Source organism: Serratia ureilytica (assembly GCF_013375155.1).
Lineage (GTDB): Bacteria > Pseudomonadota > Gammaproteobacteria > Enterobacterales > Enterobacteriaceae > Serratia > Serratia ureilytica.
Genome location: NZ_JABXOF010000012.1, coordinates 114,499 through 172,169 on the forward strand (window position 1 = coordinate 114,499; position 57,671 = coordinate 172,169).

Sequence of the window (57,671 nt, forward strand, 5' to 3'; positions counted from 1 at the left end):
CGGGCCGGGCAGCTGTACAAATATGAAATCGTCGATTGCTATGGCAATACCCAACTGAAAGCCGATCCTTACGCCTTTGAGGCGCAGATGCGCCCGGATACCGCCTCGCTGGTGGCGCCGCTGCCGGAGGTGGTGCCGTCGACGCCGGCGCGCCGCCGCGCCAACGATTTTGACCAGCCGATCGCCATTTACGAGGTGCATCTCGGATCATGGCGGCGCCACACCGATAACCACTTTTGGCTCAGCTACGGTGAACTGGCGGTGCAGCTGATCGACTATGTGAAGGACATGGGATTCACCCATATCGAGTTGCTGCCGGTCAACGAGCACCCGTTCGACGGCAGCTGGGGCTACCAGCCGCTGGGGCTGTATGCGCCGACCCGGCGCTTCGGCACGCCGGCCGACTTCAGGGCGTTTGTGGCGGCGGCGCATGAGGCGGGCATCAACGTGATCCTCGACTGGGTGCCGGGGCACTTCCCCAGCGACGCCTACGGCCTGGCGAATTTCGATGGCACTGCGCTGTACGAATACGCCGATCCGCGCGAGGGCTACCATCAGGACTGGAATACGCTGATTTACAACTACGGTCGCCACGAGGTGCGCAACTACCTGGCGGGCAACGCGCTGTATTGGCTGGAGCGCTTCGGCATCGACGCGCTGCGGGTGGATGCGGTGGCGTCGATGATCTATCGCGACTACAGCCGCGCCGACGGCGAGTGGGTGCCGAATTACTACGGCGGCAACGAGAATCTGGAGGCCATCGCCTTCCTGCGTTATACCAACCAGACTATCGGCCAGGCGCAGCCGGGCGCGGTGACGCTGGCGGAGGAATCCACCGACTATCCCGGCGTCACCCTGCCGCCGGACGCCAACGGCCTTGGGTTCCACTACAAATGGAACCTCGGCTGGATGCACGACACGCTCAATTACATGAAGTGCGATCCGGTGCACCGCAAGTATCACCACAACCAGATGACCTTCGGCATGCTGTACGCCTATACCGAGAACTTCGTGTTGCCTATCTCACACGATGAAGTGGTGCACGGCAAAAAATCGGTCCTCGACCGTATGCCGGGCGACGCCTGGCAGAAATTCGCCAACCTGCGCGCCTATTACGGCTTTATGTGGGCGCATCCGGGCAAGAAGCTGCTGTTTATGGGCTGCGAATTCGCACAGGGGCGCGAGTGGAATTTCGATACCAGCCTCGACTGGCATTTATTGGAAGGGTTGGATAACTGGCATAACGGCGTGCAGCGGCTGGTGCGCGATCTGAACCACTGCTACCGGCAGCAGGCGCCGCTGTACGAGCGCGACTACCGGCCGGACGGCTTCGAGTGGCTGGTGGTCGACGATCACGACAACTCGGTGTTCGCCTTCGCGCGCTACGATTCGCAGGGCAATGAGCTGATCGCCATCAGCAACTTTACCCCGGTGCCGCGCTACCGCTACCGCATCGGCCTCTCGCGCGCCGGTGACTACCGCGAGATCCTCAATACCGATTCGCACCACTATCACGGCAGCAACGCCGGCAATCAGGGGCGGGTCTCTTCCGAAGCGGTCGGCAGCCACGGCCGCGACTTCTCCATCTGCGTAACGCTGCCGCCGCTGGCGACCATTTATCTGCTGCGGGAGGCGCCATGACGGAGCTGACGGCCGGCCTCGCCGCGCCGCTGGGCGCGCATTACGACGGCGAAGGCATCAACTTTACCCTGTACTCGGCGCACGCGGAGCGGGTGGAGCTGTGCCTGTTCGACGGCCAGCAGCGCGAAGTGCGCCTGCCGCTGCCGGCGCGCAGCGGCGATATCTGGCATGGCTACTTACCGGGCGGCAGGCCGGGGCAACGTTACGGTTACCGGGTCTACGGCCCGTTTGACCCGGCGAACGGACAGCGTTTCAACCCCAACAAACTGGCGCTCGATCCGGCCGCGCGCGCGGTGGAAGGGCCGGTGGCGGATCACCCGCACCTGCACGGCGGTTACGAGCAGCCGGACCCGCACGACAGCGCGGAGCTGATGCCGAAGTGCGTGGTGGTGGACGAACAGTATGACTGGCAGGACGATCGCCCGCCTGCCACGCCCTGGGGACAGACGGTGATTTACGAAGCGCACGTGCGCGGCCTGACGCTGCTGCACCCGCAGATCCCGCCGGCGCTGCGCGGCAGCTTCGCCGCATTGGGGCACCCGGCGATGATCGCCCACTTCAAACGCCTCGGCATCACCGCGCTGGAACTGCTGCCGGTGCAGCAACATACCTCCGAACCGCGCCTGCAGCGGTTGGGGCTGATCAACTATTGGGGCTATAACGTGCTGGCGCCCTATGCGCCGGACAACCGCTACGCCAGCCTGAGCACCGATGCCACGCCGCTGAACGAATTCCGCGATGCGGTCAAGGCGCTGCACAAAGCCGGCATCGAGGTGATCCTCGACGTGGTGTTCAACCACAGCGCCGAGCTGGATATGGACGGGCCGATGCTGTCGCTGAGCGGCATCGATAACCTGAGCTACTACTGGCTGACGCCCGAAGGGGACTATGTCAACGACACCGGCTGCGGCAACACGCTGCGGTTGGATCAGCCGCAGGGCGTGGCCTGGGTGATGGATTGCCTGCGTTTTTGGGTGCGGGAGTGCCACGTCGACGGCTTCCGTTTCGATCTGGGCAGCGTGCTCGGCCGCACGCCGGGGTTCGATCGCGATGCGCCGCTGTTCCAGGCGATGCTGGCGGACGATGTGCTGTCGCGCTGCAAGCTGATCGCCGAACCCTGGGACATTGGCCCCGGCGGCTATCAGGTGGGGGCGTTTCCCGGCCGCTTTGCCGAATGGAACGATCATTACCGCGATGACATGCGTCGTTTCTGGCTGCAGAGCGGCGTGTCGCTCGGCCAGTTCGCCCGGCGTTTTGCCGCTTCCAGCGATCTGTATAACCAGCGCGGGCGAGCGCCTTACGCCACTGTCAACATGCTGACCGCCCATGACGGTTTTACCCTGCAGGACGTGGTCAGCTTCAATGAGAAACACAATCAGCCCAACGGCGAGGGCAACCGCGACGGCAGCGATCGCAATTTCAGCAACAACCACGGCGTCGAAGGCCTGGTCGCCGACGACGCCATTGTGCAACGCCGCAGGGCCAGCCAGCGGGCGATGCTCGCCACGCTGTTGCTGTCCCAGGGAACGCCGATGCTGCTGGCCGGCGATGAACAGGGACACAGCCAGCAGGGGAACAACAATGCCTATTGTCAGGACAACGCCACCACCTGGCTCGATTGGGCCACGGCGGACGACGCGCTGACCGATTACGTCGCGGCGCTGATCGCGCTGCGCCGCCAGATCCCCGCGCTGCAGCAGGACCGCTGGTGGCAGCAGGACGACGGCAGCGTGCAGTGGCTGAACGCGCAAGGGCAGGCGCTCGACGCGCAGCAGTGGGAGCAGGGCGAGTCGCTCATGCAGATCCTGCTGTCGCAGCGCTGGCTGCTGCTGATCAACGCCACGCCGCAAACGACGGAGATGAGGTTGCCGGAAGGCGATTGGCAGGTTGTCGCCCCGTTCACTCAGGAAGACTCACGGGCGGTATTGCCCGCCTGGCACCAGGCCGCGCGCTCGCTTTGCGTACTGGTACGGAAATAATAAAAGGAGTCCGCTATGGTTAGGTTTGAAAATAAAGACCCCCTGATGTTGGCGCGCCAGCTGCCGATTAAATCCGTAGCGCTGATCCTGGCCGGCGGCCGCGGTTCACGTCTGAAAGATTTGACCTCCACCCGCGCCAAGCCCGCCGTCCACTTTGGCGGCAAATTCCGCATCATCGACTTCGCCTTGTCGAACTGCCTGAACTCCGGCATCCGCCGCATCGGCGTGATCACCCAATACCAGTCGCACACGCTGGTGCAGCACATTCAGCGCGGCTGGTCGTTCCTCAACGAGGAGATGAATGAGTTCGTCGATCTGCTGCCGGCCCAGCAGCGCCTCAGCACCGAGCATTGGTACAAGGGCACCGCCGACGCGGTGTACCAGAACCTGGATATCATCCGTCGCTACGAGGCCGAATACGTGGTGATCCTGGCGGGCGATCACATCTACAAGATGGATTATTCGCGCATGCTGATCGACCACGTCGAGAAGGGCGCTCAGTGCACCGTGGCTTGCCTGCCGGTGCCGCGCAGCGAAGCCGGCGAATTCGGCGTGATGAAGGTGGATGAAAGCGACCGCATCATCGAGTTTCTGGAAAAGCCCGCCGATCCGCCGGCGATGCCGGGCAACCCGGATATGTCGCTGGCCAGCATGGGCATCTATATTTTTAATGCCGCCTACCTGTTCCAACTGCTGGAAGAGGATATGTCGACCCCCGGCTCCAGCCACGATTTCGGCAAGGATCTGATCCCGAAAATCACCGCGCAGCAGGCGGCGTGGGCGCATCCGTTTACCTTGTCCTGCGTGACGTCCAACCCCGACTTGCCGCCTTACTGGCGCGACGTGGGCACGCTGGACGCTTACTGGCGCGCCAATCTCGATCTGGCGTCGGTGACGCCGGAGCTGGACATGTACGACCGCGCCTGGCCGATCCGCACCCACATGGAACCGCTGCCGCCGGCCAAGTTCGTGCAGGATCGCTCCGGTAGCCATGGCATGACCATGAATTCGCTGGTGTCCGGCGGTTGCATCGTCTCGGGCTCGGTGGTGGTGCATTCGGTGCTGTTCCCGCGCGTGCGAGTGAACTCGTTTTGCACCATCGACTCTACCGTATTGTTGCCGGACGTGAACGTCGGCCGTTCCTGCCGCCTGCGGCGCTGCATCATCGACCGCGCCTGCCACATTCCGGAGGGCATGGTGATCGGGGAAAACGCCGATGAGGACAGCAAGCGTTTCTATCGCTCGGAAGGCGGCATCGTGCTGGTGACGCGCGAAATGTTGTCAAAATTGTGAGTTAACGTGGGCGGCAGAACGATAGCCTGCCGCCTGATGAACGGTTCGATGGCTTGCGCAACGCGGCACACATAACAGCGGCAAGCCTGCTTTATTTCTTATCCAGAGGCCTTCGGCCGACTTTCAGGAGTGATAATGCAGGTCTTACACGTATGTTCTGAAATGTTCCCCCTGCTGAAAACGGGCGGACTCGCAGACGTGGTTGGCGCGCTGCCGGCGGCGCAAATCGCCGAAGGCGCCGATGTTCGGGTGCTATTGCCCGCTTTCCCTGACGTACGCAACGGCATACCCGACACCGTGCTGGTGGCGGAGATAGACTCGTTCGCCGGCCGTGTCGGCCTGCGTTACGGCACCTACCATGGCGTGGGCATTTACCTGATCGATGCGCCCTGGCTGTATGACCGGCCGGGCAGCCCGTACCACGATCAGTCCATGTACGCCTACCCCGACAACCACCGGCGCTTTGCGCTGCTGGGCTGGATGGCCTGCGAGCTGGCCAAGGGGCTGGATCGCTACTGGCGTCCGCAGCTGGTGCACGCCCACGACTGGCATGCCGGCCTGAGCTGCGCCTATCTGGCCGCCAACGGCCACCCGGCGCGTTCGGTGTTCACCGTGCACAACCTGGCCTATCAGGGCCTGTTCTCCGCCCATCACGTGACCGAGCTGTGGTTGCCGGCGTCGTTTTACGATGTTTATGGCCTGGAGTTCTACGGCCAGATGTCGTTCCTCAAGGCCGGGCTGTTTTATGCCGACCACGTGACCGCCGTCAGTCCGACCTATGCGCGCGAGATCACCCGGCCGGAGTTTGGCTACGGCATGGAGGGGCTGCTGCAGGAGCGGCAGCGGCAAGGCAGGTTGAGCGGCATCCTCAACGGCGTGGACGACAAGATTTGGGATCCGGCCCACGACCCGCGGCTGAGCGCCCGCTACGACGCCGACGATCTGAAAAGCAAGGTCAAAAACAAGCTGCATCTGCAAAAGGCCATGGGGCTGAAGGTGGACGAATCGCTGCCGGTGTTCGCGGTGGTGAGCCGATTGACCAGCCAGAAAGGCCTCGATCTGGTGCTGCAGGCGTTGCCCGAATTGCTGGCGCAGGGCGGGCAGTTGGCGCTGCTGGGCGCCGGCGACGCGGTGCTGCAGCAGGCGTTTCTGGCCGCCGCCGCCGACTACCCTGAGCAGGTCGGCGTGCAGATTGGTTATCACGAATCCTTCTCCCACCGCATCATCGGCGGCGCCGACGTCATTCTGGTGCCGAGCCGCTTCGAGCCCTGCGGCCTGACGCAGCTCTACGGCCTGAAATACGGCACTCTGCCGCTGGTGCGCCGCACCGGCGGACTGGCGGACACGGTCGTGGACTGCGCGCTGGAGAACCTGGCCGACGGCACCGCCAGCGGATTCGTGTTCGACGATTGCGACGCCGTCGCGCTGGGCAACGCCATCCGCCGCGCCATGGTGCTGTGGAGCCGGCCGAAACACTGGCGCCACGTTCAGCGCCACGCCATGAGCGTGGACTTCGGCTGGCCGGTGGCGGCGAAAGAGTATTTATCGCTTTATCAACGCTTGTAGCCCGCGATTCGCGTCGCGAGTTGACGCGCGGCGGGCAACCGTAAGGGTAGATTGTCGGGGCGCAGCGTACCGCGCCCATGTTCAGCGGGGCCAGCTATTCCGCGGCGGATGGCTGGGCTCCCCATTAGGGATTAAAAGCCATGACTTCACCGTTTAGTTACACCTCACCTACGGTCAGTGTGGAAGCGCTGAAACATTCCATTGCCTATAAGCTGATGTTTATCGTCGGCAAGGATCCGGCGATCGCCAACCGCCACGACTGGCTCAACGCCGTCCTGTTCGCGGTGCGCGATCGCATGGTGGAGCGCTGGCTGCGCTCCAACCGCGCCCAGCTGTCTCAAGACGTGCGGCAGGTGTATTACCTGTCGATGGAGTTTCTGATCGGCCGCACGTTGTCGAACGCGCTGCTGTCGATGGGCATTTATCAGGACATCGACAACGCGTTGAACGAGATGGGGCTGAACCTGGCGGAGCTGCTGGAGGAAGAGAACGACCCCGGGCTCGGCAACGGCGGTCTGGGCCGGCTGGCGGCCTGCTTCCTCGACTCGCTGGCGACGCTGGCGCTGCCGGGGCGCGGCTACGGCATTCGCTATGAGTACGGCATGTTCAAGCAGAACATCGTCAACGGCCAACAGATGGAATCGCCGGACTACTGGCTGGAGTACGGCAATCCGTGGGAGTTTCCGCGCCATAACACCCGCTACAAGGTGCGCTTCGGCGGCCGCGTGCAGCAGGAGGGGGCCAAGGCCCGCTGGCTGGAGACCGAAGAAATCGTGGCCATCGCCTACGATCAGGTGATCCCCGGTTTCGACACCGACGCCACCAACACGCTGCGGTTGTGGGGCGCGCAGGCCAGTAACGAGATCAACCTCGGCAAGTTCAATCAGGGCGATTACTTCGCGGCGGTGGAAGATAAAAACCATTCTGAGAACGTGTCGCGCGTGCTCTATCCGGACGATTCGACCTCCTCCGGGCGTGAATTGCGCTTGCGACAAGAGTATTTCCTGGTGTCGGCCACGGTACAGGATATTCTCAATCGCCATTGGCTGATGCACAAAACCTTCGACAACCTGGCGGACAAGATCGCCATTCACCTCAACGACACTCACCCGGTGTTGTCGATTCCGGAGCTGATGCACCGGCTGATCGACGAGCACAAGTTCAAGTGGCTCGACGCCTGGGAAGTGGTGGAGCAGGTATTCTCCTACACTAACCACACGCTGATGAGCGAGGCGCTGGAGACCTGGCCGGTGGACATGCTCGGCCGCATCCTGCCGCGCCATCTGCAGCTGATTTTCGAGATCAACGATCACTTCCTCAAAATGGTGCAGGAGGTGGCGCCGGGCGACAACGATCTGCTGGCGCGGGTCTCGATCATCGACGAAACCAACGGCCGTCGGGTGCGCATGGCGTGGCTGGCGGTGGTGGCCAGCCACAAGGTCAACGGCGTTTCCGCTCTGCATTCCGAACTGATGGTGCAGTCGCTGTTCGCCGACTTCGCCCGGCTGTTCCCGACTCGTTTCTGCAACAAAACCAACGGGGTGACGCCGCGTCGTTGGCTGGCGCTGGCCAACCCGCCGTTGGCGGCGGTGCTGGACGACTGCATCGGCCAAACCTGGCGCACCGATCTCAGCCAGCTGAGCGAGATCAAGGCCAACATCGATTACCCGAGCTTCCTGCAGGCGGTGCAGCGCGCCAAGCGGCAGAACAAGGAGCGGCTGGCGCTGTACATCGCCAAAACGCTCAACGTGGTGGTTAACCCGGATGCGCTGTTCGACGTGCAGATCAAACGCATCCACGAGTACAAACGGCAGTTGCTCAACGTGTTGCACGTCATCACGCTGTATAACCGTTTGCTGGCCGACCCTGATATCGAGCGCGTGCCGCGGGTGGTGATCTTTGCCGGCAAGGCGGCCTCGGCCTACTATGCCGCCAAGCAGATCATCCGCCTGATCAACGACGTGGCCAAAGTGATCAACAACGATCCGCGCGTGCATACCCAGTTGAAGGTGGTGTTCATTCCGAACTACGGCGTCAGCCTGGCGCAGATCATCATCCCGGCGGCGGATCTGTCGGAACAGATCTCGCTGGCGGGCACCGAAGCCTCGGGCACCAGCAATATGAAGTTCGCGCTGAACGGCGCGCTGACCATCGGCACGTTGGACGGCGCCAACGTCGAGATGCGCGAGCACGTGGGGGAGGAGAACATCTTTATCTTCGGCAATACCGCCGAGCAGGTCGAGGAACTGCGCCGCAACGGTTACAACCCGCGACAGTACTACGAGCAAGACCCAGAGCTGCATCAGGCGCTGACGCAGATCGCCACCGGCATGTTCAGCCCTGAGGAGCCGAAGCGCTATGGCAATTTGTTCGACTCGCTGGTGAACCTCGGCGACCACTATCAGCTGTTGGCGGATTACCGCAGCTATGTGGACACGCAGGACAAGGTGGACGAGGTGTATCTCAATCAGGACGAGTGGACGCGGCGCGCGGTGCTGAATATCGCCAATATGGGTTACTTCTCATCCGATCGCACCATTCAGGAATATGCGGATGAAATTTGGCACATTAAGCCGGTGAAGCTGTAAAGCGGGGCAGGAAAAAAGCAAAGGGCCGGATAACCGGCCCTTTTTCGTTACGCTGCGGCTCAGGAAGCCAGCGACAGCGCTTTCGTTTTCGCGTGTTCCGCCAGCCAGGCTTTCACGCGCGCCTGCTGCGCTTCGTCCAGCCACATGCCCAGCTTGGTGCGGCGCCAGATAGCGTCGTCCAGCTCCACGACCCACTCTTTCTCGGTCAGGTAGCGCAGTTCGGCTTCATACAGACCGTGGCCGAAATCTTCGCCCAGATCGGCGAGGCCGTTGGCGCCGGCCAGGATCAGCTCGCTCTGGCTGCCGTAGGTGCGGGCATAGCGGCGCGCCAGGGCTTCCGGCAACCAGCCGTGCGCACGGCGCAGTTTGGCCGCGTAACCGTCGCGGTCGCCGTCGATGTCACCGCCCGGCAGCGTGGCGTTTTTGGTCCACGCCGGGCCGCAGCCTGGGTAGTAGTGGGCCAGTTTTTCCATCGCATGTTCGGCCAGCTTGCGGTAGGTGGTCAGCTTGCCGCCGAAGACCGACAGCAGCGGCGCCTTGCCTTGCTCGTCGTGCACGTCCAGCGTGTAATCGCGGGTGATCGCCTGCGGTGAATCGGACTCGTCGTCGCACAGCGGACGCACGCCGGAGTAAGTCCAGACGATGTCGTCGCGGCCCAACTGCTTCTTGAAGTGATCGTTGTACACTTTCAGCAGATAAGCGATTTCGTTCTCGTCGATCTTCACGTCTTTCGGATCGCCTTTGTACTCCACGTCGGTGGTGCCGATGATGGAGAACTCGTCATTCCACGGGATCACGAACACGATGCGGTGGTCTTCGTTCTGCAGAATGTAAGACTGCGGCTGATCGTGCACGCGCGGCACCACGATGTGGCTGCCTTTGATCAGACGGATGCCGTAAGGCGATTTCAGCTTCAGGCCGTCGTCGAAGAAGTTTTTCACCCATGGGCCGGTGGCGTTCACCAGGCCTTTGGCGCGCCAGGTGAAGGTTTTGCCGCTGTCGATATCGACCGCTTCCACCATCCACAGGCCGTTTTCGCGCCATGCGCGGGTCACTTTGGTGCGGGTGCGCACTTCGCCGCCGCGTTTTTCCACTTCCTGCGCGTTCAGCACTACCAGGCGAGCATCGTCGACCCAGCAGTCGGAATATTCGAAACCGCGCTTCAGCTCAGGCTTCAGCACCGATTCTGGTCCAAAGCGCAACCCCTTGCTGCCCGGCAGGCTGGTGCGTTTGCCCAGGTGATCGTACAGGAACAGGCCGATACGGATCATCCAGGCCGGACGCAGATGCGGCTGGTGCGGCAGGCGGAAACGCATCGGGAACGCGATGTGCGGCGCCAGTTTCAGCAGCACTTCACGTTCGGCCAGCGCTTCGCTCACCAGACGGAATTCGTAGTGTTCCAGGTAGCGCAGGCCACCGTGGATCAGTTTGGAACTGGCGGAAGACGTAGCACAGGCCAAGTCTTGCGCTTCCAGTAGCAGTACCGACAGCCCGCGCCCGGCAGCATCCGCCGCGATGCCGGCACCGTTGATGCCGCCACCGATAACGATCAAGTCTTTGGTTTCCACGTCATCTTCCTCCAGATGTTCGAAATAGCTCTTTCATGTTCGTTTTCGCTCATGATTGTAATCAAAAACCAACAAGCAAGCCAAGACTTAACCAAACAAAAACATTTAGGCGTGATAGAGGTAACAGTTTGGTGATGATAGTCACACAAGTAGCATGGATATGGCGCGGGCGCGCAAACGGCTGTCGGTGAGGGGGTTAAAGGGATGAAACGGGGCGGCGGCGCGCCCCGCAGGTTAAGGCCGAATCAGCACAGCTCCAGCTGCACGTCGTACTGTTCGATGATTTTCATCACGCTCGGCGGCGGCAGCTGGTCGGTAAACAGGTAGTCGATCAGGTTCATGTTGCCCAGGTTGACCATGGCGTTGCGGCCGAATTTGGAGTGGTCGGTCACCAGCATCACGCAGCGGGAATTTTCGATAATCGCGCGTTTGGTGCGCACTTCGTGATAGTCGAATTCGAGCAGTGAGCCGTCCATATCGATGCCGCTGATGCCGAGAATGCCGTAATCGAGACGGAATTGGGAGATGAAGTCCAGGGTGGCTTCGCCCATGATGCCGCCGTCGCGGGTGCGCACTTCGCCGCCGGCCAGGATCAGGCGGAAGTCTTCCTTGGCGGTCAGCAGGGTGGCGACGTTAAGGTTGTTGGTGACCACGCGCAGGTTCTTGTGGTTCATCAGCGCATGGGCCACCGCCTCCGGCGTGGTGCCGATATCGATGAACAGCGTGGCACCGTCCGGGATCTGGCTGGCGACGCGCTGCGCGATGCGGGCTTTCTCTTCCGACCACATCACCTTGCGATCGTTATAGGCAGCGTTGACCGAGCTGGAAGGCAGCGCCGCGCCGCCGTGGTGACGCTGGATCTTGTTCTGGTCGGCCAGGTCATTCAAATCGCGGCGAATCGTTTGCGGGCTGACGTCAAAATGCTCGACCAGCTCTTCCGTGCTGACGTAACCCTGCAGGCGCACCAGCTCGATAATTGCGTCATGACGCTGTGTTTGCTTCACGATAATCCCCTAAAACGCCCGCTATGCCCGCTGGGCATAGCTCCCGGCTGTTATTGTTCGTTGTGTGCGCGATGACGCGTATCCCAAAATGCCATCAATAACCCTAACACTAAACCGGCTACGTGTGCCGCGTTGGCGATCGACATTCCTAAAATATCGAAATATCCGGCCACCAGCCACAGCACCGAGAACACCATCAGGCCGCGCGGCAGCATCAGGCCGCGCTCCGGCGCCCGTTCGCCCGACAGCCAGACATAGCCCATCAGCGCATAGACCACGCCTGACAGCCCGCCGAACAGCGCGCCGCTGAACAGCGATTGCGCCCAGCCGCTGAAGAACGCCGACACCACCGCCAGCACGAACAGCTTGCCGGCGCCGAGGCGTTTTTCCATCTGGCCGCCGAGATACCACCACCACATCAGGTTAAACAGGATATGCAGCAGGGAGAAATGCAGGAACGCATGGCTGATCCAGCGCCACAGCTGGGTGTATTGGCTGCTGTCCTGCGGCCAGGAGAGCCAGTACATCACGGTATCGTCGCCGAGCGCCTGCATCAGAATATAGACTGCGATGCACAGCACCATCACGCCGAGCGTCAGCGGCCCGGCTTTGCTGCGCAGGGTGTGCAGGTAGGATTCGCTCTGATAGTGCAGGCCGGCGTCGGTATGGCCGGTCTGCCAGCTGGCGGCCTGATAACGGCGGTTGAGCGGATCGACCAGAAACTGCTGCAGCTCGTGTTGCACCTGCTCGAGGTGGCCGTCGTCGGCCAGCCAGATTTCCGCCGCTTCGCCGCTGTTGCGCAGCTCAAGCCGGATGCCCTGGGTCGCCATATAGTCGACAAAGGCCAGCGCCAGGCGCGGGTTGGATACGGCGATTACTCTAACCATTGCTCTTCCGTCGTAAGTGAATGATTTTGGCCGCGGCTTGCTCGCCGGCGACCCTGACGGCCGATTATAACGTCGAAATCCTGAGCGCTGGCAAACGGATCTGCGAAAAACCCGCGAAAACGCGCATAAAATCGAAGGGAAAGCCCGCCGATGCGCGACGGGCGGCGGGGATCAGGCTGAGGTTTCCACGTCTTGCGGATACTGACGGGCCCAGGCCTCGAAACCGCCGTCGATGCTGTAGACCGCGTCGAACCCCTGGTGCAGCAGGTATTGCGCCGCGCTGCGGCTGCTGTTGCCGTGGTAGCACATCACCATCACCGGCCGCTCGAAGTCGTTTTGTTGCATAAAGGCCGACAGGGTGGCGTTGGTGAGGTGAAAGGCGCCCGGCGTATGCCCGGCTTCAAAACTTTGCGGATCGCGGATGTCGACCAGGGCGGCGCTGCCCTCTTTCCAGAGGCTGTAAGCCTGTTCAACGTTGATCGCTTCGAACTGTTCCATACTGCTGACTGCCTCATTATTGGGGGACGCCGCTATTGTAACCAACTCTGCGGCGTTTAAGACCAGAGCAAGCTTGTGGTTTTCTCACACCAGCAGCACTTCTACCCCTTGTTGACGCAGTTGCTCAACGATCGCCGAATCGGCGGCGCGGCCGGTGATCACCATGGCGATTTGCTCGGTACGGCTGAACAGCATGCCGGCGCGTTGGCCGACTTTGCTGCTGTCAACCAGCACCACCAGTTTACCGACGTAGTTGAGCATCTTCTGTTCCGCCATCGCGGTCAGCATATCGGTTTTATACAGGCCGTCAGCGGTGAGGCCGATACCGCTGGTGAACATCCAGTGCCCGGCGTACAGGGTGGCGTCGCCGTCCTGGGGCGCCAGAGTAATCGACTGGGTTTTGTTGTACTGGCCTCCCATGATCACCACGCTGTCATGTTCCTGCTCAATCAGGTAATTGGCCAGCGGCAGATAATTGGTGATTACCTGAACCGGCTTGCCGCAAATTTCACGGCCCAACAGAAATGCGGTGGAGCCGCAATTGATCACCACGCTTTCACCCGGCTGACAGAGCTGTGCCGCGGCCGCCGCAATACGCATTTTTTCGTCCAGGTGCTGGGTTTGGTGGATATTGAGTGGCGTCCAGGCCGGGCGCGGAGTTTGTGTGGCTTCGGCGCCGTTGCGCACTTTGCGCAATTTGCCGATTTCATTCAGTTTGTTGATGTCCCGGCGCGCGGTGGCCGGAGAGATGTCAAACGCCGCGATGACGTCCGCCACGGAGATTTGCCCCTTGCGCTGCAAGAGATCGAGAATGGCGTTGTGGCGTTGGGACTCTGTCATGCGGGCTCCGTCGGAGAGAGAAAACGTCGTTGCCTATGATTATATGCGCGCCGTTTGACGATTTGAATCATTCCCGTTCAAAAGCGCGCATCCGTATGCAACACCGGTTGATTACAAGAAAGACTTGAAGGGCAGATCGGGTTCGAGGGTGAAGCAATCATCGAAACCGCGCGGGTAGTGGTACTCCAGATTGTCTTTATCCTGCGGCCAGATGAACTTGCCGCCAACCTGCCAGATAAACGGTTTAAAACCGTATTTGAGCCGGTCTTTCTTCATTTCCCACAGCACGCGAATTTCCTGCGGATCCGCCTGGAAATTCGACCATATGTCATGGTGGAAGGGGATAACGACCTTGGCGTTCAGCGATTCCGCCATGCGCAAGATATCGGCGCTGGTCATCTTGTCGGTAATGCCGCGCGGGTTCTCGCCGTAGGAACCGAGGGCGACATCGATCTGATGATCGTTGCCGTGCTTGGCGTAATAGTTGGAGTAGTGGGAATCGCCGCTGTGATAAAGGTTGCCGCCCGGCGTTTTGAACAGGTAGTTGACCGCCCGCAGGTCCATGCCGTCCGGCAGAACGCCCGCCGCTTTTTGTTCCACCGGCAGTGTGATGAGCGCCGTGCGATCGAAGGCGTCCAGCGCATGAATTTCAATGTCTTTGATTTTTATCACGTCGCCAGGTTTGACGGTGGTGCAGCGCTCAGGCGGCACACCCCAACCAATCCAGATATCCACGCAGCTTTGCGGCCCGATAAACGGAACGGTGGCGGCGCAATTTTGCAACACCGCCGCGGCGACGTTCACATCGATGTGATCGTTGTGGTCGTGCGTGGCCAAGACGGCGTCGAGCTGGGTAATCGCGAAGGGATCCAGTACGAATGGGGTCGTGCGCAGGTTAGGCTGCAGCTTGCGCACTCCCGCCATTCGCTGCATTTGGTGGCCGGTTTTCATCAGTGGGTTGCCGTGGCTCTGCTTGCCGGTACCGCACCAAAAGTCGACGCACAGATTGGCGCTTTCTTCGGATTTGAGCCAGATACCGGTACAGCCCAGCCACCACATGGCGAAGGTGCCGGGCGCAACTTTCTCCTGCTCTATCTCTTCGTTCAGCCAGGTGCCCCATTCGGGAAAGGTGTTCAATATCCAGGATTCGCGGGTGATGTCGTTGACTTTACTCATGGGTCGTTCCTCGTTGGCGGTGATAATGCAATCACAAATAATCATTTAAAGATTTTATGTGATTTGTTTTGATCGAATCTAGCACCGTTTTTTTCAACTGACAACGATCGAAATACACGTTAACACCGCCGGATTTACGTGCTGCGCCGTCTTTTTATCTCCTTTTTGTTTGATTAACTGCTATTAAATTCAATGAGTAATAAAATGTAAGCCGTCTAATTCATTGAATGTTAGTGGAATTGATTTTTAACTTGCGAGGTTGTTCACAAATAATCATTTATGATCTTTTTGTGATTTCTTGTGATTGGTATGGTGAAGGCGTTACCTGCATGCCAACCTTTTCGGGAGAGCCGTATGGAAACTCTTTACACCATCTTCACCGTCTTTTTTAACCAGGTGATGACCAATGCGCCGCTGCTGTTGGGGCTGGTTACGCTGCTGGGTTACACGTTGCTGCGCAAAAGCGCGGCGGTCATTATCAAAGGCACGATCAAAACCATTATCGGTTTCATGTTGCTGCAAGCCGGTTCCGGCATCCTGACCGGCACGTTCAAACCGGTGGTGGCGAAGCTGTCCGAGGTGTACGGCATCAACGGGGCGATTTCAGATACCTATGCCTCGATGATGGCCACCATCGATCGGATGGGGGAGGCCTATAGCTGGGTCGGCTACGCGGTCTTGCTGGCGCTGGCGCTGAACATACTCTACGTGTTGTTGAGGCGCATTACCGGCATCCGCACCATCATGCTTACCGGCCATATCATGTTTCAGCAGGTGGGGTTGATCGCGGTATTTTTCTACATTCTGGGCTACGGCATGTGGACAACGGTATTGTGCAGCGCGCTGTTGGCTTCACTGTATTGGGGCATCACGTCCAACATGATGTTCAAACCGACGCAGGCGGTGACGGAAAACAGCGGTTTCTCCATTGGGCACCAACAGCAGTTCGCTTCGTGGCTGGCGTATAAGGCAGCGCCGTATCTCGGTAAAAAAGAGGACAGCGTGGAAGATCTGAAGCTGCCTGGGTGGCTGAACATTTTCCATGACAACATCGTTTCCACCGCCATCGTGATGACGCTGTTCTTCGGCATCATTCTTTGCTCGTTCGGCTTGGATACCCTGCAGGCGATGGCCGGTAAAACCCACTGGAGCATCTATATCCTGCAAACCGGGCTGATGTTCGCGGTGGCGATTTTCATCATCGTGCAGGGCGTGCGCATGTTCGTCGCCGAATTGACCGAGGCCTTCAATGGGATTTCCCAACGCCTGATCCCCGGTGCGGTACTGGCCATCGACTGCGCCGCCATCTATAGCTTCGCGCCCAACGCCGTGGTGTGGGGCTTTATGTGGGGCACCATCGGCCAATTGATCGCCGTCGGCATCCTCCTGGCGTGCGGCGCTTCCATCATGATCATCCCCGGTTTCATTCCCATGTTCTTCTCTAACGCCACCATCGGCGTGTTCGCTAACCACTTTGGCGGCTGGCGCGCGGCGATGAAGATCTGCCTGGTGATGGGGATGATAGAGATCTTGGGCTGCGTGTGGGCCATCAAGCTGACCGGGCTGAGCGCCTGGATGGGAATGGCGGACTGGTCGATTCTGGCGCCGCCGCTGATGCAAGGGCTGAGCTTCGGCCTGTGGTTTATGGGCGTGGTGATCGCCATCGCGCTGCTGTACATGTTCTTCGCCGGGCGCACCCTGCGCGCGGAGGAAGATGCTGAAAAACAATCGGTTGAACCAGCGTCACGTTAATAGGAGTGCAGATTATGACGGTACGAATCCTGGCGGTGTGCGGTTGCGGACAAGGCAGTTCCATGATCATGAAAATGAAAGTCGACCAATTTTTAACGCAGCAAGGCGTGGATCATTCGGTCAACAGCTGTGCGGTGGGGGAATACAAATCCGAGTTGAGCGGGGCTGACATCATCATCGCTTCCACCCATGTCGCGGATGAGATCGTCGTCAGCGGCAACAAATACGTAGTTGGGGTGCGCAATATGCTCTCGGCTGCCGACTTCGGTCCGAAGCTGATGGAAGTCATCGGCGCGCATTTTCCGCAAGATTTGAAGCAGTGAGGAGCGAGTCATGAAGCTGAGCGATTCGTTGGCGCAGAACAACGCTATTCACCTGCAGGCGGAGGCTGCCGACTGGCGTCAGGCGGTGCGGCTGGGGGTCGATCTGCTGGTGGCCGCCGGCGTGGTGGAGCCTCGCTATTTCGACGCCATTCTGGCCGGCGTCGAACGGCACGGCCCTTACTTCGTGTTGGCGCCCGGCCTGGCGATGCCGCATGGTCGGCCGGAGGAAGGGGTGCTGAAAACCGGCTTCGCCTTGGTCACCTTGAAAACGCCGGTGTGCTTCGGCGATGAGGACAACGATCCGATAGATATCTTGATCACCATGGCGGCGGTGGACGCCAAAACGCATCAGGAGGTGGGCATCATGCAAGTGGTTAACCTGTTCGAAGATGAGGCGAACTTCGATCGCTTGCGGGCCTGTCGCCGGGCGAGCGAGGTACTGGCGTTAATCGACAAAACGTCCGCGGCGGCGGCGAATTGAAGGAGACATGCAATGAAAACGCATTTACCGATGCTGCAAGTGGCGCTGGATAACCTGTCCATGGCCGCGGCTTACAATACGACGCGCCTGATCGCGGCCGAAGTCGACATCATTGAGGTCGGCACTATTTTGTGCGTGGCGGAAGGCGTACGGGCCGTGCGCGATCTGAAAGCGCTGTATCCGGATCGCATCGTGTTGGCGGACGCGAAAATCGCCGATGCGGGGCAAATTTTGGCGCGGATGTGCTTCGAGGCACACGCCGACTGGATCACGGTGATCTGCTGCGCTGACATCAATACGGCCAAGGGCGCGCTGCAGGTGGCGCATGAGTTCGGTGGCGACGTGCAGATCGAACTGACGGGATTTTGGACCTGGGAACAGGCGCAGGCGTGGCGTGAGGCAGGTATTGGTCAGGTGGTGTATCACCGCAGCCGTGACGCGCAGGCGGCGGGCGTCGCCTGGAGCGATGACGATATCCGCGCGGTTCATCGCCTGAGCGAGATGGGTTTCAAGGTGACGGTTACCGGCGGATTGTCATTGGCGGATTTGCCTCTGTTCCGGGGCATTCCCATCCATGTTTTTATCGCCGGGCGTAGCATTCGCGATGCCGCCGATCCGGTCGCGGCGGCGCGGGAATTTAAACGCGTCATCGCCCAACTGTGGGGCTGAGGAGCGGTTATGTTGCAAAAATCCGTACCGTTGGGCATCTACGAGAAGGCGTTGCCGCCGGGCGAGGACTGGCTGGCGCGCTTGCAACTGGCGGGGGAGTTGGGATTCGATTTCGTTGAAATGTCGATCGATGAAAGCGACGGCCGTCTGGCGCGGCTGGATTGGAACAGCGAGCAGCGACTGGCGCTGATCGGCGCCGTTGCGGCCAGCGGTGTGCGCGTCCCTTCTTTGTGCCTTAGCGCCCATCGGCGTTTTCCGTTGGGCAGTGAAGACGACAGGACGCGCGAGCGGGGGCTGGAGATCATGCGCAAGGCCATCCGGCTGGCGCAGGATACCGGCATACGGGTGATCCAACTGGCCGGATATGACGTTTATTACCAACAGGCTACTGCGCAGACCCGCGCCCGGTTCCGCGCCGGCTTGGCGCAGGCGGTGGAGATGGCCAGCCGCGCGCAGGTCATGCTGGCGATGGAAATCATGGATTATGCGCTGATGAATTCGATCAGCAAGGCGCTGGGTTATGTCCACTACCTGAATAACCCATGGTTTCAGCTGTACCCGGACATCGGCAATTTGTCTGCCTGGGACAACGATGTGCAGATGGAGCTCGTAGCCGGACGCGGGCATATCGTAGCGGTGCACGTTAAGGATACGCGGCCGGGAGAGTTTAAGAACGTGCCGTTCGGCGAGGGCGTGGTCGATTTCACCCGCTGCTTCGAAACGCTGCTTGCGAGCGGCTATCGCGGCCCCTATCTGCTCGAAATGTGGAGCGAGAAGGCGCCCGACCCGCTGCAGGCGGTGCGGGAGGCGCGTGCCTGGGTGGTTGAACGCATGGCAGAGGCCGGGTTGGAAATAGGGAGCTAACATGCTGGAACAACTGAAATGGCAGGTCTACAAAGCCAATATGGCGCTGCCTGAGCACGGGCTGGTGACCTATACCTGGGGCAATGTCAGCGGCATCGATCGGGCCAGCGATCTGATGGTGATAAAACCCAGCGGCGTGCCTTATGAAACGATGCGGGCGGAAGATATGGTGGTGGTGAATGCGCGAGGGGAGGTTGTTGAGGGGCAACTGCGGCCTTCATCCGATACGCCGACGCATCTGGCGCTGTACCGGGCATTCCCACAACTCGGCGGCGTCGTGCATACGCACTCCACTCACGCCACCGCCTGGGCCCAGGCGGGTGAGGCGATACCGGCGTTTGGCACCACCCATGCCGACTATTTTTCCGGCGACATTCCTTGCACCCGCGCGCTGACGGCGGAAGAGGTGGCGGGGGAATATGAATTGAACACCGGGCAGGTGATTATCGAAACCCTGTGCGGGCGCGAGCCGTTGCACATTCCCGGCATTCTGGCGTATCAGCATGGCCCGTTTAGTTGGGGCTGCTCGCCGGATGAGGCGGTGCATAACGCGGTGGTGCTCGAGGAGGTGGCTAAGATGGCGTGGATCAGCCGGGGCATTAACCCCGGCCTGCGCCGGATCGATGAACACCTGTCGGCGAAACATTTCAGCCGCAAACATGGCGCCGGCGCTTATTACGGCCAGCGCTGACTATCAGGCGCCGTACCCCATCATCTTCAGCAGCTGCTGCGCTTGCTGCACCGCTTCCTGGCGATGGGCCACGCCCAGCTTCTGGTATAGATTGCGGATATGGGTCTTGATGGTGGTGGCCGCTACATCCAACTCACCGGCGATCTGGTCGTTGCTGTAACCGGAATAGATCAACCCCAGCACCTGCCATTCGCGTTGGGTCAACGGACTGGTGCGGATCAGTTCCGGCACCTGCGGATGGGTCAGCAGCTTATCGACGAAGTTCTCGTCGAAATGCGCGAATTTGTGCCGATGATGCTGGTTGATGTCGCGCAGGATGCGCTGGGCGCGATGCTGTTCCAGCTCCGGCAGCGTGTTGAGCTGGATCAGCTGGCGCAGCTGCTGCGCCATCGCTTCGCCTTCGATGACGAAGTGGCTGATAAAGCCGGTGCGGTTGGCCAGCGACAGCGCTTCGATCAGCGCCTGCTGCGCTTCGCCCTTGCGCTCTTGCAGCCAGTAGAGCTGGTTGCTGAGCAGCAGATTGCGGTTGAGATCGCTCACCAGCCGCAGGCGACGGGCGTTTTCGTTCAGCTCATCCAGCACCACGCCGGCCTCTTCATACTGGCCGAGCAGGATCTGCACTCGCGCGATGTTGCGCCATTGGCCCTGCGTGAAGTGGTTGTCCGCCATGCCGGGCTTTTCGGTGTGGCGCAGCCACTGGGCGGCGGCGGCGGTGTCGCCGGTCATTTGCCAGTGGATCACCCGCGACTTGTCGGTGTTGGTCAACCAGTCGCGATGATAGTGGGCGCCGTGCAGCAGGGTTTCGCAGCGCTGCAGATGGGTATTGGCGTTGTCCAGATCGCCGCGCGCCAGCGAGCATTTGGCCAACATGGCGATGCACTGCAGCTGCTGCTGCGGTTGGTAGTTGGCCAGAATTTTCAGCCCGGCGCGCGCCGCGTCTTCCGCTTCGTCCAAGCGCGACCATGACCACAGGATCTGGGCGCGGATGCGCAGCAGAAATTCGTGCATCGGCAGCTGTTCCAGGTGCTGCTCGCGGATTAGTTCGAACGCCTTATCCTGGGTTTCGTAAGCGGCCTGCAGGAAGCCTTGGGCGATAAGGATTTCGCTCTGCTGCAGCAGCGCCCAGAGCGCGTAATGGTTGGCCTGATGACGACGCGCCATCTGCTCGGTCTGCTGCATCATCGGCAGCGCGCGCGCCAGTTCGCCCTTGCAGTGGTGCACTTCGCCGGTCACCGAGGTGGCGACGATGCGGCTGTAGTAGCTGGACAGCGGCAGGAACTTCAACGCTTCGGTCGCCAGCCGCTCGGCTTCTTCCGGTTTGCCGGCGTTGATCGCCACCTGGGCGCGCAAGGCGTCGAACTCGGCGTGCAGCGTTTGGTCTATCTCGATTTTTTGTTCGCGCATGGTGCGCTCGGCGCGCTCCAGCAGGGTGTTGACCTCGCTGTAGCGGTGCTGGCTCTGCGCCAGCCAGGCCTGCAGCAGCGCCAGCTTGGGGTTTTGGATCAGGCGCTCATACGGCAGCGCGTTGAGGCACTCCTCCAGCAAGGCCAGTTCGCTGTGGTGGAACAGCGACCAGGCGTGTTGCAGCAGGATATCGCGCAGCATGCTGACGTCGCTGGCCGCCAGCGCGTGGTGAATGGCCTCCGCCGGATACCCCAGCGCCAGCCAGCCTTCGGCGGCGGCGCGGTGCAACCCCGGCAGCTCCAGCGCCAGTTCCCACTGGCAACGCTGGCGCAGGAAAGAGGCGAACAGCGGGTGGAAGTTGAACCATTCGCCGGTGTCGTCCATGCGGTGGATAAACAGCCCCTGGCGTTCCAGCTCCTCCAGCCGCTGCTGGCCGTTGTCTTCGCCGGTCAGCCGCACGATCAGCGCATCGTTCATTGAGCGCAGCACCGAACAGCGCAGCAGGAAGGCGCGCGCATCGGCATCGACGTGATCCAGCACTTCGTCTACCAGATAGTCGGACAGGTGACTGGCGTTCAGCCCCGCTAGCCGCTTGGCCGACAGTTGAGCGGACGAAGCGGATTGGCGGGCCGACAGCGCGATCAGCTGCAGCGCGGTGGCCCAGCCTTCGACTTCGTCACACAGGCGGCTGCTGTCCTGCTGTTCCATCGGCGCCGCCAGGCGGCAGTCGAAGAACTGCTTGGCTTCCTGGTGGGTGAATGCCAGCTGCTGCGTGCCCATTTCCAGCAGCTGATCGCGCACCCGCAAATTGGCGATGCCGAGCGGCGGCAGGGTGCGCGAGAGCAGGATCAGCGTCAGGTTTTCCGGCTGATGGCGCAGGAAGAAGCGCATGGCTTCGTGAATGGCGTCGTTGGTGATCAGGTGGTAGTCGTCGATCACCAGGTACAGCGGCTGGTGCCAGTCGGCCAGTTCGATAAACAGCTGGGCGAACAGCGCCGACAGGCTGGCGTACTGGTGTTTCTGGCTCAGCGCCTCGCTCTTGACGCAGCGGCCGCCGCTGGCCTGCTGCAGCGCGGCGATCAGGTAGCTGGCGAAGCGCTCCGGCTGGTTGTCGCTCTCATCCAGCGAATACCAGCCCAGATCGGCCTTGCCGGCCGCCCATTGGGCGATCAGCGTGGTTTTCCCGTATCCCGCCGGGCAATTGACCAGTGTCAGGCGATAGTTGCCCGCGCTGGCCAGTTTGGCCAGCAGGCGATCGCGGATCACGGTATTTTGCAGCCGTACCGGGCGGCTCAGTTTTGATGGGATCAGCATAGTATTCCAGGATATAAATCGCGGTTCCCGCCGGGATTGGAGTGGCGCTAATTATTTTATGGTTCGTAATTAATAGCTCCCCCTAACTTCTGCCAACCCTAAACGTATTGCAACAAGCTTCCGCATCGGCTTGGAGTTAAGTTGCTATCGATCACACTTTTTTACGTTTGGTGTCGGAGTACGGCGATGCGGTTGCGGATCGCATTTCCGGCCATGGACAAAACTTCAGCAGCGCGAATACTTGTGCTAACGTCATGGTTAACGTTCTCAGTGCTCGCCGCACGCGTTGGCGGGCTTTTTTGCATCGTTGCAAGGGAGTCAAAAAGTGCCTGAGATCACAATTCCAGCTACGCCCCAATCCTCCTCCCCAGCTAATCCCCAGGCGGGATGATGCCGTCAGGCTTTCTCACCGGCACGATAGCGGCAATTTGACCCACTTACTGGATAGAGAGTTTTCCTTATGTCACAGCCTACGCTCAAGAAGGATGCTTTTCTGGCGGCGCTCGCCCGTCAGTGGCAACGGTTCGGCCTCAGTTCCGCGCAGCAAATGACGCAACATCAATGGTGGGAAGCCGTCAGTGCGGCGCTGGCCGAGCAACTGGCCGCACAGCCGGCGCCGCGCAAAAGCGCCAAACCGCTGCGTCACGTGAACTACATCTCGATGGAGTTTTTGATTGGCCGGTTGACGGCGAACAACCTGATCAACCTGGGCTGGTACGACACCGTCGAGCAGGCGCTGGCCGAGCAGAACGTCAAGCTGGCGGATCTGCTCGAGCAGGAAACCGATCCGGCGTTGGGCAACGGCGGGCTGGGGCGTTTGGCGGCCTGCTTCCTCGACTCGATGGCGACGGTGGAACAACCGGCCACCGGCTATGGGCTGAACTACCAGTACGGGCTGTTCCGCCAGTCGTTCCAGGGTGGGCAACAGCAAGAGGCGCCGGATAACTGGCAACGCGAGAGCTATCCGTGGTTCCGCCACAACGCCGCGTTGGCGGTGGACGTGGGCATCGGCGGCAAGCTGGAGAAGCAGGCCGACGGCCGCGAACTGTGGCGCCCGGCCTTCACCCTGCGCGGCGAAGCCTGGGATCTGCCGGTGCTGGGGTATCGCAACGGCGTGGCGCAGCCGCTGCGTCTGTGGCAGGCGACCCATCAGCATCCGTTCAACCTGGGCGATTTCAACGACGGCAAATTCCTGCAGGCTGAGAAGCAGGGCGTAGAAGCCGATAAGCTGACCAAGGTGCTTTACCCGAACGACAACCATCAGGCCGGCAAGCGCCTGCGCCTGATGCAGCAGTATTTCCAGTGCGCCTGCTCGGTGGCGGACATTTTGCGCAAGCACCATCAGGCCGGCCGCAAGATTGAAGAACTGCCGAAGTATGAAGTGATCCAACTGAACGACACCCACCCGACCATCGCCATTCCGGAAATGCTGCGCATTCTGCTGGACGAGCATCAGCTGGAGTGGGAGGCGGCCTGGGCGATCACCAGCAACACCTTCGCCTACACCAACCACACTTTGATGCCGGAAGCGCTGGAGCGCTGGGATGAAAAATTGGTGCGCAGCCTGCTGCCGCGCCATTTCTCCATCATCAAACAGATCAACGCCAGGTTTAAAAAATTGGTGGATAAGCACTGGCCGGGCGACGAGGCGGTGTGGGCCAAGCTGGCGGTGCACCACGACAAGCAGGTGCGCATGGCCAACCTGTGCGTGGTCAGCGGCTTTGCGGTTAACGGCGTGGCGCAGCTGCATTCGGATCTGGTGGTGAAGGATCTGTTCCCTGAATATCACCAGCTGTGGCCGAACAAATTCCATAACGTCACCAACGGCATCACGCCGCGCCGCTGGCTGAAACAGTGCAACCCGGCGCTGTCAGGCCTGATCGACGAGACGCTGAAGGTGGAGTGGGCGGGCGATCTCGACGCGCTGCGCGGGCTGGAGAAATTCGCCGACGACGCGGCGTTCCGCCAGCGTTATCAGCAGATCAAACGCGACAACAAGGTGGCGCTGGCTCATTACGTGCACGGTGTGATGGGGCTGACGCTCGATCCGGACGCGATCTTCGACGTGCAGATCAAACGCCTGCACGAGTACAAACGCCAGCACCTGAACCTGCTGCACATCCTGTCGCTGTATCGCCAGCTGCGCGACAACCCGAACCTGGACATCGTGCCGCGCGTCTTCCTGTTCGGCGCCAAGGCGGCGCCGGGCTACTACCTGGCGAAAAACATCATTTACGCCATCAATCAGGCGGCCGAGAAGATCAATCACGATCCGCTGGTGAAAGATCGCCTGAAAGTGGCGTTTATTCCGGACTACCGCGTGTCGGTGGCCGAACTGATGATCCCGGCGGCGGATATCTCCGAGCAGATCTCCACCGCCGGCAAAGAGGCCTCCGGCACCGGCAACATGAAACTGGCGCTGAACGGCGCGCTGACGGTCGGCACGCTGGACGGCGCCAACGTCGAAATCGCCGAGCAGGTGGGCGAAGACAACATCTTTATCTTCGGCAATACCGTGGAGCAGGTGAAGGCGATAGTGGCGAAGGGCTACGATCCGCTCAGCTACCGCAAGAAGGACAAGCACCTGAAGGCGATTTTGGATGAACTGGCGAGCGGCGCTTTCAGCCATGGCGACAAGCACGCGTTCGACATGATGCTGCACAGCCTGCTGGAAGGCGGCGATCCCTATCTGGTGCTGGCGGACTTTGCCTCGTACTGCCAGGCGCAGCGCCGGGTCGATGAGCTGTATCGCGATCGGGACGAGTGGACGCGGCGGACTATCCTTAACACCGCGCGCGTCGGCATGTTCAGCTCGGATCGCTCGATCCGCGATTATCAGCAGCGCATCTGGCAAGCCAAACGTTAAGGAGAGCGAATGGATCGCAAGCGTATCGATCAGGCGGCAGCGCAGGCGGGGATCGCTGCCGATTTCATCAATGCTCACGGCAAACGGCAGGCGATTGAGCCGCAGACCAAGCGCAAGCTGCTGGCGGCCATGAAGTGGGCCGATGATGCGGTGCAGGATACCGCGCCGCCGCCGTTACCGGCGGTCAAGGTGTTCTATCAGGGTGCGCCGTTGGCGCTGACGCCGACGGGCGAAGGCGAATACCTGTGGGCGCTGCAGCGTGAAGACGGCGAATGCCTGCAGGGGCGCGTCGGCGCGCGCAAGACCCTGACGCTGCCCGGCGAGCTGCCGGCGGGTTACCACCAATTGACGTTGAGCCAGGGCGCACGGCAGTGGTCATGCCGAGTGATCGTCGCACCGAGGCGCTGCTTCGAGCCGGACGCCTTGTTGACCGGCAAAAAGCTGTGGGGCGCCTGCGTTCAGCTGTACACGCTGCGTTCCGATCGCAACTGGGGCATCGGCGATTTCGGCGATCTGCGCCTGATGGTGGAAGAGGTGGGGGAACGCGGCGGCGCTTTCGTCGGCCTCAACCCGATCCATGCGCTGTACCCCGCCAACCCGGAGAGCGCCAGCCCTTACAGCCCCTCGTCGCGCCGCTGGCTGAACCTGGCGTATATCGACGTCAACGCGGTGGAGGATTTCCAGCGCAGCGACGCGGCGCAGCGCTGGTGGCAGAAGCCGGCGACGCAGAAACAGCTCGCCAAAGCGCGCGCTGCGGAGTGGGTGGATTACACCGCCGTGATGCAGCTGAAACTGGCGGCGCTGAAGCTGGCGTTTCCGGTATTTCAGGCGCGCAAGCCAAACGACGCGCAGCGTCAGGCGTTCGAGCAATTCGTGACGGACGGCGGCGACAGCCTGTACCGGCAGGCGGCCTTCGACGCGCTGCATGCCCATTTGGCGGCGGATGACATCAGCCAGTGGGGCTGGCCGGCCTGGCCCGAACGTTATCGGCAGGGGGATAGCGAAGCGGTGCGGCAGTTCTGCACTGAACACCAGGAAACGGTTCGTTTTTACCTGTGGCTGCAGTGGCTCGCGGCCACCCAGTTCGCGCAGTGTTTTGACCAGAGCAGGCAGCAGCAGATGCCGATCGGCCTGTATCGCGATCTGGCGGTCGGGGTGGCGGAAGGCGGGGCGGAAACCTGGTGTGACCGCGAGCTGTACTGCCTGAAAGCGTCGGTCGGGGCGCCGCCGGATATTCTGGGCCCGCTGGGGCAAAACTGGGGCCTGCCGCCGATGGATCCGCACGTGATGGCGGCGCGCGGGTATCAGCCGTTCATCGATCTTTTGCGCGCCAACATGACCAGCTGCGGCGCGCTGCGTATCGATCACGTCATGGCGCTGCTGCGGCTGTGGTGGATCCCGTATGGCGAAACCGCCGATCGCGGCGCCTACGTCAAATATCCGGTGGACGATCTGCTGGCGGTGCTGGCGCTGGAAAGCCAGCGCCATCGCTGCATGGTGATCGGCGAGGATCTCGGTACGGTGCCGGTGGAAATCGTCGGCAAGCTGCGCGACAGCGGCGTCTATTCCTACAAAGTGCTCTATTTCGAAAGCGACGGCGAACACCATTTCCGCGCGCCGCAGGCCTATCCGGTGCAGGCGATGGCGACCATCACCACCCACGATCTGCCGACGCTGCGCGGCTACTGGCAAAGCGACGATCTGACGCTCGGCAACCGGTTGGGTCTCTACCCGGACGCGGAAATCCTGCGGGCGCTGTTCGCCGATCGAGAACGCGCCAAGCAGGGGCTGCTGGATGGATTGCATCGTTATGGCTGCGTGCCGCAGAAGGTGGGCAAGAAGGCGGCGCTGCTCGGCATGAGCCCGCTGCTCAACCGCGGCCTGCAGCGTTATGTCGCCGACAGCGCCAGCGCCTTGCTTGGCCTGCAGCCGGAAGACTGGCTGGACATGGCCGATCCGGTCAACATCCCCGGCACCAGCGATCAGTACCCTAACTGGCGGCGCAAGCTGACCCGGACGTTGGAGGAGATGTTCGCCGACCCGCGGATAAACCGGCTGCTGAAGGATTTGGACAAGCGCCGACGCAAGGTGTCGGTGGGGTGACGATGAGGTGTCGTTGTATTAGGTCAAAGGATGAGAACTTTAGTCCCATCCAAATGACGGATACCCGAATTAATTGGCGTTGCAGCTAGGCGGCAAGTGCGTAAAACCCCAGGAGCTTACTTAAGTAAGTGACTGGGGTGCGCGCATGCGGCCAACAACGCTGCAACTTCAAGTAAGAAGGGTATCAGTAGTAGGAGTGCTCGCCGCGCTGGTGCTCGGTCAAATCACGCACGCCCTTCAGCTCCGGGAACTTCTGCAGCAGCTCTTTCTCGATGCCTTCTTTCAGCGTGACGTCGACCATCGAACAGCCGTTGCAACCGCCGCCGAACTGCAGAATAGCCATGTTGTCGTCGGTGATCTCCATCAGCGTTACGCGGCCGCCGTGGCCCGCCAGCTGTGGGTTGATCTGCGACTGCAGCACGTATTCCACGCGTTCCATCAGCGGCGCGTCGTCATCGACCTTGCGCATCTTGGCGTTCGGCGCCTTCAGCGTCAGCTGAGAACCCAGCTGGTCGGTCACGAAGTCGATTTCGGCGTCTTCCAGATACGGCGCGCTCAGTTCATCGACATAGGCGGACAGTTTGTCGAACTTCAGTTCGGTATCCGTCGCTTCTACCGCGTCCGGCGGGCAATAAGAGACACCGCATTCGGCCGTCGGCGTGCCCGGGTTGATCACGAATACGCGGATTTGGGTGCCTTCTTCTTGATTTGCCAGCAGTTTGGCAAAGTGTTCCTGTGCAGCATCTGTTATACGGATCATAGCATTAGCTCAATAGTTGACTTCTATAGTCGGTTATAATACGCCCATTGCCGTGGCACTACAACGTGCGGCAAACGCACCATATCTGCACCGAGGCGGCGCCTTGCCGCCGCAGCAGCGCCGCGATCTCCGAGACGGTGCTGCCGGTGGTCACCACGTCATCCACCAGGGCGATATGCCGGCCGGCGACCGGCACGGTACAGGCGAACGCGCGCTGCAGATTGCGTCTGCGGGCAGAGGCGCTCAGCCGCTGTTGCAGAGCGGTTTTGCGCACCCGGCGCAAGGCGGCGGGCCGGTAGGCGCAGCCCAGCCAGCGCGCCAGCGGCCGGGCCAGCAGATCGCTCTGGTTATAGCCACGGCGCCAGCAGCGTGTTGCATGCAAGGGTACCGCCAAAATCAGGTCGGGTCTGTTCAGATACTGCTCTCTGCGCGCCTGCTGCCAGCGCAACAGCATCAGGCGCGCCAGCGCCGGCGCCAGCTCGGGCGCGCGGTGGAACTTGAACCTTTTTACCAAGCCGCTGAGCGGCGTCACGTAGTCGCCGACGAACACCAGCCGTTGCCAGGGCGGTGGCCGTTGCAGGCAGCGGCCGCAGGGCGTGCGCGTCTCCCCGGCGGGCAGCCCGCAGCGCGGGCAACACGGCGGTCTGGCCGGCAGGTGACGCAGGCAGCAGCTGCAGAGGCCATGACGCATCAGGCTCAATGGCTGTCGGCATAGCCAACAGCGGCTGCGGATTGATAGCATAGTGTCTCCGAGACGGGTAAGCATGAAAGGACAATAACCAATGACAGCGCTGTACTGGCAAACAATAGGTGAAGGTGAACGCGATCTTGTGCTGCTGCACGGCTGGGGATTGAACGCCGAAGTGTGGAGTTGCATTCAGGCGCGGTTGACGCCGCATTTTCGCCTGCACCTGGTCGATCTGCCGGGGTACGGCCGTAGCCAGGGGTTCGGCGCCCTGTCGCTGGCGCAGATGACGGAAATCGTGCTGGCGGCCGCCCCGCCGCAGGCCTGGTGGCTCGGCTGGTCGCTCGGCGGGCTGGTGGCCAGCCAGGCGGCGCTGATGCAGCCGCAGCGGGTCAGCGGGCTTATCACCGTGGCCTCCTCGCCGTGCTTTGCCGCCCGCGATGAGTGGCCGGGGATCCGTCCGGACGTGCTGAGCGGTTTCCAGCACCAGCTAAGCCTGGATTTCCAGCGCACCGTCGAGCGTTTTCTGGCGCTGCAGACGCTGGGCACCGAGAGCGCGCGTCAGGATGCGCGCCAGCTGAAAGCGGTGGTGCTCAACCAACCGACGCCGAGCGTCGAAGTACTGAACGGCGGGTTGGAGATCCTGCGCACCGCCGATCTGCGCGCGCCGCTGGCGGAGTTGAATCTGCCGCTGCTGCGGATCTACGGCTATCTGGACGGGCTGGTGCCGCGCAAGGTCGCCGAGCTGCTCGACGCCGCCTGGCCGAACTCCACGTCGCAGATCGTGGCTAAAGCCGCCCATGCGCCGTTTATCTCTCATCCCGATGAATTTGTGACGATGATCGAAGCGTTTATTGCAGCACATTGAATGCAGCGTGAAAACGCACGATAGAGCGCGAAAAAAAACGCTGCCGGGTGGATAAAAGACAAAGCTGTTCAATACTTAGTGAGTCAATGCGTTGGCTGCAAAATGAAAAGACCGCGTGCGGCGATTTTCATTTTGGCGTTTCGTCTCTGGGAAACAGGCCCCGTCAGGGAAAGCAACGAGGCCTGAGGATGTCGCGGCAGCCTGCAGTACTACGCATGGATCCTGGACGGCTTTCATAACAGATAAATTATCCATTGAGAGGTTAGTGTCATGAAATCATTGAAGATGATTATTGCAGCGGCAGTGCTGGGTTCGGTGTCTTTCGGCTCCATGGCGGCAACCCTGCTGACCAAGGAAGATCTGGATAAGAATCCGGGTAAATACGAGAAGATCGGCACCGTGACCACCACGGCGGAAACCACGTCGCCGATGGATGCCAAGGAAGAGCTGTCCAAACTGGCGGACGAAAAGGGCGGTCAATACTACGTGATCCTGGCGGGCCGCGAACACGGTAAATTCAGCGCCATCGCCGAAGTTTACAAAGACAAGCAATAAGCCTTGAACGGCAAGGGGGCGCCCGCAGCGGCGCCCCTGAACGTCAGGCCTTCAGCCGGTAGAACACCGTGCTGCACCCCTGGCCCTGCGGGCAGCTTTTGCAGCCGCCGCTCAGACAGGCGACGTCATCCTGTTCGATGCGTTCCACTTTCCCCATCGCCGTCAAACGGTCCAGCATCGCCTGCACCAGCGGCAGCGGCGTCGCCAGCGATTGGCTGAGCTGCTGCGCCTGAGCGCTGCCGCGCAGCGCCAACGCATCGCGCACCTGCAGCAGCCCGGCCATCAGTGGCAGCTCCCTTTGGCGCCCTGACAGCAGGCCGCCGGCGTGGCGTTGCCCAGGCGAACCGTGACGCGGCTGCGCGCCCGGCGCAGGCCGAACAGCACCAGCAGGTTTACCAGCACCACCGCCAGGATCGCCGTCAGGCTGTACTGCGGATGTTGGTTGAAGGTGGCCGCCTGATAGAACAGCGTCGCCAGCGAGTAGGCGACGTTCAGCCCCCACAGGATTGAGAAGGTCATCCAGCCGCGGCTCGATTCACGGGCGATGGCGCCCATCACCGAGACGCAAGGCACGTACAGCAACACGAAGATCAGGTAGCTGTAGGCGGAAATGCCGGAGCCGAATTTGCTGCTCATCACGCCCATCGAGCCGACGCCCATCTCGCCGTCGCCCTTGCTGGCTTCTATCGGGTTGGAGAGCACGCTCAGGCTGAAGGTGTTTTTCAGCCCGTCCCAGGTTTCCTGCAGCGCGCCGCCCAGCTCGTCGAGCAGGTTGAAGTTGGCGGCGTCGAACGCCTCTTTATTGATGTGCTCGGCGGTGTACAGCGTATTCAGCGTGCCGACCACCACTTCTTTCGCCATCGCGCCGGTCACCAGGCCGACGGTGGCCTGCCAGTTATCGCTGTGGACACCCATCGGCTGCAGCAGCGGCGTCAGCACCTTGGAGACCGAGGCCAGCGCGGAGTCGTTGATGTTGTCGACCGTTTTGCCGCTGAACGAGAAGCTGTTCAGGCCGCCGATGAACATGCTGGCGACCACGATCACCTTGCCGGCGCGCAACACGAAGCCTTTCAGCCGCTGCCAGGTTTGCAGCAGCAGGCTTTTCAGGTGCGGCACGTGGTAAACCGGCAGCTCCATCACGAACGGCGAGGCTTCGCCGCGCATGAGGGTGTATTTCAGCACCAGGCCGGTCAGGATCGCCACCGCGATGCCGAGCATATACAGCGAGAACACCACCCCAGCGCCGTCCTGGCCGAAGAAGGCGGCGGCGAACACCGCGAAGATCGCCAGACGGGCGCCGCAGGACATGAACGGCGCCATCATGATGGTGATCAGGCGCTCGCGCTGGGCGTCCAGCGTACGGGCGCCCATGATGGACGGCACGTTACAGCCGAAGCCGACGATCAGCGGCACGAAGGATTTGCCCGGCAGCCCGAGCGCCTGCATCAGGCGATCCATCACGAACGCCGCGCGCGCCATGTAGCCGGAGTCTTCCAGGAACGACAGGAACAGGTACATCATGCCGATCTGCGGCACCAGCGGTAGCACGGTGTTGATGCCGCCGCCGACGCCCTGCGCCAGGAAGACGGTCAGCCAGTCGGGGAAGTGCAGGGTGTAACCGAGCCACTGAATGCCCTGAATGAAGATCGCCGCCGAGCCGATATCGAAGATCGGCTGCAGCGCGCCGCCGATATTGATCGCCAGCAGGAACATCAGGTACATCACCAGCAGGAAGATCGGTACGCCCAGCCAGCGGTTGAGGATCACTTTATCCAGCATGTCGGTCAGGCGGTTGGGCATCGCCTGCTGCGAGTTGCTGACCGCGTCGCACAGGGCGGCGATGGACTGGTAGCGTGCGTCGGCGATCACCAGCGCCGGGTCCTCCTGCTGCTGCTGTTGCAGCGCCTGAATGGCCGCTGGCAGCCGCGCCACGGCGGGGCCGGCCAGACGGTGGCTGTAGATGTCGCCCTCCAGCATCTGCAACGCCAGCCAGCGGCGCTGCGCCGCCGGCAGCGTTTGCGGCATGGCGTCGCTCAGCGTGGCGACCTCTTTCAGCAGCAGCGGCGGGTAGTTCACCAGCGCCTGCTGTTCGTTGATGCGATGATTGTCGATCATTTGTTTCAGCACGCCGATGCCATCGGCGCGGGTGGAGACCATCGGCACTACCGGGCAACCGAGGCGCGCCGACAGAGCGGCGACGTCGATATCGATATGCTGGCTTTTGGCGATGTCGAGCATGTTGAGCGCCACGATGCAGGGAATGCCCAGCTCCAGCAGCTGCAGCGTCAGGTAGAGGTTGCGTTCCAGGTTGGAGGCATCCACCACGTTGATCAGCAGATCGGCGTCGCCGCTCAAAATGTAGTGGCAGGCGATCTGCTCATCGAGCGACGTCTGCTCCGAAATGGTGGTCAGGGAGTAGGTGCCGGGCAAATCGACCAGCCGCACGTCGGACTGCGGGGTGGTGAAATGGCCTTCCTTGCGTTCGACCGTCACGCCCGCCCAGTTGCCGACCCGCTGGCGCGCGCCGGTCAGTTGGTTGAACAGCGTGGTTTTGCCGGAGTTCGGGTTGCCGATTAAGCCGATGGTGAGTTTTTTCATAGTTCTGCGTGTCGTCTTCAAGGAGAACAGCGCCGGCGCAAAGGCGCACCGGCAAACGGAGGGCGCGCCGGCTCAGGGCTGGCCGTCGAGCTGCAGCAGCGCCAAATCCTTCCTGCGCAGCACCAGGCTGACGCGGCGGGTTTTAATTTCTATCGGATCGCCCAGCGGCGCGACGCGCACCACGTCGAACGAAGAGCCGGGCAGCATGCCGAGCGATAACAATTTTTGGCGGTAGGCCGGCGCAATCTCGCTGGAAAAGCCGACAATCTTATATGTGCGTTTAGGTTGAAGCTGCATGTCATTAACCTTCCGGGTGCCGATGAGCATCGGGCTGATGATAATTGGACGTTGCCGGCGAAAATGCCACGCCGTCGGCGGTATTCATCCATAAGGTCATGCAATAAAGTGAGCGAAAATAATAGTAATTATCATTATCGCGTTCAATACAAAAAGTAAGGGTATTGTAACCAATTATTTTGGCGGCGGCCGCTTTTTGGCTGGTCCCCTTGATAATCCCCGTTTTACCACCGCTTATACGCGGCGACAAATGAGAATGGTGAGTTAAATCAGTTACGTATTTGTAGCCGAGTTTTCTCATTTGCAAATATCGATGGCTTTTTCCCTTTATTTATTTCCGCTGAAAGGCAATTCGATAACATTATTCCGCCGTAATGCGAGCGGTAACCATTTGTGTTTCTCTCACAATTCGCGAGATGAAAAATGCGTGTTAACGAAGTTGTTAATAAATGGCTGCAGGAGGCATTTTTGTTGCCTGAATAATGGGAGGGCGGTCACGCAGGAACGGGAAATAAAAAGATGATGGTTTATTGAGACGGGTCAAGAAATGCCGCAAGTTTTATTCATCAGAAAGGGCGGAGCAGGCTCCGCCCTGTTGGCTCTGGCTTAGCGTTTCTTGCCGAACGCCGCTGCCAGCGCGTCGCCCATGGCGCTGTTGCCGGCCGGCGTCGCATTGCGCGGTTTGGCCTTGTTGCCGCCTGCCGAACGGTTGGCGTTGTCGCGCGCCTGTGCAGGCGCGTTGCCGCCGCGGCGCGGCGAGCCTTCGCCCGGTTGCTCATCCAGGCGCATGCTCAGCGCGATGCGTTTCCGCTGCAGATCGACTTCCATCACCTTCACTTTGACGATGTCGCCGGCCTTCACCACGGTGTGCGGATCTTCGACGAACTTGTCCGCCAGCGAGGAGATGTGCACCAGACCGTCCTGATGCACGCCGATATCCACGAAGGCGCCGAAGTTGGTGACGTTAGTGACCGACCCTTCCAGGATCATGCCCGGCTGCAGATCGTTGAGGGTTTCCACGCCTTCGGCAAAGGTGGCGGTTTTGAACTCAGGACGCGGGTCGCGGCCCGGCTTCTCCAGCTCTTTCAGGATGTCGGTGACCGTCGGCACGCCGAACTTGTCGTCGGTGAAATCGACCGCTTTCAGGCTGCGCACCGCCGAGGCGTTGCCCATCAGATCCTGCAGCGCCTGCTCGGTGGCGGCCAGAATGCGCTGCACCACCGGGTAGGCTTCCGGGTGGACGGTAGAGGCATCCAGCGGGTTGTCGCCGTGGTTGATGCGCAGGAAGCCGGCGCACTGTTCGAACGCTTTCGGCCCCAGACGGCTGACTTTCAGCAGCTGTTCACGGTTGCTGAAGCGGCCGTTCTCGTCGCGCCAGTTGACGATATTCTGCGCCATCATGCGCGTCAGGCCGGCCACGCGGGTCAGCAACGGCACCGAAGCGGTGTTCAGATCGACGCCGACGGCGTTCACGCAGTCTTCCACCACCGAGTCCAGCTTTTTCGCCAGCTGGCTCTGGCTGACGTCGTGCTGATACTGGCCGACGCCGATGGATTTCGGGTCGATCTTCACCAGCTCCGCCAGCGGATCCTGCAGACGACGGGCGATGGACACCGCGCCGCGCAGCGACACGTCGAGATCCGGGAACTCCTGCGCCGCCAGTTCGGACGCGGAATACACCGACGCGCCCGCTTCGCTGACGATCACTTTTTGCGCCCGGACGTCGCTGAACTGCTTTTGCAGGTCGAGATAGAAACGCTCGGTTTCACGTGAAGCGGTGCCGTTGCCGATCGCCACCAGCTCCACGTTGTGTTTGATGCACAGCGCCGCGACGATGGCGGCGGCTTTGGCCGCTTGCCCGGTGTGCGGATAGACGGTGTCGGTGGCCACCAGTTTGCCGGTCGCGTCGACCACGGCGACTTTCACCCCGGTGCGCAGGCCCGGATCGAGGCCCATGGTGGCTCGCATGCCGGCCGGCGCGGCCATCAACAGATCATGCATGTTGCGGGCGAAGACGTTGATCGCTTCATCCTCCGCGCGTTCGCGCACCGTGCCCATCAGTTCGGTTTCCAGGTGCAGCAGCACCTTGATGCGCCAGGTCCAGTTGACCACCGCCTTGCGCCAGGCGTCGGCCGGAGCGTTGTTCAGGCGCAGATTGAGGTGATTGATGATGATCAGCTCCGCCTGGCTTTCGCGCGGCGCTTCCTCAAACTGCGGATCGGCGTTCAGCGCCAGCTGCAGCACACCTTCGTTGCGGCCGCGGAACATCGCCAGCGCGCGGTGCGAAGGCACCTGGGAAATCGGTTCGTGGTGATCGAAGTAGTCGCGGAACTTGGCGCCTTCGTCTTCCTTGCCCTCGACCACTTTGGAGACCAGATGGGCGTTTTTCCACAGGTAGTCGCGCACCTTGGCCAGCAGCGCGGCGTCTTCGGCGAAGCGCTCCATCAGGATATAGCGCGCGCCGTCGAGGGCGGCTTTCACGTCCGCCACGCCCTTCTCGGCGTCGACGTAGCGTTCAGCCAGCTGTTCCGGCTGCTGTTGCGGATCCTGCCACAGCGTGTCCGCCAGCGGTTCCAGACCGGCTTCGATGGCGATCTGGCCACGGGTGCGGCGCTTGGGTTTGTACGGCAGGTAGAGGTCTTCGAGTTCGGTCTTGCTCAGCGTGGCGTTGATCGCCCCCGCCAGTTGTTCGGTCAGTTTGCCCTGTTCATCGATCGACTTCAGGATGGTCTGACGACGATCTTCCAGTTCACGCAGATAACCCAGGCGGGTTTCCAGCTGGCGCAGTTGGGTGTCGTCCAGGCCCCCGGTGACTTCCTTACGATAGCGTGCAATAAAGGGCACGGTATTACCTTCATCCAGCAGACGGATGGCGGAGTCGACTTGCTCCGGCCGGGCCTGCAGTTCTGTTGCAATAATGCGGCTCAGTGGGTCATTCATAGGTCTGGTATCTGTATTGAGAACGGTGAATAAACAGGGGACAGTTATACGGATTGATCGCGGAAAATGCCAGCGGAGCGGGCCGCCGCCGCGCGGCCGCGGCGTGGAGAACAGCTCAGGCGGCGGCGTTGGCGGCGGTTCGGAAAAAGCTGAAAGCTTACTTCGGGTAGTTTATCTCGTTCACGTACCACTGCGCCTCGCCCAGCGGGGTATTGACGGTGGCGACGTCCCCGACCTCTTTTTTCAGCAGGGCGCGCGCCATCGGCGCATCGATGGAGATGTAATCCTTGCGGCCGAAAATCTCGTCGTAGCCGACGATGCGAAAACGTTTGATCTCGCCGTCGTCATTCTCCACCTCCACCCAGGCCCCGAAGAACACTTTGCCTTCCTGCTGCGGGGAGTAATCGACGATCTTCAACTGCTCCAGGCATTTGGTCAGATAGCGGACGCGGCGATCGATCTCGCGCAGCCGCTTCTTGTTGTATTGGTAATCGGCGTTTTCGCTTCTGTCGCCCAGGCTGGCGGCCCAGGTCACTTTCTTGGTCACCTCGGGGCGTTCTTCGCGCCACAGGTAATCCAGCTCTTGTTTGAGCTTGTCATACCCTTCACGGGTTATCAGTTGAGTTCTCATCGTGATTTATCTTTATGGGGCCACCGCCACAGTGTACGTGAATGCGGAGGGCTTTAAAAATGGCGCGCGGGCCTGCGCCTTGTCGCACGGTTTTTATTCAGTTTGCGCAGCTTTTAACAATCGGGAGTATGCTTAGCGATAGCGGAAAAAGAATGTGACGAAAGGAGGATATCTGGCGAGAGAGACAAGGAATTTTGGCGCACAACCCAACACATTGAAGGTATTACCGCATGGAATTTAAAGATTACTACGCCACGATGGGCGTTGAGCCCAACGCCGATCTGAAAACCATCAAAACGGCCTACCGCCGGCTGGCGCGTAAATATCACCCTGACGTGAGCACCGAAGACGACGCCGAGAGCAAGTTCAAGGAACTGGCCGAAGCCTATGAGGTACTGAAGGACGACGAGCGCCGCGCCGAGTACGATCAGATCCGGCTGCATCGCAACGATCCGAACTTTGGCCGCCAGGCGCGCGGCGATCACGGCGGCTATCAGCAGAGCGCCTCATGGCACGGCGGCGGCGCCGACGCGCAAGACTTCTCCGACTTCTTCGAGAGCATGTTCGGCGGGCGGGCGGCGGGCGGGCACCGTTCCGCTTCGCACTCGCACGGCGGGCATGGCTTCCGCGGCCAGGATCTGGAGATGGAGGTGCCGCTGTTCCTCGAGGAAACGCTGCATGGTCAAAGCCGCGAGATTTCCTACAAGCTGCCGGTGTACGACGAACTGGGGCGGCAGGTAAGCGAAGCCAGCAAGACGCTGAACGTGAAAATTCCGGCCGGCGTGGGCGACGGCGAGCGCATTCGCCTCAAGGGGCAGGGCGTTGCCGGCGTGGGCGGCGGCCAGAACGGCGACCTGTATCTGGTTATCCGCCTCGCGCCGCACCCGCTGTTTGAGATAGACGGCCACAACCTGAGCATCGTGGCGCCGCTCGCTCCGTGGGAAGCGGCGCTCGGCGCCAGCATTGAGGTGCCGACGCTGACCGGCAAAATCGCGCTGACCGTGCCGGCCGGCAGCCAGAGCGGCAAACGGCTGCGGGTCAAAGGCAAAGGGCTGGCGGGCAAGAAAGAGCCCGGTGACCTGTACGTTATTCTCAAGGTGGTGATGCCGCCGAAGCCGAACGAGAAGGCCAGTGCCCTGTGGCGGGAACTGGCTGAACAGGCGGCGTTCAACCCGCGCGCGGAATGGGAGTAAAGCAGATGATGAAAAAAGAGATCACTTTCACCGTGGTGGAATTGTGTCAGAGGGTGGAGATTTCCGAGGACGAGCTGGTCGAGATCGTCGGCCTGGGCGTTATCGTGCCGCTGGAGCCGGCGCAGCCACGCTGGGAGTTTGATTATCCGGCGCTGAGCCATCTGCAGCGCGCACGCAGGCTGCGGGCGGAGCTGGATCTGGACTGGCCGGGGATCGCCATGGCGCTGACGCTGCTCGACCGGGTTGATGCGCTACAGCAAGAGAACCGACAGCTGCGCAGGCAGCTGGCGCGTTTCCTGCAAACTTCCTGACCCGACAGCTGAACGCCACCGGGCGCTTCCCGGTGGCGAAATTGCACAATATTGGGCCGTCGCCCCACATTGCGCCGATAAAGGGCGAAATTTTGACGAACCCCCGTCGACATTCACTGAAAATTGTTGATAAATGGGGAAAAGAATAAGCTTTGTAACAATTTCGTCTAGAATACATACCATTAAACGCTGTCTCAAATGGCAAGGTTTTCTAACAATATTCGAGTCAGGCAATAAAGCCTTTGGGAGTAATACCATGCAAGAGAATCATAAGATCCTGGTTGTCGATGATGACATGCGCCTGCGCGCGCTTTTAGAACGTTATTTAACCGAGCAGGGCTTCCAGGTTCGCAGCGTTGCCAACGCTGAGCAAATGGATCGCTTGCTGACTCGTGAATCCTTCCATTTGATGGTGCTCGATCTGATGTTGCCGGGCGAAGACGGCCTGTCCATCTGCCGCCGCCTGCGCAGCCAGAGCAACCCGATGCCGATCATTATGGTCACCGCGAAAGGCGAAGAGGTCGATCGCATCGTGGGCCTGGAAATCGGCGCCGATGACTACATTCCTAAACCGTTCAACCCGCGTGAGCTGTTGGCTCGTATCCGCGCGGTGCTGCGCCGTCAGGCGAACGAACTGCCGGGCGCGCCTTCGCAGGAAGAAGCGGTGATCGCTTTCGGCAAATTCAAACTGAACCTCGGCACCCGCGAGATGTTCCGCGAAGACGAGCCGATGCCGTTGACCAGCGGCGAGTTCGCGGTACTGAAGGCGCTGGTCAGCCACCCGCGTGAACCGCTGTCGCGCGATAAGCTGATGAACCTGGCGCGTGGCCGCGAATACAGCGCCATGGAACGCTCCATCGACGTGCAGATCTCTCGTCTGCGCCGTATGGTTGAAGAAGATCCGGCGCATCCGCGTTATATCCAGACCGTGTGGGGTCTCGGCTACGTCTTCGTCCCGGACGGCAGTAAGGCATGAGGCGATTGCGCTTTTCACCGCGTAGCTCGTTTGCCCGAACCCTGTTGTTGATCGTCACCTTGCTGTTCGTCAGCCTGGTGACGACCTATCTGGTGGTGCTGAACTTCGCCATCCTGCCCAGCCTGCAGCAGTTCAACAAGGTATTGGCCTACGAAGTGCGTATGCTGATGACCGATCGGCTGCAGCTGGAGGACGGCACGCTGCTGGAGGTGCCGCCGGCGTTCCGCCGTGAGATCTACCGCGAACTGGGCATCTCTCTCTACACCAACTCGGCGGCGGAGGAGAGCGGCCTGCGCTGGGCGCAGCACTACCAGTTCCTCAGCCAGCAGATGGCGCAGCAGCTCGGCGGGCCGACCGATGTGCGGGTGGAGGTGAACAAGAACTCCCCGGTGGTGTGGCTGAAAACCTGGCTGCAGCCCGATATCTGGGTGCGCGTGCCGCTGACGGAAATCCACCAGGGCGATTTCTCGCCGCTGTTCCGCTATACGCTGGCGATTATGCTGCTGGCGATCGGCGGTGCCTGGCTGTTTATTCGTATTCAAAACCGCCCGCTGGTGGAGCTGGAACATGCGGCGCTGCAGGTGGGCAAGGGCATTATTCCGCCGCCGCTGCGCGAGTATGGCGCTTCCGAAGTGCGGTCGGTGACTCGCGCATTCAATCAGATGGCGTCGGGCGTCAAACAGCTGGCGGATGACCGCACTTTGCTGATGGCCGGAGTCAGCCACGACCTGCGCACGCCGTTGACGCGCATCCGCCTGGCGACGGAGATGATGAGCGCCGAAGACGGCTATCTGGCCGAGTCGATCAATAAAGACATCGAAGAGTGCAACGCCATCATTGAGCAGTTCATCGATTATCTGCGCACCGGGCAGGAAATGCCGACCGAAAGCAGCGATCTGAACGCCATTTTAGGCGAAGTGGTCGCGGCCGAGAGCGGCTATGAGCGGGTGATTGAAACCGCGCTGTCGCCGGGCGAGCTGATGATGAACGTGCATCCGCTGTCGATTAAACGGGCGGCGGTGAATATGGTGGTGAACGCGGCGCGTTACGGCAACGGCTGGATCAAGGTCAGCAGCGGCCGTGAGCTGCAGCGCGGCTGGTTCCAGGTGGAAGATGACGGCCCGGGCATCAAGCCGGACGAGTTGAAGCACCTGCTGCAGCCGTTCGTGCGCGGTGACAGCGCGCGCAGCACCAGCGGCACAGGCCTGGGGCTGGCGATCGTGCAGCGTATTATCGACGCGCATGATGGCGAACTGGATATCGGCACCAGCGAGCGCGGCGGGCTATTGATCCGCGCTTATATTCCGTTGCCGATGGAGAAAAAAGAGTCGACCAACGGCCATCAAACGGCCAGGGAAACCGCCTGACCTCTGATGTGGGCCGCGCCGCTGCGGCCCCGTCAGGACTTTCTGCTCATCACGTAGTATTCCGCCGCATCCTCATGCAACCGGCGGCCGGTCGGCGCCTGCCACGGATCGATTAATTCGATGCCGCAGTGGAGGAAGTCTTTGGTATTGCGGGTGGCCAGGGCGGCGCCGTAATGCAGGCAGGTGGCGGCGATTTGGGTATCGGGCACGCTCATCGCTTTACCCAACAGCCGATTCCTTGCCGTCAATTCCGCGTATTGCATCGCGCACAGCCCATCAAACGGCAATATCTGCCCCTCGAACTTCAATTCAATGGCGTCCGCCAATTTCAGCTTGAGATCCCGCTGGCGTTTGCCGTCAGGCATGCAGGCCACGCCGCTGAACAGTTCGGCGAGGACAATGGCGCTGAGATAGAGCTCGTCATTGTCCTTTTCATTTAACCAGTTAATGACGTTGTAGTACGGGCTGGGACGCAGCGTTTCTGAAATGACGTCGGTGTCGATAATGATCATGCGTTGTCATCTTCATCATCAAAGGTGACGATGCGTGGCGGCACGGCGTCACGCGGTGGGATCTCCAGCTCAACGCCGCCGAATTCGGCGAAGTGCTGATGCATCCAGGTACCCAATCCATAGCGCGGCGGCTTTTTCACCAGCGCCTGTTTCAGGATCATGCGCGCTTCCTCTTCCATGGAATGGCCGTTTTTCGCCGCTGAGATACGCAGCAGCTCTTTGATTTCGTCGTCCAGATTTCTGACGGTGATAGTAGCCATTGAAACCTCCTTTGCTATCAATGATTGCATTGACTTATTCTCTCGTCTCACCGATTAAAAAGCAATCAATTGAAATAAAAAAAGGCGCGGGATCCGCGCCTTAGCTGAAGAGGTAACGCTACCGAATTACAGCTTCGGGCCGGCGCTGACCAGCGCGGCGCCCGCAGGCGTGTCGGTGTATTTGTCGAAGTTGGTGATGAAGCGCTCGGCCAGATCCTGCGCTTTTTCCTGCCACTGCTCGAGGCTGGCGTAGGTGTTGCGTGGATCGAGGATCTCCGGGTTCACGCCAGGCAGCGCGGTCGGCATCGCCAGATCGAAGATAGGCAGGGTAACGGTTTCCGCCTTGTCGATTTCACCGCTCAGGATGGCGTCGATGATGCCGCGCGTATCTTTGATCGAGATGCGTTTGCCGGTGCCGTTCCAGCCGGTGTTGACCAGGTAAGCCTGGGCGCCGGCGGCCTGCATGCGTTTCACCAGCACTTCGGCGTACTGCGTCGGGTGCAGCGACAGGAATGCGGCGCCGAAGCAGGCGGAGAAGGTTGGCGTCGGCTCGGTCACGCCGCGCTCGGTGCCGGCCAGCTTGGCGGTGAAGCCGGACAGGAAGTGGTACTGAGTCTGGTTGGCGGTCAGGCGCGATACCGGCGGCAGCACGCCGAAGGCGTCGGCGGTCAGGAAGATCACCTTGGTGGCGTGACCCGCCTTGGACACCGGCTTGACGATGTTCTGGATATGGTAGATCGGGTAAGAAACGCGGGTATTCTCGGTTTTCGAACCGTCGTTGAAGTCGATGCTGCCGTCGGCCAACACGGTGACGTTTTCCAGCAGCGCATCGCGTTTGATGGCGTGGTAGATGTCCGGCTCGGCTTCTTCAGACAGCTTGATGGTCTTGGCGTAGCAACCGCCTTCGAAGTTGAACACGCCGTCGTCGTCCCAGCCGTGCTCGTCATCGCCGATCAGCTGACGCTTAGGATCGGTGGAGAGGGTGGTCTTGCCGGTGCCGGACAGGCCGAAGAACACCGCCACGTCGCCTTTCTCGCCCACGTTGGCCGAGCAGTGCATCGAGGCGATGCCTTTCAGCGGCAGCAGGTAGTTCATCATCGAGAACATGCCTTTCTTCATTTCGCCGCCGTACCAGGTGCCGCCGATCAGCTGCATGCGCTCGGTCAGGTTGAAGGCGACGAAGTTCTCCGAGTTCAGGCCTTGCTGCTGCCAGTTCGGGTTGGTGCATTTGGCGCCGTTCATCACCACGAAGTCCGGCTCGAAGTCTGCCAGCTCTTCGTCGCTCGGGCGGATGAACATGTTTTTCACGAAGTGCGCCTGCCAGGCCACCTCGGTGATGAAACGCACTTTCAGGCGCGAGTCGGCGTTGGCGCCGCAGAAGGTATCCACCACGAACAGGCGCTTGCCGGACAGTTGCTCGGTGACCAGGTGTTTCAGATCGGCCCAGACTTCCGGGCTGAGAGGTTTGTTGTCGTTTTTGCCTTTGCCCTGATCGGCCCACCACACGGTATCGCGGGTGATGTCGTCACGGACGATGTATTTGTCTTTCGGCGAACGGCCGGTGAAGATGCCGGTATCGACGGAGACGGCACCCAGCTTGGTGACTACCCCACGCTCAAAACCTTCCAGAGATGGGTCTGTTTCTTCCTTAAACAGCAGTTCATAGCTCGGGTTGTGAACGATTTCGCTGACGTCGTGAATGCCGTAAGCGGCCAGATCCTGAGGGGTTATACCTTTAACGCGCATGTTACTACTCCTTGGTCACAGAATTTCTGGCGGCAATTGTAGGGATCTAACGGTGCGTAACCGCGATGGGTATCAAATATTTAACGTTTTAGGCGGTATTTCGTTACGATCTGAGAGATAGCACACGGAAAAAAGCAAACGTGCAAACGGCGGGGCTTGGCGGGCGCCGGGCGCGCCCGCCGAGAGGGTGTGACTTAGTGCAACCGATCGCTTTCGCCGGCGTTGCCCGCATACAAAGCGGCAACATCAACCGGGTCAAAGACATAGTGGCTGCCGCAGTAGTCGCAGTGCATGTCGATATTGCCGTCCTGCTCCAGCATGTCCGCCACTTCGTCGGTCGGCAGCGTCAGCAGCGCGTCGGCGCAACGCTGGCGTGAACAGGTACAACGGAATTGCACGTCCTGCGGTTCATACAGGGTGACTTCTTCCTGATGATACAGACGGTACAGCACCTCGTTGGCCGGCAGGCCGAACAGCTCTTCGCTTTTGACCGTGTTGGTCAGTTGCACCAGGTGATCGAAATCATCGAGGTTGCCGTCTTGCGCCGGCAGCACCTGCAGCAGCATGCCGGCCGCCGCGGCATTGCCTTCCGCTTCGCCGGTGCGGATGAACAGGCGGGTCGGCAACTGTTCAGACTGGCGGAAGTAGGCTTCCAGGCATTCGGCCAGCGTTTCCCCTTCCAGACCGACCACGCCCTGATAGCGTTCGCCTTCCGTTGGGGAAATGGTGATGACCATGACGCCGTTGCCGATCATCTGATGCAGGGTGCTGTCGTCGGCGATAGGCGCCTGGGTGCGCGCAACGCCGCGCATCTCTTGGCGGTTGTTGCCATTGATCACCGCCAGCTTCAGCGGGCCGTCGCCTTGCAGCTGAACGGTGATGTCGCCGTCGAACTTCAGGGTTGCGGTCAGCAGACTGGTGGCGACCAGCAGCTCGCCCAGCAGGTTTTGCACCGGCGCCGGGTAGTCGTGGTTGTTCAGGATCTGCTGATAGGTTTCGCTGACGGTAACCAGCTCGCCGCGCACCGCGTAGTTTTCAAACAGGTAACGGTGCAATTGGTCATGGTTGGACATAATCTTCTCTCATTGCGGTGAGGGGTTATTCCTGCTCACCAAATTTAAATTTCATCAGGTCGCGCCGCTCCTTTTTGTCCGGACGTCGGTCCGGATGCGGCATGGTCAACGCGTTCATCTTGCGCGCCAGCGCCATTTTTTCGCGGTTGGCGATGCTGGCTTCGGTTTCCTGATACATTTGCTGCGCCTCGTTGGCGCCGCGGCGTTGGCTGGTCAGCGCCAGCACGATCACCGTACGTTCTTCGTTGCCCTGCCGCAGTTTGAGCTCCGCGTTGAGCTCGACAATCTTGCTCGGCTTGCCGCGCTGGCCGTTGTAATGCACTTTGCCGCCGTCGATCATTTCGCGCGCCAGCGCGCGGGTCTTGTAGAAGCGTGCGGCCCACAGCCACTTATCCAGTCGGACCGCGTCGTCGCGCGTCGCTTTTTCCTTCATGCTTCCCCCTTGGCCAGCGCCGGTATCAGCAGGCGGTAGTCGCGCATCGACGGATGGCGCTGGAAGCTTTTCTCCGCCGTGCTGGAGTCCGGGTTTTGCACGCCCAGGCAGTAACGAATGCCGAAAGTGCGCGCCGCGTCGAGGATCGGCTCGCCGTCGTCGACAAACAGCGTGCGCTGCGGGTTGAATCCGGTGTGCTGTTGCACTGCCTGCCACAGACGCTGATCTTCTTTCGGATAACCAAATGTGTGGGTGGAAAACAATAAATCAAGGTGCCGATCGAGGCCGGTATGCTCGATTTTCACCGCCAGGCTGTGCGGATGGGCGTTGGTCAGCAAAATGGTTTGCAGGCCGGCGTCGCGCAGCGCCCGTAAAAAAGGCTCGGTGTCTTCGCGCAGCCGGGCGCGGCTGCCCACTTCGCTGGTCATGCGGTAAATGTCCAGATCCAGCCGCTCGCTCCAGTAATCGAAGCAATACCAGTTCATGGTGTGCTGCACCGCCTGATATTCCCGCTCGATGATGTGGCGGGCTTCGTCGAACGGAATGGCGCGCCTTTCGCTCAGCGCCTGCGGCACCAGGCTGAGCCAAAAGTGGCTGTCGAACTCCAGATCCAGCAATGTGCCGTCCATGTCCAGCAGCACGGTATCGATCTGCGGCCAATCAAACTCGGGAACCATAAAAACTCCACGGGCGGACCGACGGGCAGTCCGCAGATGAGAATAATAGCGTTAGCGTAGCATAAGCGGATGACAGGGCCGAAGCCCCGGCGTCAGGTTCAGGCCATCGGCCGCATCGACATCGGATTGAGCTGCGGGTTGAAGCAGCTGTCGTAGTAACGCTGGATATCGGCGACGCGGTGCTGATTGATGCGCCGACGCTGCACCAGCCGCCAGGCGTTATAACCCAGGCTGACCACTACGGCCAGCAACAACAGGCTGGTGCCGAGATAGCGCCACAGGGTGATCATGTCCGGTTCGCTGTGCAACGCCACGTGGCGAGTGCCGTTGGCGTCAACGCTGAGGCTGGTGATCACGCCCTGCGCCTGGAATGGGGTATGCAGCAGCAGGTTGGACTGGCGCTGCAGCTCATTCCACTGGTCGAGCGCGTTGTATTCGCTTTGCGGCGTCTGCGGCTGGGGGTGACTGACCCACTGGCGGCCTTCGTCGCTGCGGATCAGGAAACCGCCTGGCGGCGGGCTGTTGAGCGCAGCGGCGGCCAGTCGCGTCTCATTGAAGATGAACGACGAGGTGGCCACTTTGGTCAGGCTTTCCAGCGATTCGGCGCTGACCGGACGAAGCAGGACGTTGACGCCTTGCAGCGCGCCGGATTTGGCGCGTTTCACCAGGCTGCTCCAGTTTTTCGCGTTGCCCAGGTTAACCAGCGCGTTTTTCAGCCGTACGCAGTCGTTTTCCGTCTGGCACAGATCCTGCGTTTTCAGCACGATATCGGAGAAATCGTCCAGCAGGATCATGCCGGATTTCTCGATGGCGCTGGCCAGCTGCGGGTTGACCTTCTGATCGGCGCCGCTCGGATGCAGCTGACCGCTGACCGTCGCCAGCAGGGCTGTCGCTTTGTCTATGACTTCCGATTCCGGCTGCGGCAGCGGGGCGGCGGTGTTCCAATAGATGCCGGAGCAGTCGAACGGCGCAAAATTGACGGCGCCGCCGCCGTTGGCCGGCGGCGGGACATAGCACATGCCGCTGCCGCGCACTTTCAGCGTGTCGCCGATGCGCAGCGGCGTGGCCTCCAGCGCCTGTACGCTGGTCACTTCCACTTTTTGCGCGCCTTGCAGCCAGGCCATGCTGAGGGTCAACGGCAGGTTGAGCGGGATATAGATCAGCAGCAGCAGCAGAACCAGCGCCGAGCTGGCGACCAGCACCGCATTGCGGCCCCACTGCTGCAACGGGAAATTCTTCACTTCGTCATGCAGCGACAGGAAACGCCCCTGCCGCACCACCTGACGGTTGAGATAGACGTCCACATCGGTGGTTTTGCCCAGATCCTGCGTCAGGTACGGTTGCCAGTGCGGCGGATAGATCAGATCGATAATGCCGAGCGAAATATTGCTGATCTGCCCCTGGCCGGATTCGCCGAACAGGCCCCAGCGCTTTGGCGTGCCGCGCAGGCAGTGGATCTCTTTCAACTCGCGCGACGCCGGGCGGCGGAACAGGTTCCACCCTCCCCAGGCGATCATCAGCACCGCCACGAAAATCATCCAGGGGATCACCAGCACCGGGCTGATCAGGCTGAAGAACAGCAGCAGCAGCGCGGCGGAGATGATGACGGCTTCACGGATGCCGTTCGGCCGGTTCAGCGCATGCTCTTCCGGCGTTTCCTTGCGAATGTTCACCAGCTCGACATGCTCGCTCTCTTCCTTGCGGATGGAGGCGTTTTTGGTCGGCGCGGCGGTCACGACCGGCGGCTGCGGCCGGTCGTGGATATGATCTTTCAGCGAGTGCCCATTGAGCGAAATCACCAGCGGCAGCGTCTGGGTTTTGATCACTTCCACATGGTTGTCGGCGGTGATGTAGGGTTCCCAAAACGGGGGGAGGTGCACCTCTTCAGCGTCGAGGTAATAGCGCCATTTATTGGGATCGTCGCTGGCCAGCCCGTAACGGGTGATGGCGTGCGTCACGGGATAAACGTTATCGCTTTGCGGGGTGAGCGCCAGTTTGGCTGCGGGCAGCGTAGCGCCGCCGCCGGGCAACAGTTTGTTGCTCAGCTTGTTTTGTTGATTGAGGTAGAACTCGACCGCCGCGCGTTCTTCGTCGGTCAGCTTGCGGTGGGCGGGTTTGATAAACGGCAGCGTGCGCGCCAGCGCCGTCGGGTGGCGGGCCTTGAACCACAGGTACAGGCCGGCGGCAATCAGGCAGACAAGCACTAAGGCCAATATCAACACTATTGTGCTCATGCAATCCCCATCTCACACCCGTGAATTTCGCCAACCTGATGAAAAGCTGAATATTATACGGAGTAAACCGCCAGGAGGCACCCAGAACTAATGAGGGAACAAACAGATTTTCGCTTTGGATCTCATTCCTTCATGAAGCAAGGTCATTTTATCACTGATTCTTGCCTGCGTGATACTAGCAACCGGCCCCTGCCGTCGATATCGGCATTATCCTATTTTCATGCGCGCTGTTTGCTGAATCAGTGCAGAAAATCGCCCGCGGCTGGCGACGCTTGTTAAAAGAAAGTAAATTACTGTTCATGCGCGTTGCGGCCGAGCTTGCCCTTAACGCACAATGTGATCAAGATCGAATTTGGTCAGCGTTTGAGCGCCAACGAGCCGTGCGTTACGCCAATCATTTTTTCGGTTGCCCTGTCCGCGCCTGGGCAACCTCTTTGAGGCAATCATGGATAAACACCTGCAAAAACCTAAAATTCTGAAAGTGGAAACGGTCGCGCGTTCGCGTTTGTTCAACGTCGAGTCGGTCGATTTGGAATTCAGCAACGGTGTGCGGCGGGTGTATGAGCGCATGCGGCCTTCGGATCGCGAGGCGGTGATGATTGTACCGGTGATTGGCGATGACCTGCTGCTGATCCGCGAATATGCGGTGGGCACTGAATCCTATGAGCTGGGCTTCCCGAAAGGGTTGATCGATCCCGGCGAGGGGGTGCTGGAGGCGGCCAACCGCGAGCTGATGGAAGAAGTGGGATTCGGCGCCAGACGCTTTGATTTCCTCAGCAAGCTGACGATGGCGCCATCCTACTTTTCCAGCAAAATGAATATTGTGCTGGCGCACGATCTCTACCCGCAGAGCCTGGAAGGGGACGAACCGGAACCCCTGCCGCAGGTGCGCTGGCCGATCGCCAACATGATGGCGCTGCTGGCGGAACCGGATTTCCGTGAGGCGCGCAACGTCAGCGCGCTGTTCCTCTCCGAGGCGTTTCTGCGCGCTTCGCGCTGAGACGCTTCGCGCCGCATAAAAAAAGGGCCAGATTTCTCTGGCCCTTTTCGATCAGAACAGCTCGTGGCTTTCGCCGCCCGGATCGGTCAGCGTGGTGCCGGTATCGCGCGATGGGTAGTCCGTCGGCTGCGTTCCTTCGATAAAGTACTCGGAACGGCTGCCGCCGCCACCGCCAGAGAGCTTGCCGCTGCTCTTGTCGATGGTGACGCTGATGATGCCCGGAGGCGGCGTGACTTTCTGCTCCGGAATGCCTTCCAGCGCGATCTTCATGAAGTCGTCCCACGCCGGCTGGGCGCTCTTGGCACCGCCTTCGCCGCCGGAAATCTGATCCGGGATAGCGCCGGACACCGTCGAACGGCCCAGATCGCGGCGGTGATCGTCGAAGCCGATCCACACCGACGTCACGGTATCCGGGCCATAGCCGGAGAACCAGGCGTCTTTGGAACTGTTGGTGGTACCGGTTTTGCCGCCGATATCATGACGTTTCAGATCGCGCCCGGCGCGCCAGGCGGTGCCCATCCAACCCGGTTCACCGAAGATGTTGCTGTTCAGCGCGTCGTGGATCAGGAAGGCCAGCGGCGTGCTGATCACGTGCGGCGCATACTGTTGGTCGCCGTCCTGCTGCACCTGAGCCGGGGTTACCTGCTCCAGCTGCGGCATCGGCACCGTGCTGTTGCTGCCTTCCTGCGAGGTGGCGACGTTTTCGATGTTGTCATCGGACAGCACGGCCGAACGGTGAGTATCACCGTAGATCACCGGCAGGTTGCAGCTGCTGCAAACCACTTTAGGTTTGGCTTCGAACACCGTATTGCCGTTGTCGTCTTCAATTTTGGTGATGAAGTACGGATCGACCAGGTAACCGCCGTTCGCCAGCACCGCGTAACCGCGCACCAGCTGCATCGGGGTGAAGGAAGCGGAGCCCAGCGCCAGCGATTCGGTATGCACGATGTTCTGTGCCGGGAAGCCGAAGCGCTGCAGATATTCCGCCGCGTAGTCGACGCCCATCGCACGCATCGCGCGCACCATCACCACGTTCTTCGACTGCCCCAGCCCTTGACGCAGACGAATCGGGCCATCGTAGGTCGGCGGCGAGTTCTTCGGCCGCCAGTCGGTGCCGGCGCCGGCATCCCAACGGGTGATCGGCAAGTCGTTCAGGATGGTGGCCAGCGTCAGGCCTTTATCCATCGCGGCGGTATACAGGAACGGTTTGATGTTCGAGCCCACCTGACGCAGGGCCTGCGTGACGCGGTTGAACTTGCTCTGGTTGAAATCGAAGCCGCCGACCAGCGCTTTCACCGCGCCGTCGTTCGGGTTGATGGAAACCAGCGCCGAGTTGACGTCCGGCACCTGCGACAGCCACCAGGCCTCGTTCACTTTACGCACCCAGACCTGCTGGCCTGGCTGCACCACGTCGGTGACGCGTTTCGGCGTTGGGCCTTGCTGAGTGTCTGAACGGTATGGCCGCGCCCAGCGCATGGTGGCCATCGGCAGGGCAATGCTGCTGCCGTCGGCCAGCATCGCCGTCGCTTCCTGCGGGTTGGCGGCGGTGATGACCGCCGGCGCCAGCGGGCCGTAGTTCGGCAGGTTTTTCAGCGAGTCGACAATCTGTTTGCGATCCCAGGCCGCTTCGCCGACTTTCCACAGCACGTTTGACGGGCCGCGATAGCCGTGGCGCATGTCATAGGCCAACACGTTATTGCGCACCGATTCCTGCGCCGCCAGCTGCAGCCGTTTGGTCACGGTGGTGTAAACCTTATAACCGTCGGTATAGGCGTTTTCACCGTAGCGCTTGATCATCTCCTGACGCACCATCTCGGAGAGATACGGGGCGGAGAAGCTGATTTCCGGCGCATGGTAGTTGGCGACCAAATCTTCAGAACGCGCCTGATCGTACTGCGCCTGCGTGATGTAGTGTTCGTCCAGCATGCGCGACAGCACTACGTTGCGACGGGCAACGGCGCGATCGTGCGAATAGAGCGGGTTGAAGGTGGACGGCGCTTTCGGCAGGCCGGCGATGGTCGCCATCTCGCTCAGGGTGAGCTGGCTGACGTCCTTGCCGAAATAGACCTGCGCGGCGGCGCCCACGCCGTAAGCGCGGTAACCCAGGTAGATCTTGTTCAGATACAGCTCAAGGATTTCATCTTTGGTCAGCATCTGCTCGATGCGTACCGCCAGGAAGGCTTCCTTGATTTTACGCATCAGGGTGCGTTCAGGGCTTAAGAAGAAGTTACGCGCCAGCTGTTGGGTAATGGTGCTGGCCCCCTGGGAAGCGTGGCCGGAGACCAGCGCGATGGAGGCCGCGCGGAAGATGCCGACCGGATCGACACCGTGGTGATCATAGAAGCGGCTGTCTTCGGTGGCGATAAATGCGTGCACCATCACCGGCGGAATTTGATCCAACTTCAGCGGAATGCGGCGCTTCTCGCCGTACTGGGCGATCAGTTCGCCATCGGCGCTGTAAACCTGCATCGGTATCTGCAGCCGCACGTCTTTCAGCGTTGCGACGTCGGGCAGCTGCGGCTCGACATATTTGTACAAGCCGAAAATCGAGGCTGCTCCCAGCACGATGCAACATACTGCAAGGATTAGTAAATACTTTACGAACTTCACCTGAGATTTCCCATTTCTAAGTCATTTGGGCAGTTTATAAACAACCGCGCGGTAGTATAAAGGCAAGCCTGCGACATGGATATGTTCTTTTATCATCGGATGTTATGGAGGCTTGTGAAACATGTTCCCTCAAGCATGGCAGGTGGGGCTGGATATACAAATCGACTGCGTGCGGGCGCTGGCGGTCCAACGCCGCCGCAACGGCTGGCAACTGCGTCACTGGTGGCAACAGACGCTGCCGCAGGCGGTTTTACGCGACGGCTGCCTGGCACCTTCCGAAGCCCTGATCCGGGCGCTGCGGCAATGGCGCGTCCAACTGCCGCGACATATTTCCTTACGCATTGCCCTGCCGGCGCAGCGGGTGTTGCAACAGTGCATGGCGCAGCCGGACGCGCGGCTGCGCGAGCCGGAACGCAGCGACTATATCGTTGGCCACGGCGTGAAGCAGTTCCCACTCGACGGCCAGACGCTGGCGCTCGACTATCGCGCTGCGCCGGCGGAGGGGGCGGCGCTGCTGTTGACCGCCGCGCGGCGGCAGGAGCTGCAGCAGTGGCTGCACTGTCTGCGCCAGGCGGGCCTGCATCCGCAAGCGGTCGATATTACGCCCTGCGCGCTGCGGATGATGGCGACGGCGGCGGGCGTGCCGCACACCGCGGGGCTGATGCATCGTCTCGAGCGAGAATGGCTGTGGGTGGCGCCGGCCGACGGCGCGTTCGCGTTCGGGCTGACGCCGGGCGACGATGACGCGCAGGCGCTGCGGGCGCTGCAAGCCCAGACGCCGACGGACGATGATCGACCGGTCTATGCCGGCAGCGTGCTGGCAGGAGCCTTGCCCGTCGGCTGCCTTTCCTGGTCGCCGCTCAGCGCCTTCACGCAGCTGCGTCCGCCGTTGCCCGTGCATCCCTCAGCGTTTACGTTGGCCGGCGGTCTGGCGCTGCGCGAGGAGGACCGCTGATGTACCAGGTCAACTTTTTGCCCTGGCGGCAACGTCGCGATCGGCGGCGCGGCTGCTTCTGGCTGGGCGTGTTGCTGTTGCAGGTAACGGTGCTGTTGCTGGCAGGGGGCCTCGTCGCCGGCCAACTGCGTCATCAACAGGCGCAGCGTCAGGAGCGGCTGGCGCTGTTGGAAGAAGAGCTGGCGGCAGTGACGCTGCTCGTCCGTCAGCAGCAGCAGGAACGGGCGCAACGGGCGCGATACAGCGCCCTCGCTGAACGGCAGGCGCGCAATGCCCAACATAACCGGCGTTATTTGCAACTGCTGCAGCAACTCTCCTCCTGCCTCCCCCCACCGCTGTGGCTCACGGCGTTGGACAGCGATGCGGCGAACGGCCTGCGGCTGCGTGGATTGAGCCGTTCTCCTGCCGCCATTTCGCAGTTCGAACGGCGGCTGGCGGGGATGCCCGCGTTACCGCGGCTGCGTTTGGCGGAGGTGGCGCAACGCGACGACGGCCTGTACGCCTTTCATCTGGTGGCGCAGTGGCGGCGTGATGGATAACCGTCTTCCATCCGGGCTGCGCTTCTTGCTGGGCCTGTCGGGCCGGCGATTGCTGGCCGCGCAATGGCTGGGCATAGGCACGTTGGCGTTGTTGGGCGGGGGCTGGATGCTGCAAGACGAATGGCGTCAGCGGGAAAGTGCGACAGAGCGGCAACAGCGCCTGCTGCAACAGATCGCCGTGGCGCAGCGCCAACTGGACGAGGCGCCGGTCGCCCTGATGCCGCCGACGCCGCTCGCTCCGGCCGCCACCGGCGATCTGACGAACGGGCTGCAACGTGCGGGGGGCGCCTTATTGCGCTGGCAGCGGCAGGAAAAACCACCGCGGCAGACGCTGAGCTTGCGCATTGACTACCCCGGTTTGTTGGCGCTGCTGGAGGCGCTGCCCGCCGATTTGCGTCTCGAACAATTGAGCGTGGAGACGCCGCCGCAGGGCATGACGGCGCGGTTGGTTTTACAGGATGCCGCCGAGGAGCTGGCCGATGAGTAAAAGATCCGGCCGTTGGTGGTGGCTGCTATGGCCGTGGGCCTTATGCGCCGAACCGCGCGACCCGTTTGCGCCGCCTCCGATGCCTGCTTGCGCCCAGACAGAGACATCCCCGGCGGGCTGGCGATTGAAAGGCGTCATCGGGCAACCGATGCAGCGCTATGGCTGGGTGGTGACGCCGGCGGGGCAATGGTTGCGCCTGCGGCCGCAACAACGGGTGCTTGCCGAGCGCTGGCAGGTGACGCAGGTGCAGGCGCGCAGCCTGACGTTGAAGGCGCTGACGGCCGAACCGGAGTGCCCGGCGAGCCGCGACGACATATCGCTGATGATCGACGACAAGGATGACAAATCATGAAAGGACGCGCTGGACTGGGCTTGGCGCTAGGGTGTTTGGCGCTCGGCACCGCGCAGGCTCAGGATAAACAGATAATCTCATTGGAGTTTCAGGATGCGCCGGTCACGGTCATCCTGCAGGCCTTGGCGGATTATCGGCAGATGAACCTGATCGCCGCGCCGGGCGTGAGCGGCAACCTGACGCTGCGGCTGGAGGATGTGCCCTGGCCCCAGGCGCTGGCGCTGACCCTGCGTATGGGCAAACTGACGATGACGCGGGAGGGTAACGTGATGCTGATCTCCCCGGAGCCGGATGCGCGGGAAAAAAGACAGCTGCAAGAGGCGCTGGCGCAGCGGCAACCCTTGCACAGCCTGACGATGACCGTGCAAAACGGCGATGCGGCGGAAATTGCCGAAAGCCTCAACGCCCAACGTGGCGCGTTGCTGAGCGAGCGTGGCAGCGTGTTGGCGGATAAACGCACCAATACGCTGCTGCTGCGCGACACCGCGCCGATTGTGGCGCAGTTGAAAAAGCGGATAACGGAAATGGATGCGCCGCTGGCACAGGTGCAACTGGCGGCGCATATCGTGACCATCAACAGCGAAAGCCTGCGTGAGCTCGGCGTGCGTTGGGGATTGGCGCCCGACGACAGGCCGGCGCGGCCGCTGCGGCCGGGCAATATCGGCGTTAACCTGCCGTTGGAGCGCAGCGCGGTGAACGCCGGTTTCCATCTGGCGCGCATCAGCGGGCGTTTGCTGAGCCTGGAGCTGACGGCGCTGGAGCAGGAAAATCAGGTGGAGATCATCGCCAGCCCGCGTCTCCTGACGGCGCATCTGCAAACCGCCAGCATCAAGCAAGGGACGGAGATCCCTTATGAAGTGTCCAGCGGCGCCAGCGGTGCGACCGCCATCGAGTTTAAAGAGGCGGTGCTGGGCATGGAGGTGACGCCGAAGGTGTTGCCGGACGGGCGCATCACGCTGACGCTGCAGATCAGCCAAAATATGCCGGGGCGCGCCATCAGCCGAGGGGCCGGAGAGGCGTTGACCATCGATAAACAGGAGATTAAGACGCAGATCACGGTGAAAAACGGCGAAACCCTGGTGCTCGGCGGCATTTTTCAACGGCATCGCGGCAAGACGGCGGACAAGGTGCCGGGACTGGGGGATGCGCCGCTGCTGGGGGGCTTGTTCCGGCAGAGCGGCGCACAACAGAAAAAACGCGAGCTGGTGATCTTTATTACGCCAACCCTGATTAAGGGATAAGCGGCGGCCTGTCGGCCGGGCGGCAAATCGCCTAAAGTTGATGAGCAGATACACTTTTTTATCCCCTTGGGGGGATCTGCGTTTGACGCTGCGGCCGATTTAGCTTACAAGGGTTACCGAATTGAGCACCGAGGTTTTTTGTTAGCGCCAAGACGCCGTTAAAAACATATGGTTTCCCTCCCGCGGCGTGGATTGCGATTTATTCGGTTGCCAAACTACCAAGAGTGTTGAGATAATTTTTCGTCTGATCTCGCACTATCGCTCATGAGGTTTCAGTTTAGGTCCCGCCGCTGATTTGATTGGCGGGGCGGGTTAACATTAACGAATTGTCTTAGTAATACCGAAAAACATGGCAGAGAAACGCAATATCTTTCTGGTTGGGCCTATGGGTGCCGGCAAAAGCACTATTGGCCGTCAGTTAGCTCAGCAACTCAATATGGAGTTCTTCGACTCCGATCAAGAAATTGAGCGACGTACCGGAGCTGACGTGGGCTGGGTATTCGACGTGGAAGGGGAAGAAGGTTTCCGCGATCGTGAAGAAAAAGTCATTAATGAACTGACGGAAAAACAAGGGATTGTGTTGGCGACCGGCGGCGGTTCGGTGAAGTCGCGCGAAACGCGCAACCGTCTGTCCGCGCGCGGCGTGGTGGTTTATCTCGAAACCACGATCGAAAAGCAGTTGGCTCGTACCCAGCGTGATAAAAAACGCCCGCTGCTGCAGGTTGATTCTCCGCCGCGTGAAGTGCTGGAAGCTTTGGCGAAAGAGCGCAATCCGTTGTATGAAGAGATTGCCGATGTCACCATTCGCACCGACGATCAGAGCGCTAAAGTGGTTGCCAACCAGATCATCAACATGCTGGAAAGCAACTGATTGCTGATTTTCGCGTTCGCCGTCGGCCAATGCGGAAAACTGATTTGTGTTCCCCGCCGTTGCGGGGATCAACCACCGCCGTACCATACAGAGAACTAAGCGCGACATGGAGAGAATTACTGTAACGCTTGGGGAGCGCAGCTACCCGATTACCATCGCCGCCGGATTGTTTGACGATCCGGCTTCTTTTATGCCGTTAAAGGCGGGTGAACAAGCGATGTTGGTCACCAACCAGACCCTGGCGCCGCTCTATCTGGAGCGTGTCCGGCAGGTGCTGGAGCAGAGCGGCGTCGTGGTGGATCAGGTGATTCTTCCCGATGGTGAGCAGTACAAATCTCTGGCGGTGTTGGAGCAGGTGTTTTCGGCGCTGCTCGAAAAACCGCACGGGCGCGATACCACGCTGATCGCGCTCGGTGGCGGCGTTGTCGGCGATCTGACCGGCTTTGCCGCCGCGTGCTACCAACGCGGCGTGCGCTTCATTCAGGTTCCCACCACGCTGCTGTCGCAGGTGGACTCCTCCGTGGGCGGTAAGACCGCCGTCAACCACCCGCTCGGCAAAAACATGATCGGCGCTTTCTATCAACCCGCTTCGGTGGTGGTTGATCTGGATTGCCTGAAAACGCTGCCGACGCGTGAACTCTCTTCCGGCCTGGCCGAAGTCATCAAATACGGGATCATTCTCGATCGCGAGTTTTTCGTCTGGTTGGAAAATAACATCGATGCGCTGATGGCGTTGGATATGCAGGCGTTGGCCTACTGTATTCGCCGCTGCTGCGAGCTGAAGGCCGAGGTGGTGGCCGCAGACGAACGCGAAAGCGGTCTGCGCGCCCTGCTGAATCTGGGCCATACTTACGGCCATGCTATCGAAGCCGAGATGGGCTACGGCGTGTGGCTGCACGGTGAGGCGGTGGCTGCGGGCATGGTGATGGCGGCGGAAACCGCGCACCGTCTCGGCCAGTTCTCCGTTGAAGACATCGAGCGCATCAAAGCGCTGCTGCTGCGCGCCGGCTTGCCGGTCTGCGGGCCGCAGGAAATGACGCCGGAATCCTACTTGCCGCACATGTTGCGCGACAAGAAAGTGCTGGCGGGGGAACTGCGTTTGGTGTTGCCGACCGCGATCGGTGCGGCGGAAGTGCGCGGCGGCGTAGGGCATGAGCTGGTGCTGGCGTCGATCGCCGCCTGCTTGCCTGAGCGGAAGCGTAATTAAATCGGACTAAGTAACAGTGGCTTAGCCGCCATTAGCATCTATATTAATACAGTGAGCAGAGCACGACGGGTGTCGCTTTGCCATCATCGGGTTAATCCGCCCGTGCCACGGTAGGTCTACGGTGGTGGGCTTTTGCCTCTAGTTGGAGGGTTTCAGATGGACGAGTTTAAACCGGAAGACGATCTCAGACCTGATAGCAGCGATCGTCGTCCTACGCGTTCGCGCAAGCCGGCCGCCGCGCCGCGCTTCGCCGTTTCGCGCCAGCATTTGATGATTGGCATCGGCATTTTGGTGCTGCTGCTGCTGATTATCGGCATCGGTTCAGCCCTGAAGGCGCCGACCAAACATGAAGCGGCTCAGGAGAGCGGCGCGCAAAACGGCGCGGCCCGCGATATCAACCTGTCCGGTTCTTCGTCGCTGACCACCGCCAATAACGGCGTGCCGGGCGGCACGACGGATACCCACGATAATAACGGCGTGAGCGCGACTCAGCCGCAGCAACCGCAGAACGTCAGCGTTCCGCCGATCTCCGGCACGCCGACCGAAGCGCAAACGCAGCCTCAGCAAGGCGGTGCGCAGCAGCGCGTCGATTTGCCGGGCAACATGGCGGATGCGCTGTCGCAGCAGCAGGGGCAGGTTGACGCCGCTACGCAGGGCATGACCGGCGCAGCGTCGACGTTGCCGACCGCACCGGCAACGGTGATGAGCGGCGCCGCAGCGCGCGAAGCGACGCGTCCTGTGCAGGGCACTGCCCCGCAACAGCATAAAACGCCGGCGAAAACCGCC

Annotated in this window: 51 protein-coding genes (2 of these 51 only partly in view); 28 read left to right on the forward strand and 23 right to left on the reverse strand. The window is 61.0% G+C overall.

Annotation, left to right across the window (positions count from 1 at the left end):
- From glgB to glgP, 5 genes are all read left to right on the forward strand, one after another.
- Positions 1–1,641, forward strand: partial view of a 1,4-alpha-glucan branching enzyme gene (gene glgB, locus HWW83_RS21185; RefSeq protein WP_033645310.1) — the 3' portion only. 546 nt of this gene lie to the left of the window's left edge; only the last 1,641 of its 2,187 coding nucleotides appear in the window; its start codon lies off the left edge, out of view; its stop codon occupies positions 1,639–1,641.
- Positions 1,638–3,620, forward strand: a complete 1,983-nt coding sequence (gene glgX, locus HWW83_RS21190) for a glycogen debranching protein GlgX (protein ID WP_096242662.1) — start codon at positions 1,638–1,640, stop codon at positions 3,618–3,620. Before glgB ends, glgX begins: the two co-directional genes overlap by 4 nt.
- Positions 3,621–3,635: 15 nt before the next feature.
- A complete protein-coding gene (gene glgC / locus HWW83_RS21195; protein ID WP_004930810.1) occupies positions 3,636–4,913 on the forward strand; it encodes a glucose-1-phosphate adenylyltransferase in 1,278 nt (425 codons plus the stop codon).
- A 135-nt stretch (positions 4,914–5,048) separates the two neighbouring features.
- A complete protein-coding gene (gene glgA, locus HWW83_RS21200; protein WP_033645308.1) occupies positions 5,049–6,479 on the forward strand; it encodes a glycogen synthase GlgA in 1,431 nt (476 codons plus the stop codon).
- A gap of 140 nt (positions 6,480–6,619) precedes the next feature.
- Positions 6,620–9,067, forward strand: a complete 2,448-nt coding sequence (glgP, locus tag HWW83_RS21205; RefSeq protein WP_033645307.1) for a glycogen phosphorylase — start codon at positions 6,620–6,622, stop codon at positions 9,065–9,067.
- 59 nt (positions 9,068–9,126) lie between these two features.
- On the opposite strand, the gene glpD is transcribed toward glgP, so the two are convergent.
- The 6 genes from glpD to ulaG form a co-directional block, all read right to left on the reverse strand.
- Positions 9,127–10,635: a glycerol-3-phosphate dehydrogenase gene (gene glpD, locus HWW83_RS21210; protein ID WP_004930801.1), complete on the reverse strand. Its 1,509-nt coding sequence runs from the start codon at positions 10,633–10,635 to the stop codon at positions 9,127–9,129.
- A 245-nt stretch (positions 10,636–10,880) separates the two neighbouring features.
- Positions 10,881–11,639, reverse strand: a complete 759-nt coding sequence (locus HWW83_RS21215) for a DeoR/GlpR family transcriptional regulator (RefSeq protein ID WP_004930797.1) — start codon at positions 11,637–11,639, stop codon at positions 10,881–10,883.
- A gap of 50 nt (positions 11,640–11,689) precedes the next feature.
- Positions 11,690–12,526 carry a rhomboid family intramembrane serine protease GlpG gene (gene glpG, locus HWW83_RS21220; protein WP_033645306.1) on the reverse strand — a complete coding sequence of 279 codons (837 nt, stop codon included), beginning with the start codon at positions 12,524–12,526 and terminating at the stop codon, positions 11,690–11,692.
- A 171-nt stretch (positions 12,527–12,697) separates the two neighbouring features.
- Positions 12,698–13,024 (reverse strand): thiosulfate sulfurtransferase GlpE, encoded by a 327-nt coding sequence (gene glpE, locus HWW83_RS21225; protein ID WP_033645305.1) that lies wholly within the window; start codon positions 13,022–13,024, stop codon positions 12,698–12,700.
- 84 nt (positions 13,025–13,108) lie between these two features.
- Positions 13,109–13,864 (reverse strand): HTH-type transcriptional regulator UlaR, encoded by a 756-nt coding sequence (gene ulaR / locus HWW83_RS21230; RefSeq protein WP_033651753.1) that lies wholly within the window; start codon positions 13,862–13,864, stop codon positions 13,109–13,111.
- 111 nt (positions 13,865–13,975) lie between these two features.
- Positions 13,976–15,040 carry an L-ascorbate 6-phosphate lactonase gene (gene ulaG / locus HWW83_RS21235; protein WP_103101829.1) on the reverse strand — a complete coding sequence of 355 codons (1,065 nt, stop codon included), beginning with the start codon at positions 15,038–15,040 and terminating at the stop codon, positions 13,976–13,978.
- 354 nt (positions 15,041–15,394) lie between these two features.
- On the opposite strand from ulaG, the gene HWW83_RS21240 reads away from it, so the two are divergent.
- Genes HWW83_RS21240 through HWW83_RS21265 form a run of 6 tightly spaced genes read left to right on the forward strand, consistent with a single transcriptional unit; the run spans position 15,395 to position 19,820 of the window.
- The gene (locus HWW83_RS21240) at positions 15,395–16,792 is read left to right on the forward strand and encodes a PTS ascorbate-specific subunit IIBC (RefSeq protein WP_033645302.1); all 1,398 of its coding nucleotides are present in this window, start codon (positions 15,395–15,397) and stop codon (positions 16,790–16,792) included.
- 14 nt (positions 16,793–16,806) lie between these two features.
- A complete protein-coding gene (gene ulaB, locus HWW83_RS21245) occupies positions 16,807–17,115 on the forward strand; it encodes a PTS ascorbate transporter subunit IIB (RefSeq protein ID WP_033645301.1) in 309 nt (102 codons plus the stop codon).
- A gap of 10 nt (positions 17,116–17,125) precedes the next feature.
- Positions 17,126–17,596, forward strand: a complete 471-nt coding sequence (gene ulaC, locus HWW83_RS21250) for a PTS ascorbate transporter subunit IIA (RefSeq protein ID WP_033645300.1) — start codon at positions 17,126–17,128, stop codon at positions 17,594–17,596.
- A gap of 12 nt (positions 17,597–17,608) precedes the next feature.
- Positions 17,609–18,265 carry a 3-keto-L-gulonate-6-phosphate decarboxylase UlaD gene (locus HWW83_RS21255; protein ID WP_033645299.1) on the forward strand — a complete coding sequence of 219 codons (657 nt, stop codon included), beginning with the start codon at positions 17,609–17,611 and terminating at the stop codon, positions 18,263–18,265.
- Positions 18,266–18,274: 9 nt separating this feature from the next.
- Positions 18,275–19,129, forward strand: a complete 855-nt coding sequence (locus tag HWW83_RS21260) for an L-ribulose-5-phosphate 3-epimerase (protein WP_176589537.1) — start codon at positions 18,275–18,277, stop codon at positions 19,127–19,129.
- Positions 19,130–19,133: 4 nt separating this feature from the next.
- A complete protein-coding gene (locus tag HWW83_RS21265; protein WP_033651798.1) occupies positions 19,134–19,820 on the forward strand; it encodes an L-ribulose-5-phosphate 4-epimerase in 687 nt (228 codons plus the stop codon).
- Positions 19,821–19,823: 3 nt separating this feature from the next.
- On the opposite strand, the gene malT is transcribed toward HWW83_RS21265, so the two are convergent.
- Complete coding sequence (gene malT / locus HWW83_RS21270; protein ID WP_033651750.1) at positions 19,824–22,538, reverse strand: HTH-type transcriptional regulator MalT; 2,715 nt, start codon at positions 22,536–22,538, stop codon at positions 19,824–19,826.
- Between the two features lie 460 nt (positions 22,539–22,998).
- Here malT and malP point away from each other — a divergent pair, with 460 nt between their 5' ends.
- Both malP and malQ read left to right on the forward strand, forming a co-directional pair.
- The gene (gene malP, locus HWW83_RS21275) at positions 22,999–25,404 is read left to right on the forward strand and encodes a maltodextrin phosphorylase (protein WP_060660165.1); all 2,406 of its coding nucleotides are present in this window, start codon (positions 22,999–23,001) and stop codon (positions 25,402–25,404) included.
- 9 nt (positions 25,405–25,413) lie between these two features.
- Positions 25,414–27,507, forward strand: a complete 2,094-nt coding sequence (malQ, locus tag HWW83_RS21280; RefSeq protein ID WP_089195266.1) for a 4-alpha-glucanotransferase — start codon at positions 25,414–25,416, stop codon at positions 27,505–27,507.
- Between the two features lie 184 nt (positions 27,508–27,691).
- Here the strand turns inward: malQ and nfuA are convergent, their stop codons facing one another.
- Entirely contained in the window at positions 27,692–28,267 is a 576-nt protein-coding gene (nfuA, locus tag HWW83_RS21285) for a Fe-S biogenesis protein NfuA (protein WP_004930777.1), read from the reverse strand.
- 58 nt (positions 28,268–28,325) lie between these two features.
- On the reverse strand, positions 28,326–29,009 hold the full coding sequence (gene gntX / locus HWW83_RS21290; protein ID WP_069100680.1) for a DNA utilization protein GntX: 684 nt from the start codon (positions 29,007–29,009) through the stop codon (positions 28,326–28,328).
- Between the two features lie 40 nt (positions 29,010–29,049).
- Here gntX and bioH point away from each other — a divergent pair, with 40 nt between their 5' ends.
- Positions 29,050–29,820 carry a pimeloyl-ACP methyl ester esterase BioH gene (gene bioH, locus HWW83_RS21295; protein ID WP_042785508.1) on the forward strand — a complete coding sequence of 257 codons (771 nt, stop codon included), beginning with the start codon at positions 29,050–29,052 and terminating at the stop codon, positions 29,818–29,820.
- 270 nt (positions 29,821–30,090) lie between these two features.
- Positions 30,091–30,375: a YdgH/BhsA/McbA-like domain containing protein gene (locus tag HWW83_RS21300; protein WP_004930765.1), complete on the forward strand. Its 285-nt coding sequence runs from the start codon at positions 30,091–30,093 to the stop codon at positions 30,373–30,375.
- A 43-nt stretch (positions 30,376–30,418) separates the two neighbouring features.
- Here the strand turns inward: HWW83_RS21300 and HWW83_RS21305 are convergent, their stop codons facing one another.
- From HWW83_RS21305 to greB, 6 genes are all read right to left on the reverse strand, one after another.
- Positions 30,419–30,658: a FeoC-like transcriptional regulator gene (locus HWW83_RS21305; RefSeq protein WP_176589538.1), complete on the reverse strand. Its 240-nt coding sequence runs from the start codon at positions 30,656–30,658 to the stop codon at positions 30,419–30,421.
- Entirely contained in the window at positions 30,658–32,973 is a 2,316-nt protein-coding gene (gene feoB, locus HWW83_RS21310; RefSeq protein ID WP_033645292.1) for a Fe(2+) transporter permease subunit FeoB, read from the reverse strand. Before feoB ends, HWW83_RS21305 begins: the two co-directional genes overlap by 1 nt.
- Before the next feature lie 72 nt (positions 32,974–33,045).
- Positions 33,046–33,270, reverse strand: coding sequence for a ferrous iron transporter A (feoA, locus tag HWW83_RS21315; protein ID WP_033645291.1), 225 nt, complete (start codon positions 33,268–33,270; stop codon positions 33,046–33,048).
- A gap of 4 nt (positions 33,271–33,274) precedes the next feature.
- Positions 33,275–33,571 (reverse strand): hypothetical protein, encoded by a 297-nt coding sequence (locus HWW83_RS21320; protein ID WP_145957286.1) that lies wholly within the window; start codon positions 33,569–33,571, stop codon positions 33,275–33,277.
- A 305-nt stretch (positions 33,572–33,876) separates the two neighbouring features.
- A complete protein-coding gene (locus tag HWW83_RS21325; RefSeq protein ID WP_046687930.1) occupies positions 33,877–36,210 on the reverse strand; it encodes a Tex family protein in 2,334 nt (777 codons plus the stop codon).
- 157 nt (positions 36,211–36,367) lie between these two features.
- Positions 36,368–36,841, reverse strand: a complete 474-nt coding sequence (gene greB, locus HWW83_RS21330) for a transcription elongation factor GreB (RefSeq protein WP_033645289.1) — start codon at positions 36,839–36,841, stop codon at positions 36,368–36,370.
- 230 nt (positions 36,842–37,071) lie between these two features.
- On the opposite strand from greB, the gene cbpA reads away from it, so the two are divergent.
- From cbpA to envZ, 4 genes are all read left to right on the forward strand, one after another.
- Positions 37,072–38,034 (forward strand): curved DNA-binding protein, encoded by a 963-nt coding sequence (gene cbpA, locus HWW83_RS21335; protein ID WP_033645288.1) that lies wholly within the window; start codon positions 37,072–37,074, stop codon positions 38,032–38,034.
- Between the two features lie 5 nt (positions 38,035–38,039).
- The gene (locus tag HWW83_RS21340; protein ID WP_004930739.1) at positions 38,040–38,345 is read left to right on the forward strand and encodes a chaperone modulator CbpM; all 306 of its coding nucleotides are present in this window, start codon (positions 38,040–38,042) and stop codon (positions 38,343–38,345) included.
- Between the two features lie 256 nt (positions 38,346–38,601).
- Positions 38,602–39,321: an osmolarity response regulator transcription factor OmpR gene (gene ompR / locus HWW83_RS21345; RefSeq protein ID WP_004709363.1), complete on the forward strand. Its 720-nt coding sequence runs from the start codon at positions 38,602–38,604 to the stop codon at positions 39,319–39,321.
- Entirely contained in the window at positions 39,318–40,688 is a 1,371-nt protein-coding gene (gene envZ, locus HWW83_RS21350; RefSeq protein ID WP_033645286.1) for a two-component system sensor histidine kinase EnvZ, read from the forward strand. The genes ompR and envZ overlap by 4 nt, the downstream gene beginning before the upstream one ends.
- 32 nt (positions 40,689–40,720) lie before the next feature.
- Here the strand turns inward: envZ and HWW83_RS21355 are convergent, their stop codons facing one another.
- The 7 genes from HWW83_RS21355 to HWW83_RS21385 form a co-directional block, all read right to left on the reverse strand.
- Complete coding sequence (locus HWW83_RS21355; protein WP_033645285.1) at positions 40,721–41,200, reverse strand: type II toxin-antitoxin system VapC family toxin; 480 nt, start codon at positions 41,198–41,200, stop codon at positions 40,721–40,723.
- Entirely contained in the window at positions 41,197–41,460 is a 264-nt protein-coding gene (locus HWW83_RS21360; protein WP_004930730.1) for a FitA-like ribbon-helix-helix domain-containing protein, read from the reverse strand. Before HWW83_RS21360 ends, HWW83_RS21355 begins: the two co-directional genes overlap by 4 nt.
- A gap of 126 nt (positions 41,461–41,586) precedes the next feature.
- Positions 41,587–43,206: a phosphoenolpyruvate carboxykinase (ATP) gene (pckA, locus tag HWW83_RS21365; protein ID WP_015379308.1), complete on the reverse strand. Its 1,620-nt coding sequence runs from the start codon at positions 43,204–43,206 to the stop codon at positions 41,587–41,589.
- Between the two features lie 194 nt (positions 43,207–43,400).
- Positions 43,401–44,279 (reverse strand): Hsp33 family molecular chaperone HslO, encoded by an 879-nt coding sequence (hslO, locus tag HWW83_RS21370; protein ID WP_103101822.1) that lies wholly within the window; start codon positions 44,277–44,279, stop codon positions 43,401–43,403.
- A 25-nt stretch (positions 44,280–44,304) separates the two neighbouring features.
- Complete coding sequence (gene hslR / locus HWW83_RS21375) at positions 44,305–44,712, reverse strand: ribosome-associated heat shock protein Hsp15 (RefSeq protein WP_033645283.1); 408 nt, start codon at positions 44,710–44,712, stop codon at positions 44,305–44,307.
- Entirely contained in the window at positions 44,709–45,389 is a 681-nt protein-coding gene (yrfG, locus tag HWW83_RS21380) for a GMP/IMP nucleotidase (protein WP_025304546.1), read from the reverse strand. Before yrfG ends, hslR begins: the two co-directional genes overlap by 4 nt.
- A 98-nt stretch (positions 45,390–45,487) precedes the next feature.
- Complete coding sequence (locus HWW83_RS21385; RefSeq protein WP_033651741.1) at positions 45,488–47,623, reverse strand: intracellular growth attenuator family protein; 2,136 nt, start codon at positions 47,621–47,623, stop codon at positions 45,488–45,490.
- 445 nt (positions 47,624–48,068) lie between these two features.
- On the opposite strand from HWW83_RS21385, the gene nudE reads away from it, so the two are divergent.
- On the forward strand, positions 48,069–48,623 hold the full coding sequence (gene nudE, locus HWW83_RS21390) for an ADP compounds hydrolase NudE (protein ID WP_033645281.1): 555 nt from the start codon (positions 48,069–48,071) through the stop codon (positions 48,621–48,623).
- A gap of 51 nt (positions 48,624–48,674) precedes the next feature.
- Here the strand turns inward: nudE and mrcA are convergent, their stop codons facing one another.
- Entirely contained in the window at positions 48,675–51,233 is a 2,559-nt protein-coding gene (gene mrcA, locus HWW83_RS21395) for a peptidoglycan glycosyltransferase/peptidoglycan DD-transpeptidase MrcA (protein WP_033645280.1), read from the reverse strand.
- 121 nt (positions 51,234–51,354) lie between these two features.
- Here mrcA and pilM point away from each other — a divergent pair, with 121 nt between their 5' ends.
- The 8 genes from pilM to HWW83_RS21435 all read left to right on the forward strand — a co-directional run.
- Positions 51,355–52,188 (forward strand): type IV pilus biogenesis protein PilM, encoded by an 834-nt coding sequence (gene pilM, locus HWW83_RS21400; RefSeq protein ID WP_046687927.1) that lies wholly within the window; start codon positions 51,355–51,357, stop codon positions 52,186–52,188.
- A complete protein-coding gene (locus tag HWW83_RS21405; RefSeq protein WP_176589539.1) occupies positions 52,188–52,727 on the forward strand; it encodes a PilN domain-containing protein in 540 nt (179 codons plus the stop codon). The genes pilM and HWW83_RS21405 overlap by 1 nt, the downstream gene beginning before the upstream one ends.
- Positions 52,720–53,214 carry a hypothetical protein gene (locus HWW83_RS21410; RefSeq protein WP_033645277.1) on the forward strand — a complete coding sequence of 165 codons (495 nt, stop codon included), beginning with the start codon at positions 52,720–52,722 and terminating at the stop codon, positions 53,212–53,214. The genes HWW83_RS21405 and HWW83_RS21410 overlap by 8 nt, the downstream gene beginning before the upstream one ends.
- A complete protein-coding gene (locus tag HWW83_RS21415) occupies positions 53,207–53,566 on the forward strand; it encodes a HofP DNA utilization family protein (protein WP_123062011.1) in 360 nt (119 codons plus the stop codon). Before HWW83_RS21410 ends, HWW83_RS21415 begins: the two co-directional genes overlap by 8 nt.
- Positions 53,563–54,807 carry a DNA uptake porin HofQ gene (gene hofQ / locus HWW83_RS21420; protein WP_129993640.1) on the forward strand — a complete coding sequence of 415 codons (1,245 nt, stop codon included), beginning with the start codon at positions 53,563–53,565 and terminating at the stop codon, positions 54,805–54,807. The genes HWW83_RS21415 and hofQ overlap by 4 nt, the downstream gene beginning before the upstream one ends.
- 349 nt (positions 54,808–55,156) lie before the next feature.
- Positions 55,157–55,678, forward strand: coding sequence for a shikimate kinase AroK (gene aroK, locus HWW83_RS21425; RefSeq protein WP_004391482.1), 522 nt, complete (start codon positions 55,157–55,159; stop codon positions 55,676–55,678).
- A gap of 106 nt (positions 55,679–55,784) precedes the next feature.
- The gene (gene aroB / locus HWW83_RS21430) at positions 55,785–56,885 is read left to right on the forward strand and encodes a 3-dehydroquinate synthase (RefSeq protein ID WP_033651737.1); all 1,101 of its coding nucleotides are present in this window, start codon (positions 55,785–55,787) and stop codon (positions 56,883–56,885) included.
- A 156-nt stretch (positions 56,886–57,041) separates the two neighbouring features.
- On the forward strand, positions 57,042–57,671 hold the 5' portion of the coding sequence (locus tag HWW83_RS21435) for an SPOR domain-containing protein (RefSeq protein ID WP_033645274.1). 384 nt of this gene lie beyond the right edge of the window; the window shows 630 of its 1,014 coding nt (coding positions 1–630); its start codon is at positions 57,042–57,044; the stop codon falls past the right edge of the window.

Coding starts and splice junctions, on each gene's coding strand:
- glgX (WP_096242662.1), top strand. CDS start 1,638: ATGACGGAGCTGACGGCCGGCCTCGCCGCGCCGCTGGGCGCGCATTAC.
- glgC (WP_004930810.1), top strand. CDS start 3,636: ATGGTTAGGTTTGAAAATAAAGACCCCCTGATGTTGGCGCGCCAGCTG.
- glgA (WP_033645308.1), top strand. CDS start 5,049: ATGCAGGTCTTACACGTATGTTCTGAAATGTTCCCCCTGCTGAAAACG.
- glgP (WP_033645307.1), top strand. CDS start 6,620: ATGACTTCACCGTTTAGTTACACCTCACCTACGGTCAGTGTGGAAGCG.
- glpG (WP_033645306.1), bottom strand. CDS start 12,526: ATGGTTAGAGTAATCGCCGTATCCAACCCGCGCCTGGCGCTGGCCTTT.
- glpE (WP_033645305.1), bottom strand. CDS start 13,024: ATGGAACAGTTCGAAGCGATCAACGTTGAACAGGCTTACAGCCTCTGG.
- ulaR (WP_033651753.1), bottom strand. CDS start 13,864: ATGACAGAGTCCCAACGCCACAACGCCATTCTCGATCTCTTGCAGCGC.
- ulaG (WP_103101829.1), bottom strand. CDS start 15,040: ATGAGTAAAGTCAACGACATCACCCGCGAATCCTGGATATTGAACACC.
- HWW83_RS21240 (WP_033645302.1), top strand. CDS start 15,395: ATGGAAACTCTTTACACCATCTTCACCGTCTTTTTTAACCAGGTGATG.
- ulaB (WP_033645301.1), top strand. CDS start 16,807: ATGACGGTACGAATCCTGGCGGTGTGCGGTTGCGGACAAGGCAGTTCC.
- ulaC (WP_033645300.1), top strand. CDS start 17,126: ATGAAGCTGAGCGATTCGTTGGCGCAGAACAACGCTATTCACCTGCAG.
- HWW83_RS21255 (WP_033645299.1), top strand. CDS start 17,609: ATGAAAACGCATTTACCGATGCTGCAAGTGGCGCTGGATAACCTGTCC.
- HWW83_RS21260 (WP_176589537.1), top strand. CDS start 18,275: ATGTTGCAAAAATCCGTACCGTTGGGCATCTACGAGAAGGCGTTGCCG.
- malT (WP_033651750.1), bottom strand. CDS start 22,538: ATGCTGATCCCATCAAAACTGAGCCGCCCGGTACGGCTGCAAAATACC.
- malP (WP_060660165.1), top strand. CDS start 22,999: ATGTCACAGCCTACGCTCAAGAAGGATGCTTTTCTGGCGGCGCTCGCC.
- malQ (WP_089195266.1), top strand. CDS start 25,414: ATGGATCGCAAGCGTATCGATCAGGCGGCAGCGCAGGCGGGGATCGCT.
- nfuA (WP_004930777.1), bottom strand. CDS start 28,267: ATGATCCGTATAACAGATGCTGCACAGGAACACTTTGCCAAACTGCTG.
- gntX (WP_069100680.1), bottom strand. CDS start 29,009: ATGCTATCAATCCGCAGCCGCTGTTGGCTATGCCGACAGCCATTGAGC.
- bioH (WP_042785508.1), top strand. CDS start 29,050: ATGACAGCGCTGTACTGGCAAACAATAGGTGAAGGTGAACGCGATCTT.
- HWW83_RS21300 (WP_004930765.1), top strand. CDS start 30,091: ATGAAATCATTGAAGATGATTATTGCAGCGGCAGTGCTGGGTTCGGTG.
- HWW83_RS21305 (WP_176589538.1), bottom strand. CDS start 30,658: ATGGCCGGGCTGCTGCAGGTGCGCGATGCGTTGGCGCTGCGCGGCAGC.
- feoB (WP_033645292.1), bottom strand. CDS start 32,973: ATGAAAAAACTCACCATCGGCTTAATCGGCAACCCGAACTCCGGCAAA.
- feoA (WP_033645291.1), bottom strand. CDS start 33,270: ATGCAGCTTCAACCTAAACGCACATATAAGATTGTCGGCTTTTCCAGC.
- HWW83_RS21320 (WP_145957286.1), bottom strand. CDS start 33,571: ATGAGAAAACTCGGCTACAAATACGTAACTGATTTAACTCACCATTCT.
- HWW83_RS21325 (WP_046687930.1), bottom strand. CDS start 36,210: ATGAATGACCCACTGAGCCGCATTATTGCAACAGAACTGCAGGCCCGG.
- greB (WP_033645289.1), bottom strand. CDS start 36,841: ATGAGAACTCAACTGATAACCCGTGAAGGGTATGACAAGCTCAAACAA.
- cbpA (WP_033645288.1), top strand. CDS start 37,072: ATGGAATTTAAAGATTACTACGCCACGATGGGCGTTGAGCCCAACGCC.
- HWW83_RS21340 (WP_004930739.1), top strand. CDS start 38,040: ATGATGAAAAAAGAGATCACTTTCACCGTGGTGGAATTGTGTCAGAGG.
- ompR (WP_004709363.1), top strand. CDS start 38,602: ATGCAAGAGAATCATAAGATCCTGGTTGTCGATGATGACATGCGCCTG.
- envZ (WP_033645286.1), top strand. CDS start 39,318: ATGAGGCGATTGCGCTTTTCACCGCGTAGCTCGTTTGCCCGAACCCTG.
- HWW83_RS21355 (WP_033645285.1), bottom strand. CDS start 41,200: ATGATCATTATCGACACCGACGTCATTTCAGAAACGCTGCGTCCCAGC.
- HWW83_RS21360 (WP_004930730.1), bottom strand. CDS start 41,460: ATGGCTACTATCACCGTCAGAAATCTGGACGACGAAATCAAAGAGCTG.
- pckA (WP_015379308.1), bottom strand. CDS start 43,206: ATGCGCGTTAAAGGTATAACCCCTCAGGATCTGGCCGCTTACGGCATT.
- hslO (WP_103101822.1), bottom strand. CDS start 44,279: ATGTCCAACCATGACCAATTGCACCGTTACCTGTTTGAAAACTACGCG.
- hslR (WP_033645283.1), bottom strand. CDS start 44,712: ATGAAGGAAAAAGCGACGCGCGACGACGCGGTCCGACTGGATAAGTGG.
- yrfG (WP_025304546.1), bottom strand. CDS start 45,389: ATGGTTCCCGAGTTTGATTGGCCGCAGATCGATACCGTGCTGCTGGAC.
- HWW83_RS21385 (WP_033651741.1), bottom strand. CDS start 47,623: ATGAGCACAATAGTGTTGATATTGGCCTTAGTGCTTGTCTGCCTGATT.
- nudE (WP_033645281.1), top strand. CDS start 48,069: ATGGATAAACACCTGCAAAAACCTAAAATTCTGAAAGTGGAAACGGTC.
- pilM (WP_046687927.1), top strand. CDS start 51,355: ATGTTCCCTCAAGCATGGCAGGTGGGGCTGGATATACAAATCGACTGC.
- HWW83_RS21405 (WP_176589539.1), top strand. CDS start 52,188: ATGTACCAGGTCAACTTTTTGCCCTGGCGGCAACGTCGCGATCGGCGG.
- HWW83_RS21410 (WP_033645277.1), top strand. CDS start 52,720: ATGGATAACCGTCTTCCATCCGGGCTGCGCTTCTTGCTGGGCCTGTCG.
- HWW83_RS21415 (WP_123062011.1), top strand. CDS start 53,207: ATGAGTAAAAGATCCGGCCGTTGGTGGTGGCTGCTATGGCCGTGGGCC.
- hofQ (WP_129993640.1), top strand. CDS start 53,563: ATGAAAGGACGCGCTGGACTGGGCTTGGCGCTAGGGTGTTTGGCGCTC.
- aroK (WP_004391482.1), top strand. CDS start 55,157: ATGGCAGAGAAACGCAATATCTTTCTGGTTGGGCCTATGGGTGCCGGC.
- aroB (WP_033651737.1), top strand. CDS start 55,785: ATGGAGAGAATTACTGTAACGCTTGGGGAGCGCAGCTACCCGATTACC.